Annotated in this window: 52 protein-coding genes and 1 other annotated feature (1 of these 53 only partly in view); of the genes, 22 read left to right on the top strand and 30 right to left on the bottom strand. The window is 42.8% G+C overall.

What is annotated here, in order from left to right:
• Window positions 1-1,231: the 5' portion of an ABC transporter substrate-binding protein gene (locus BQ9856_RS06210; protein WP_077610266.1), read on the bottom strand. 401 nt of this gene lie to the left of the window's left edge; 1,231 of the gene's 1,632 nt are visible here — the first part of the coding sequence; its start codon is at window positions 1,229-1,231; its stop codon lies off the left edge, out of view.
• A gap of 557 nt (window positions 1,232-1,788) precedes the next feature.
• On the opposite strand from BQ9856_RS06210, the gene BQ9856_RS06205 reads away from it, so the two are divergent.
• Window positions 1,789-2,778, top strand: a complete 990-nt coding sequence (locus BQ9856_RS06205; protein ID WP_077610265.1) for a D-2-hydroxyacid dehydrogenase — start codon at window positions 1,789-1,791, stop codon at window positions 2,776-2,778.
• 124 nt (window positions 2,779-2,902) lie between these two features.
• On the opposite strand, the gene garR is transcribed toward BQ9856_RS06205, so the two are convergent.
• Window positions 2,903-3,814, bottom strand: a complete 912-nt coding sequence (gene garR / locus BQ9856_RS06200) for a 2-hydroxy-3-oxopropionate reductase (RefSeq protein ID WP_268875609.1) — start codon at window positions 3,812-3,814, stop codon at window positions 2,903-2,905.
• A gap of 245 nt (window positions 3,815-4,059) precedes the next feature.
• Here garR and BQ9856_RS06195 point away from each other — a divergent pair, with 245 nt between their 5' ends.
• Genes BQ9856_RS06195 through BQ9856_RS06180 form a run of 4 tightly spaced genes read left to right on the top strand, consistent with a single transcriptional unit; the run spans window position 4,060 to window position 7,080 of the window.
• Entirely contained in the window at window positions 4,060-4,464 is a 405-nt protein-coding gene (locus BQ9856_RS06195) for a tetratricopeptide repeat protein (RefSeq protein WP_077610263.1), read from the top strand.
• 2 nt (window positions 4,465-4,466) lie between these two features.
• Entirely contained in the window at window positions 4,467-4,937 is a 471-nt protein-coding gene (locus BQ9856_RS06190; protein ID WP_077610262.1) for a potassium channel family protein, read from the top strand.
• Window positions 4,934-5,599 (top strand): potassium channel family protein, encoded by a 666-nt coding sequence (locus tag BQ9856_RS06185; protein WP_077610261.1) that lies wholly within the window; start codon window positions 4,934-4,936, stop codon window positions 5,597-5,599. The genes BQ9856_RS06190 and BQ9856_RS06185 overlap by 4 nt, the downstream gene beginning before the upstream one ends.
• Window positions 5,599-7,080: a TrkH family potassium uptake protein gene (locus tag BQ9856_RS06180; RefSeq protein WP_235839297.1), complete on the top strand. Its 1,482-nt coding sequence runs from the start codon at window positions 5,599-5,601 to the stop codon at window positions 7,078-7,080. Before BQ9856_RS06185 ends, BQ9856_RS06180 begins: the two co-directional genes overlap by 1 nt.
• Window positions 7,081-7,126: 46 nt before the next feature.
• Here BQ9856_RS06180 and BQ9856_RS06175 read toward each other — a convergent pair whose 3' ends face one another.
• From BQ9856_RS06175 to BQ9856_RS06165, 3 genes are all read right to left on the bottom strand, one after another.
• On the bottom strand, window positions 7,127-7,921 hold the full coding sequence (locus tag BQ9856_RS06175) for an EcsC family protein (protein ID WP_077610260.1): 795 nt from the start codon (window positions 7,919-7,921) through the stop codon (window positions 7,127-7,129).
• Between the two features lie 174 nt (window positions 7,922-8,095).
• Window positions 8,096-11,146: an efflux RND transporter permease subunit gene (locus BQ9856_RS06170; RefSeq protein WP_077610259.1), complete on the bottom strand. Its 3,051-nt coding sequence runs from the start codon at window positions 11,144-11,146 to the stop codon at window positions 8,096-8,098.
• Window positions 11,143-12,222, bottom strand: coding sequence for an efflux RND transporter periplasmic adaptor subunit (locus BQ9856_RS06165; RefSeq protein WP_077610258.1), 1,080 nt, complete (start codon window positions 12,220-12,222; stop codon window positions 11,143-11,145). The genes BQ9856_RS06170 and BQ9856_RS06165 overlap by 4 nt, the downstream gene beginning before the upstream one ends.
• Before the next feature lie 327 nt (window positions 12,223-12,549).
• Here BQ9856_RS06165 and BQ9856_RS06160 point away from each other — a divergent pair, with 327 nt between their 5' ends.
• The 8 genes from BQ9856_RS06160 to BQ9856_RS06125 all read left to right on the top strand — a co-directional run bounded on the left by BQ9856_RS06160 (window position 12,550) and on the right by BQ9856_RS06125 (window position 21,461).
• Window positions 12,550-13,263 (top strand): response regulator transcription factor, encoded by a 714-nt coding sequence (locus BQ9856_RS06160; protein ID WP_077610257.1) that lies wholly within the window; start codon window positions 12,550-12,552, stop codon window positions 13,261-13,263.
• Window positions 13,253-14,590 carry a HAMP domain-containing sensor histidine kinase gene (locus tag BQ9856_RS06155; protein WP_077610256.1) on the top strand — a complete coding sequence of 446 codons (1,338 nt, stop codon included), beginning with the start codon at window positions 13,253-13,255 and terminating at the stop codon, window positions 14,588-14,590. Before BQ9856_RS06160 ends, BQ9856_RS06155 begins: the two co-directional genes overlap by 11 nt.
• On the top strand, window positions 14,587-16,092 hold the full coding sequence (locus BQ9856_RS06150) for an amino acid adenylation domain-containing protein (RefSeq protein ID WP_077610255.1): 1,506 nt from the start codon (window positions 14,587-14,589) through the stop codon (window positions 16,090-16,092). Before BQ9856_RS06155 ends, BQ9856_RS06150 begins: the two co-directional genes overlap by 4 nt.
• A complete protein-coding gene (locus tag BQ9856_RS06145; RefSeq protein WP_077610254.1) occupies window positions 16,089-17,306 on the top strand; it encodes a diaminopimelate decarboxylase family protein in 1,218 nt (405 codons plus the stop codon). The genes BQ9856_RS06150 and BQ9856_RS06145 overlap by 4 nt, the downstream gene beginning before the upstream one ends.
• Before the next feature lie 24 nt (window positions 17,307-17,330).
• A complete protein-coding gene (locus BQ9856_RS06140) occupies window positions 17,331-17,558 on the top strand; it encodes an acyl carrier protein (protein ID WP_077610253.1) in 228 nt (75 codons plus the stop codon).
• Window positions 17,559-17,562: 4 nt separating this feature from the next.
• Window positions 17,563-19,146, top strand: coding sequence for an MBOAT family O-acyltransferase (locus tag BQ9856_RS06135; RefSeq protein WP_077610252.1), 1,584 nt, complete (start codon window positions 17,563-17,565; stop codon window positions 19,144-19,146).
• A gap of 11 nt (window positions 19,147-19,157) precedes the next feature.
• Window positions 19,158-20,123 carry a hypothetical protein gene (locus tag BQ9856_RS06130; protein ID WP_077610251.1) on the top strand — a complete coding sequence of 322 codons (966 nt, stop codon included), beginning with the start codon at window positions 19,158-19,160 and terminating at the stop codon, window positions 20,121-20,123.
• An 84-nt stretch (window positions 20,124-20,207) separates the two neighbouring features.
• Window positions 20,208-21,461, top strand: coding sequence for a glycoside hydrolase family 3 protein (locus tag BQ9856_RS06125; protein WP_077610250.1), 1,254 nt, complete (start codon window positions 20,208-20,210; stop codon window positions 21,459-21,461).
• Window positions 21,462-21,486: 25 nt separating this feature from the next.
• On the opposite strand, the gene BQ9856_RS06120 is transcribed toward BQ9856_RS06125, so the two are convergent.
• The 6 genes from BQ9856_RS06120 to BQ9856_RS06095 all read right to left on the bottom strand — a co-directional run bounded on the left by BQ9856_RS06120 (window position 21,487) and on the right by BQ9856_RS06095 (window position 27,973).
• A complete protein-coding gene (locus BQ9856_RS06120) occupies window positions 21,487-22,029 on the bottom strand; it encodes a nitroreductase family protein (protein WP_077610249.1) in 543 nt (180 codons plus the stop codon).
• Window positions 22,030-22,061: 32 nt separating this feature from the next.
• Window positions 22,062-23,279, bottom strand: coding sequence for an aminotransferase class I/II-fold pyridoxal phosphate-dependent enzyme (locus BQ9856_RS06115; RefSeq protein ID WP_077610248.1), 1,218 nt, complete (start codon window positions 23,277-23,279; stop codon window positions 22,062-22,064).
• 67 nt (window positions 23,280-23,346) lie between these two features.
• Window positions 23,347-23,604: a binding site (T-box leader), on the bottom strand.
• A 58-nt stretch (window positions 23,605-23,662) separates the two neighbouring features.
• Window positions 23,663-25,033 carry a PQQ-dependent sugar dehydrogenase gene (locus tag BQ9856_RS06110; RefSeq protein ID WP_200801269.1) on the bottom strand — a complete coding sequence of 457 codons (1,371 nt, stop codon included), beginning with the start codon at window positions 25,031-25,033 and terminating at the stop codon, window positions 23,663-23,665.
• An 85-nt stretch (window positions 25,034-25,118) separates the two neighbouring features.
• A complete protein-coding gene (gene msrB / locus BQ9856_RS06105; protein ID WP_077610247.1) occupies window positions 25,119-26,069 on the bottom strand; it encodes a peptide-methionine (R)-S-oxide reductase MsrB in 951 nt (316 codons plus the stop codon).
• Between the two features lie 49 nt (window positions 26,070-26,118).
• On the bottom strand, window positions 26,119-26,730 hold the full coding sequence (locus BQ9856_RS06100) for an NUDIX hydrolase (RefSeq protein WP_077610246.1): 612 nt from the start codon (window positions 26,728-26,730) through the stop codon (window positions 26,119-26,121).
• Between the two features lie 142 nt (window positions 26,731-26,872).
• Window positions 26,873-27,973, bottom strand: a complete 1,101-nt coding sequence (locus tag BQ9856_RS06095) for a glycoside hydrolase family 88/105 protein (protein WP_077610245.1) — start codon at window positions 27,971-27,973, stop codon at window positions 26,873-26,875.
• A gap of 182 nt (window positions 27,974-28,155) precedes the next feature.
• On the opposite strand from BQ9856_RS06095, the gene BQ9856_RS06090 reads away from it, so the two are divergent.
• Window positions 28,156-29,010, top strand: a complete 855-nt coding sequence (locus tag BQ9856_RS06090) for an AraC family transcriptional regulator (protein ID WP_077613264.1) — start codon at window positions 28,156-28,158, stop codon at window positions 29,008-29,010.
• On the opposite strand, the gene BQ9856_RS06085 is transcribed toward BQ9856_RS06090, so the two are convergent.
• The 5 genes from BQ9856_RS06085 to BQ9856_RS06065 form a co-directional block, all read right to left on the bottom strand.
• Window positions 29,000-30,715 (bottom strand): GMC family oxidoreductase N-terminal domain-containing protein, encoded by a 1,716-nt coding sequence (locus BQ9856_RS06085; RefSeq protein WP_077610244.1) that lies wholly within the window; start codon window positions 30,713-30,715, stop codon window positions 29,000-29,002. The two genes, BQ9856_RS06090 and BQ9856_RS06085, sit on opposite strands and share 11 nt — an antisense overlap.
• Before the next feature lie 34 nt (window positions 30,716-30,749).
• Window positions 30,750-31,334 (bottom strand): hypothetical protein, encoded by a 585-nt coding sequence (locus BQ9856_RS06080; protein WP_077610243.1) that lies wholly within the window; start codon window positions 31,332-31,334, stop codon window positions 30,750-30,752.
• Between the two features lie 77 nt (window positions 31,335-31,411).
• Window positions 31,412-32,671 carry a cytochrome P450 gene (locus BQ9856_RS06075; protein WP_077610242.1) on the bottom strand — a complete coding sequence of 420 codons (1,260 nt, stop codon included), beginning with the start codon at window positions 32,669-32,671 and terminating at the stop codon, window positions 31,412-31,414.
• A gap of 193 nt (window positions 32,672-32,864) precedes the next feature.
• Window positions 32,865-35,123, bottom strand: a complete 2,259-nt coding sequence (locus tag BQ9856_RS06070; protein ID WP_139348759.1) for a beta-L-arabinofuranosidase domain-containing protein — start codon at window positions 35,121-35,123, stop codon at window positions 32,865-32,867.
• A gap of 16 nt (window positions 35,124-35,139) precedes the next feature.
• Window positions 35,140-36,396, bottom strand: coding sequence for a dicarboxylate/amino acid:cation symporter (locus tag BQ9856_RS06065; RefSeq protein WP_077610240.1), 1,257 nt, complete (start codon window positions 36,394-36,396; stop codon window positions 35,140-35,142).
• Between the two features lie 242 nt (window positions 36,397-36,638).
• Here BQ9856_RS06065 and BQ9856_RS06060 point away from each other — a divergent pair, with 242 nt between their 5' ends.
• Both BQ9856_RS06060 and BQ9856_RS06055 read left to right on the top strand, forming a co-directional pair.
• Window positions 36,639-37,559, top strand: coding sequence for an AraC family transcriptional regulator (locus BQ9856_RS06060; protein WP_328587235.1), 921 nt, complete (start codon window positions 36,639-36,641; stop codon window positions 37,557-37,559).
• A gap of 143 nt (window positions 37,560-37,702) precedes the next feature.
• Window positions 37,703-39,535 (top strand): rhamnogalacturonan lyase, encoded by a 1,833-nt coding sequence (locus tag BQ9856_RS06055; RefSeq protein ID WP_077610238.1) that lies wholly within the window; start codon window positions 37,703-37,705, stop codon window positions 39,533-39,535.
• Window positions 39,536-39,579: 44 nt separating this feature from the next.
• Here the strand turns inward: BQ9856_RS06055 and BQ9856_RS06050 are convergent, their stop codons facing one another.
• The 4 genes from BQ9856_RS06050 to BQ9856_RS06035 all read right to left on the bottom strand — a co-directional run bounded on the left by BQ9856_RS06050 (window position 39,580) and on the right by BQ9856_RS06035 (window position 41,890).
• The gene (locus tag BQ9856_RS06050; protein WP_077610237.1) at window positions 39,580-39,804 is read right to left on the bottom strand and encodes a DUF3021 family protein; all 225 of its coding nucleotides are present in this window, start codon (window positions 39,802-39,804) and stop codon (window positions 39,580-39,582) included.
• Window positions 39,805-40,046: 242 nt separating this feature from the next.
• A complete protein-coding gene (locus BQ9856_RS06045) occupies window positions 40,047-40,505 on the bottom strand; it encodes a hypothetical protein (RefSeq protein ID WP_077610236.1) in 459 nt (152 codons plus the stop codon).
• Window positions 40,502-40,966 carry a DUF3990 domain-containing protein gene (locus BQ9856_RS06040; protein WP_077610235.1) on the bottom strand — a complete coding sequence of 155 codons (465 nt, stop codon included), beginning with the start codon at window positions 40,964-40,966 and terminating at the stop codon, window positions 40,502-40,504. Before BQ9856_RS06040 ends, BQ9856_RS06045 begins: the two co-directional genes overlap by 4 nt.
• Before the next feature lie 105 nt (window positions 40,967-41,071).
• The gene (locus BQ9856_RS06035; protein ID WP_077613263.1) at window positions 41,072-41,890 is read right to left on the bottom strand and encodes a TIM barrel protein; all 819 of its coding nucleotides are present in this window, start codon (window positions 41,888-41,890) and stop codon (window positions 41,072-41,074) included.
• A 362-nt stretch (window positions 41,891-42,252) separates the two neighbouring features.
• Between BQ9856_RS06035 and BQ9856_RS06030 the strand changes: the two genes are divergently transcribed.
• Window positions 42,253-43,788: a family 16 glycosylhydrolase gene (locus BQ9856_RS06030; protein WP_077610234.1), complete on the top strand. Its 1,536-nt coding sequence runs from the start codon at window positions 42,253-42,255 to the stop codon at window positions 43,786-43,788.
• A gap of 63 nt (window positions 43,789-43,851) precedes the next feature.
• On the opposite strand, the gene BQ9856_RS06025 is transcribed toward BQ9856_RS06030, so the two are convergent.
• The 5 genes from BQ9856_RS06025 to BQ9856_RS06005 form a co-directional block, all read right to left on the bottom strand.
• Window positions 43,852-44,577, bottom strand: a complete 726-nt coding sequence (locus BQ9856_RS06025) for an ABC transporter permease (protein ID WP_159441961.1) — start codon at window positions 44,575-44,577, stop codon at window positions 43,852-43,854.
• A gap of 20 nt (window positions 44,578-44,597) precedes the next feature.
• The gene (locus BQ9856_RS06020; RefSeq protein ID WP_077610232.1) at window positions 44,598-45,305 is read right to left on the bottom strand and encodes an ABC transporter permease; all 708 of its coding nucleotides are present in this window, start codon (window positions 45,303-45,305) and stop codon (window positions 44,598-44,600) included.
• Window positions 45,302-46,210 (bottom strand): ABC transporter ATP-binding protein, encoded by a 909-nt coding sequence (locus BQ9856_RS06015; RefSeq protein WP_077610231.1) that lies wholly within the window; start codon window positions 46,208-46,210, stop codon window positions 45,302-45,304. Before BQ9856_RS06015 ends, BQ9856_RS06020 begins: the two co-directional genes overlap by 4 nt.
• A 92-nt stretch (window positions 46,211-46,302) precedes the next feature.
• On the bottom strand, window positions 46,303-47,394 hold the full coding sequence (locus tag BQ9856_RS06010; protein WP_077610230.1) for a sensor histidine kinase: 1,092 nt from the start codon (window positions 47,392-47,394) through the stop codon (window positions 46,303-46,305).
• A 1-nt stretch (window position 47,395) separates the two neighbouring features.
• The gene (locus BQ9856_RS06005) at window positions 47,396-48,103 is read right to left on the bottom strand and encodes a response regulator transcription factor (protein ID WP_077610229.1); all 708 of its coding nucleotides are present in this window, start codon (window positions 48,101-48,103) and stop codon (window positions 47,396-47,398) included.
• A 183-nt stretch (window positions 48,104-48,286) separates the two neighbouring features.
• Between BQ9856_RS06005 and BQ9856_RS06000 the strand changes: the two genes are divergently transcribed.
• From BQ9856_RS06000 to BQ9856_RS05990, 3 genes are all read left to right on the top strand, one after another.
• Entirely contained in the window at window positions 48,287-48,802 is a 516-nt protein-coding gene (locus tag BQ9856_RS06000; RefSeq protein ID WP_077610228.1) for a LysR family transcriptional regulator substrate-binding protein, read from the top strand.
• Window positions 48,803-48,851: 49 nt separating this feature from the next.
• Window positions 48,852-50,534 carry a flavin monoamine oxidase family protein gene (locus tag BQ9856_RS05995; protein WP_077610227.1) on the top strand — a complete coding sequence of 561 codons (1,683 nt, stop codon included), beginning with the start codon at window positions 48,852-48,854 and terminating at the stop codon, window positions 50,532-50,534.
• A 177-nt stretch (window positions 50,535-50,711) separates the two neighbouring features.
• Window positions 50,712-52,061: an APC family permease gene (locus BQ9856_RS05990; RefSeq protein WP_077610226.1), complete on the top strand. Its 1,350-nt coding sequence runs from the start codon at window positions 50,712-50,714 to the stop codon at window positions 52,059-52,061.
• A 61-nt stretch (window positions 52,062-52,122) separates the two neighbouring features.
• Here BQ9856_RS05990 and BQ9856_RS05985 read toward each other — a convergent pair whose 3' ends face one another.
• The 4 genes from BQ9856_RS05985 to BQ9856_RS05970 all read right to left on the bottom strand — a co-directional run bounded on the left by BQ9856_RS05985 (window position 52,123) and on the right by BQ9856_RS05970 (window position 56,515).
• Complete coding sequence (locus BQ9856_RS05985) at window positions 52,123-53,526, bottom strand: FAD-binding oxidoreductase (RefSeq protein ID WP_077610225.1); 1,404 nt, start codon at window positions 53,524-53,526, stop codon at window positions 52,123-52,125.
• 42 nt (window positions 53,527-53,568) lie between these two features.
• A complete protein-coding gene (locus BQ9856_RS05980) occupies window positions 53,569-54,762 on the bottom strand; it encodes an electron transfer flavoprotein subunit alpha (RefSeq protein WP_077610224.1) in 1,194 nt (397 codons plus the stop codon).
• A gap of 13 nt (window positions 54,763-54,775) precedes the next feature.
• Window positions 54,776-55,564, bottom strand: coding sequence for an electron transfer flavoprotein subunit beta/FixA family protein (locus BQ9856_RS05975; RefSeq protein WP_077610223.1), 789 nt, complete (start codon window positions 55,562-55,564; stop codon window positions 54,776-54,778).
• A gap of 246 nt (window positions 55,565-55,810) precedes the next feature.
• Window positions 55,811-56,515, bottom strand: coding sequence for a FadR/GntR family transcriptional regulator (locus BQ9856_RS05970; protein ID WP_077613262.1), 705 nt, complete (start codon window positions 56,513-56,515; stop codon window positions 55,811-55,813).
• Window positions 56,516-56,833: 318 nt separating this feature from the next.
• On the opposite strand from BQ9856_RS05970, the gene BQ9856_RS05965 reads away from it, so the two are divergent.
• Both BQ9856_RS05965 and BQ9856_RS05960 read left to right on the top strand, forming a co-directional pair.
• Complete coding sequence (locus tag BQ9856_RS05965) at window positions 56,834-57,028, top strand: alpha/beta-type small acid-soluble spore protein (RefSeq protein ID WP_077610222.1); 195 nt, start codon at window positions 56,834-56,836, stop codon at window positions 57,026-57,028.
• Between the two features lie 11 nt (window positions 57,029-57,039).
• Complete coding sequence (locus BQ9856_RS05960) at window positions 57,040-57,228, top strand: hypothetical protein (RefSeq protein ID WP_077610221.1); 189 nt, start codon at window positions 57,040-57,042, stop codon at window positions 57,226-57,228.
• A 332-nt stretch (window positions 57,229-57,560) separates the two neighbouring features.
• Here the strand turns inward: BQ9856_RS05960 and BQ9856_RS05955 are convergent.
• A partial coding sequence (locus BQ9856_RS05955) for a DUF4256 domain-containing protein (RefSeq protein WP_139348758.1) occupies window positions 57,561-57,671 on the bottom strand: 111 nt, incomplete at its 5' end.

Raw genomic sequence — 57,671 nt, 5'->3', positions numbered from 1 at the left:
AATTAATCCCCAATTCCGTCAATTGCCCCTGTACGACCTGAGCAGCTACTTCATTTTTTGTACCGGCAACTGTAAGAAGCTTAAATTCTTCTCCGTTATAATTGGATTCTTCCAGATATTTCTTTGCTTTTTCCGGATCATATGTTACATTTGGATAAGTTCCTTCATCCGGATGACCAGAAAACTCAGGTGCTACATAACTATCTGCTGTGCTGGCCTGACCGGAATAGATCGCCTGGACGATATCATCCTTGTTGATTCCGCACTGCAGAGCCTTACGGAAATTAAGATCCTTGGCAGGACCGTTGCTGCAGTCAAGAGATAATGCCTGAATATTTGCGGCATTAGTCGTTTTATATGTAATTCCGCTGTCCGGGCTTAATTTTAAAAGAGGGGAAAGACTGGCATCTAAAAGCGCATCGATCTCGCCATTCTCAAGTGCAAGGATCTGACTGTTTGGATCGCTCAATATTTTATAAGTAACACTTGTAATAGAAGGAACGCCTCCCCAATACCCGTCATAAGCCTCCAATTCCATGTGGTCTCCTGCTACGCGGTTAACCAGCTTATAAGGCCCTGTTCCTATGGGCGATTCATTATATGCCTCTTCACCGATTTCCTCAGCAGTCTCTTTATCAACAATCAATGCCCATCTTGATGCAAGACCATTTAAAAACGCTCCATAAGGATCTGATAAATGAATCACAACGGTATGATCATCAATAATTTCCGTACTTTCATAATTAACGAGCATGGACTGTCCGCCCGATAAAGGCGCTTCTGTATCCAGGGTGTATTTCACATCTTCCGCATTAAATTCATTACCGTTATGGAATGTGACATTTTTTCTCAAATGCATGGTATAGTCTTTGCCATCTTCAGAAACTTCCCAAGATTCTGCCAGCAGAGGCTCCCGGGATCCATCCGGCATCAGTTTAACCAGTGTCTCGTAAACATTTGCAAGAATCGGAACATCCTTCATATTAGGAGACAGGGATGAATGAGTCGGATAGAAGCAGGATGGTTCCTCGGCACTTCCGACCACCAGTTTTGTCTTATCATGGTCCCCTGTTTTCGTTCCTGCTTTTGTTCCGGCTTCCGTGTTACCGGACGATTGACCGGCTTCCGTGCCTTTATTAGCGTTATTCCCTCCGCCGCAGCCAGCAGTAGCAATGACCACAGCCGCCGCCATGAAAAATGCTGCTGCTCTTTGATATACTTTTTTCCTCATAATACGATGCCTCCTCTTTTATTTTAACCCAAATATTAAAACGTTTTAACTACCGTGTAAACTAGTATATATAGGAAAATGCCCCCTCCTTTTATGTATTATTTTTAATTAATTCACATTTTTATTAATACGTTTTAATTCATGAATAGTTTATTTCATTTTTCAACAAAAATCAACCGTCATATATTACATAAAACAAAAAGATATATGTGCAATTTGCATATATATTTTTCTAAATACGTTTGTTATTATTATTAAAACATTTTAATTTATTTGTATTCAGCGAGATCGAATATCACATTTACTTATTTTTAACAGTTGATTTCATGAATTTATGATTCATTGTGACCAGTAAGCAACAAACTTTTTCATTATTAAATGTAGTTTTTGATAATTAAAAAGTAATTTCGTAATATGATATTGCAAATGCATCTAAGTTATGATAATGTATTTATGATTTGATTGCAGTTATCAGCCTTTTAAAACAGATTCGTGCATACATAGAAAAGTCTGCGCTGCACCAAATCAGACAACCGTAAAACAATAAGGAGATTCGTATGAGAGAAATCAAAAAAGTTCTGGCAACCGTTGATTATGTACCTGAAGATTTGCTTGCATTGCGGGAAATTTTTACCGGCTCCGAATTTGTGCATGTTAACAAGCACGATACAGAGGCTATATTGCGGGAAGTAAAGGACGCAGATGTGGCTGTATTAGCCGGAGACCTGGATGACCGCTTTTTAGGTGATAATCATCTGCAATGGATTCACTGTGATCATGCAGGTCTTAACCGCTCAGCGCGTCCGGAAGTATTTGAACACGGTATCCTGCTAAGTGGGTCTGCCGGACGTTCTTCACCAGTTTTGGCTGAACATTGTGTCTACTTTATGCTGAATGCCTGCTACCACACATGGGAATTACTGAAAGCACAGGAAGCCTGCAGCTGGGGCGTACCCGGCCAGGAGACCTGGAGGGGATTGTTTGGCCGTACTGCAGGTATTATAGGAATGGGACATAATGGTCAAATGTTAGCGGAACGGCTGCATGCCTTTGGTATGGATCTGATTACCTATGACCGTAATTATATTGAGGGGTTTGACTATATCCGCAAACAGCTGGTTTCCACAAAGGGGGATACGGTCGGCCCGCTGTTGGAGCAGTCGGATTTTGTTATCCTGTGCATTCAGTTGTCTGATCAGACTCACCACATGATGAACTATCAGGCCTTTCAGAAAATGAAGCCCGGAGCAATTCTGGTGAATATGGCACGTGGAGGCATCGTGTGCACGGAAGATTTAATCCGGGCACTGGATGAAAAGCTGATCGCCTGTGCCGGTCTGGATGTATTCGAACAGGAGCCGCTCCCTGCCGACAGCCCTCTATGGAAACGGCGTGATGTTTATATCACTCCCCATGTCACTCCGCAGGTACCTCACCGTGCCGGGCGCTGTCTGGACATCCTGCGGGAAAATGTACGCCGTTATAAGTCAGAGGAAGAACTGTTAAACCAGGTACATGCTGAAGATGCCTGCTCAGGGGTAAAATAACCCGCATTTACATCAAAAATACAGCATCCGTGTAATAGAAGAATTCTATAAAAGGCATTGCAAAATTCCGGGAAAAAAATCCAGTGGATTTTGCAATGCCTTTATTTTTTATATTATTTTGTTCCTATCGCTCTACCGATACTTCCGATACTTTTTCATAATACTTAACAATTGCACTGTGGTCTTCTTTCTCACAGCCATCTGCCTTTAAGCTCTGCATAATCTCCATGATCTGTGCAGTTAACGGCAAAGATGCATTTACAGAGTGAGAAGCATTCAACGCGTTGGTTAAATCCTTAATATGGAGTTCAATGCGAAATCCCGGCTTAAAATTATGTTCCAGCATCATCGGAGCTTTTGCATCCAGTACGGTAGAACCTGCCAGTCCCCCCCGAATTGCCTGATATACCAGTTCCGGATCCGTTCCTGCCTTCTTAGCAAGGGTAAGAGCTTCCGAAACAGCCGCTATATTCAGTGCAACAATAATCTGGTTCGCCAGCTTCGCAACATTACCGGAGCCAAGCTCACCTACATACACAACCGAAGCGGACATCGACATCAGCAGATCATAGTATCGGTCAAACGTTTCCTTTTTACCGCCGGCCATCACGGACAGCGTTCCGTCAATTGCCTTTGGCTCTCCTCCGGAAACAGGCGCATCCATTAATTCAATTCCCTTTTGTGCAAGTTCCGCCCCAATTGCTTTGGATTCCATGGGATCAATGGAACTCATATCAATGATAACCGTTCCCGCCTTTGCTGTCTCTGCAATTCCGTTTTCTCCTAAACAGGCCGAACGTACATGAGGAGAATTCGGCACCATCGTAATAATAGTATCGCACTCTTCTGCCATTTGTGCACCGCTTTTTACTCCCCTGGCTCCCATTGCTGCAAGCTCTGCAACTGCCTCTTCGTTAAAATCAAACACTACCAGTTCATGTCCTGCCTTTATGAGATTTTTACACATAGGCTTTCCCATGATCCCAAGTCCAATAAATCCTACTTTCATCCTGTATTCCTCCTTTTTATGACTGATTAAAAATCAAGAGCTATGGCCCTAATGATTTCATTTACTAATCATAACACATATCATTTCATTTTTAAAGCTTTATTTTTGATTATAAAAATTAAATTTCATATTTTCATTTATTTATATAATAAAATCCCGGAAAATCCATTACATTCTCACAGCATTCTCACAGGAATCAGCCGTATCTCACACAATACTCACAGGTCTCTTGATACAATAAACATGCTAAGAACGATAAGGAGGTAAGATCAATGAAGAGTAAAGAAATATGTGGGAATAAAGAAGGTTTAAACGAACTCTGCAATTCTGTCAGAGAACTTATCCGTATTCAGGATTATGAAACATGTGAAAACATAATCTACAGTGCCATGAGTAAATATCCTCACGCACCGGAACCTCATAATCTGGTTGGAATACTGTTTGAAAAAAAGGGAGATCACCCTGCAGCCATGAAGCATTTTCGTGCAGCCTGGTCGCTTGACCCCACTTATATACCTGCTCGGCAGAATCTTGAATGCTATGGTACATTTTTTTCAAACGGAAAGTGTGCATATGACGAAAGTGATTGCCAGGCGGAAGAAAAAACAGATAATTACACGAAATATAAAGACGAATATGGCTCACAAGGGATCGGCCGTGCGGTCAGGAGGGATTGAAGATGAAACTATTAACAGACAGACAAGAGAAAGGAAACTACACAATCATCATTGGTTGTGGCAGATTGGGGGCTAACCTTGCGAACACACTATCCGATGGCGGAGAAGACGTCCTGATCATCGACAAAAATAAGGAAGCCTTCCGAAAGCTGTCCCCATCCTTTGGAGGACTTTCCATTATTGGCGATGCCACGGACTTTGATGTGCTGCAGGAAGCGCAGATCAGCGATGCAAGTGCAGTTATAGCCGTTACGAATAATGATAACGCTAACATTATGGTGGCGCAGATTGCCCGCGAAATGTTCCATATTGAGCGTGTAATCGCCAGACTTTATGACCCGGACAGAGAGTATGTTTATCGTGAATTTGGTATAGACACCATATGTCCGGCAATTTTATCCGTAAAAGAAATAGATAAAATTCTATCCAAAACAGGTATATCAAATGATATGGTACAGGAGGAAAAGCAATGAAAACGAAGGTACTGCTGGTTGGAGGGAGAAGCAAAGCAAAATCCCTTGCAACCTCTCTCATTAAAAAAGGTTACCATGTGACTGTAATAAATGATTCATATGAGGATTGTTTAAAGCTGGCTGAAATCGATAAGCTTACCGTCATTAACGGAGACGGGACAAGACCGTTTGTCCTGGAAGACGCAAGTGCCGGCGATGTGAATATAGCGATCGCAATGACCGCAAAAGATGAGGATAATCTGGTTATCTGCGAATTATGTAAAAAGAAATTCCACGTGGCAAAAACCGTAGCCCTTTTAACAGACCCGAAGAAAACGGATTTCTTTCATAAAATGGGAATAGACAGTGTTGTCTGTGCGATCACCGCTATCACCGGCATTATTGAACAGCAGGCCTTTGTAGATAAAATTACGACCTTAGTTCCTATCGGGGAAGGACGTGTCAATATTGCTGAGGTTCCTATTCCCGGTACTTCCCCGGTTTTAGGGAAAAAACTATGGGAAATCAACCTTCCAAAGGAAGTTGTTGTCGGTTGTATTCTACGCGGTGATACGGCCATGGTGCCAAGAGGCGACACCCGTATTCTGGCGGGTGACATGCTTGTCCTTATATCCTCCGACCAGCAGGAAATGGCAGCCATTCAGGAATTGACAGGACGGTGATGACATTGACTCGTAAATTTTCAAATCGTAGTAATATAGGAAAACTCATGCTGCTGATCGGCATTCTGGTAGCTGTACCCCTGGTGATCGTACCATTCTATCCTCAGGACGCGGTTTATACCGTTTCATTTATTATTCCTTCACTTGGCTCCATAATATTGGGCAGTATTGTATGTTTATTCAGAAAAAGGGATGACTCGACGTTTGAATGGCGTTCCTCCATGCAGCGCAGCAGCCTGACTGTCCTGTTCGCATGGGGGTGGGGCGTTCTGGTTGGTGCCATCCCATTCGTACTAAGCGGACAGCTCACATTCGTTCAGGCGCTGTTCGAAGCTGTCAGCGGCTGGACGACTACCGGCCTTTCCGTCATAGATGTGACGGTTACTCCGCATATCTTTCTGTTTCACCGGAGCTTTATGCAATTTTGCGGCGGTTTGGGCTTTGTGACGATGATGGTCATGCTTGTGCAGGATAAGCAATCCATGAATCTGTATAACGCCGAGGGTCATCCCGATAAACTCATGCCTAATTTAAAAAAGACAGCTCAGACGATCTGTCTGATGTATAACGGTTTTTTGATTATCGGCACGGCAGCTTATGTGATTGCGGGAATGAATTTGTTTGACGCAGTAAACCATACGATGTGCTCATTATCTACCGGCGGTTTTTCAACCAGGCTGAACAGCATCGGGGAATATAACAGCTTTCCTATAGAAATCATTACAATCATCCAAATGCTCATAGGTACAACAAACTTTGCCGTACTGCTGCTTTTAACAAGAAGGAAGTGGCGGCAGGTTATCAGAGTCAGCGAAGTCCGGTTCATGTTCCTTGTGCTTCTGGTCACTGTGCCAATTGCGGCGTTTTCGCTTATGAGCGGCCTGAATATGAGCATTGGGGAAGGATTCCGCAGGGCTTTGTTCGATGTTTCATCCGCCCTTTCAACCACAGGCTACTCCAGCATGAGCTATACCACCTGGCCGCCGCTTGCAATCAGCATGCTGATCCTGACCATGCTGATCGGAGGCGGGATAGGGTCAACGGCCGGCGGGATCAAGCTGACCCGCGTTTACCTCATGCTTCGCACCACCATACAGAATATACGCAAACGCCTTTCGTCACCAAGAAGCGTAGAATCGCCATATTATTTCAGAGCACAGGGAAAAACAACAATCGATTCCGCACTGGCTATGGATACAGCCGGTTTTATAGCAACTTATTTTTGTCTTTATATAATAGGTACATTGCTGCTCACAATAACCGCAGACTGTTCGCTGACTGAAGCTATGTTTGAATTTGCGTCTGCGCTTGGTACCGTAGGACTGTCTATTGGTCTTACCTCACCTGCTACCGGTAATGCCACGCTGATTGTGGAAATGTTTGGAATGATCCTCGGAAGACTGGAAATTTTTATTGTGTTTACAGGGGTTTATTCTGCAGGCTCTTTACTGAGGCAAAAACTTGAGAGGATAGGGAAATAGGTTAACAGCATCAGGCCGGCTTATGTTAAGCCGGCCTGTTTAAATTTCATATCCTTTGTTTATTCATGTAATATCTCTTTTTATATTTCACACCGGCAAACCTGCTTATTTTACGGATGATGTTATAATTTACAATGCCGCCCACTGCTCCTACCAACGGGATCCCCTGTATGAATTTTGCGGTTAATAATGACTCCGACAGAATACCCGCTGTGGTTTTTATATGCTCTTCCAAATTAATTTCCGGAATAATATTATGATCGATGCTATCGCCTAAGCTTTCAAGTTTTTGATAAAATTCTTTCTGCCGCTCCTGTTTCGTCATGGCTGTACAGATCAAAAGCAGGATATATGCTTTTTCTTCCTCTGTTTCATAATGATACCCATAGCTTAAAGCAATTTCGTAAACAGATTTCATGACTAAAGATAAAAAAAGAGGAATATCGGGTAAGCCGATTCCAAATGCTCCCAAAACTCCCCCTTCTATCACGGAAATAGAAGAATTAACTATCTGGGACTGCCTGGAATACTGGTCCAAACGCTTCCTGTACTTTTTATCGCTTCTTTTGCCGATGGCATAATTATTTAAATCATATTCCAACTGTATCTTATCTTTATCATAAGTTTTCTCTATATAAATATTTCCTTTTTCAAAGACCAGCCGGAAACCTTTATAGAATGCCGTCTCCAGGGCTGTTTTCAGTTTGCCGGGAATATAACTTTGAATTTTATCCGCAACAGGCTCTATGGAAGCTTTCAATAATGGATTTTCCTTTTTGTTAAGCAATTTATGTTCCTCTCTTTTTATCTGTTTCACTTGCTTGTCGAATTGCCGGCTCATATATATCAGCTTCTCCTTTCCATGAATCCTTAGATTTAAATGACTTTGAAATAACATTATTATCTCAATATACCATATAACCGATACATTTTACAGCAAAATCCGGTCCTTCAGGCAAAAAAGGAAATAGACAACCGCCTCCAGAGGAGGACGGTTGCCTATAGTCTTACCATCTTATTCTTTATTTTTCCTTCGCTTCTTTTTCACTTTCTCTCCCTTTTTACTCATAAGGCCGTAATATACCGGAAGCATCAGAAGGCTTAAAACCGTTGACGCGGTCAGGCCGCCGATATTGACAATGGCAAGTCCCTGCATCATTTCTCCTGAATGGCCCAGTGCAAGCGCCATCGGGATCATGGACAGCACCGTAGTCAGGGTTGTCATAAGGATCGGACGGAGCCTGGTGGCTCCTGCCTCGATCATGGCTTCCTCCGGGCTCATTTCTTCTTTATACTGGTTTACCGTATCTACATAAAGAATCCCGCTGTTTACAACCGTACCAATGAGCATCAAAAATCCCAGCATTACAACCATACTCAGATCACAGCCTGCAAAGAACATCAGACCAAAGGCCCCGATCAGGCTGAAAGGAATCGTAGTCATGACCATGAAAGAGAACCTTGGTGACTCAAACTGGGCGGCCATCACTACAAATACAAGAAAAACTGCCAGAATGATCGCCGAAAGAAGTGAAGAAAGCTCTTCCGTCGTAGTTTCATCCATAGAACTGGTGCCTAAGCTGACCTGCGCATTTAATTTCGGTGCTACAATTTCATTATTAATGGTCTTTTTCGTATTTTTATCCGCTGATGATGTGTAATCTCCCGTTATAGTTACAATATACTGCTTATCTTCTCTCGTGATGGTGGCCGGACTGTCCTGAAAGCTCAATTCTGCCACATCATTTAAGGCCACAAAGCCTCCGTTTGAAAGGTTCAGGGTCATATTCCGGATCTGATCCACAGCCTGGTATTCACCTTCCGCATACCGGACTTTCACATCCACATCATCGCCATCCACCTCTAAAGTCGTCGCAGTCACGCCATTGATGGCCTGGTACACGCTGTGTCCGATGGAAGAAGGGCTGATGCCTTCCGCCTTCGCCTTCACCGGATCCACAGTCACTTCAACAACAGGAGCCGAGTTTTCAAGGGAAGAATGGACGCGGGTCAGCTCCGTTCTGTTCATCAATTCCGATGTGATCTGTTCCGAAGCCTCTTTCAGCCGGTCATAATCGGCACTTCTTAAAATCAGCTCATAGCTGTCGGTGGAGCTGCCCATGTTGGCATAGGAATTTTCTTCCACAGTGATCTTGCAGTCCGTTACATTGCTTAATTTCTCTTTAAAAATATCCACAGCCTTCTTTGTAGGTATTTTTCTGTCCTCGTCCAGATACACAATGATTGAAGCCGAACTGCCTGCACTGACTCCGCTTCCCCCATAGCTTGTGATATAGGAATCCATTTCGTCATAATCGGAAAAGGCGGCTTCTACTTTTCTCAGCACCTCATCCGCTTCCTTTGCCTTAAGACCCGGAACCATTTCCACCTTGACGGCGATCTGCCCCTGGTCATCTGCGGTAATCAGGCTGACATTCAGCTGGCCTGCCATAAGGAAGGATACCACAAGAAGAAGGACCGAAATTCCCATAACTGTTTTCTTTTTGGGAAGGATGTGCCTCATAACACCTCTGTATATGTCCTGAAGCTTTTGAATCGGTGTGGATAAAGGTGCCCGGGTATTTTCCACCGGCTTATACAAAAGGTAACACAGAGGTACGACCGTTATTGCAGATATCAGGGAAGCTCCCATACAGAACACGATGGTAAATCCCAAGGGCATAAACATCTGTCCTGCCATACCGTTTAAGAAAGCCAACGGAAGGAATACCACACAGGTAGTCAATGTAGATCCCAAAACCGAGGCCCCCACGATTCCCGTTCCTTCCAATGCATCGTGAAAATAATCGATGAACTCCCCTTTTCCCTGATCCGTCACCCGGAAACAGCTTTCCATCACAACAATGGAATTATCCACCATCATCCCGACTCCCATGGACAGGGCTGCCAGTGTCAGCATATTCAAAGAGAAATCCATGAACTTCATTAAAATAAGTGCCGTCAGGATCGAAACCGGTATGGAGCTCCCAACGATCAGGGAAGCCTTTAAATCGCCAAAAAACAACCAGATGACCACCATGGAAATCACCATGCCGAGAAGAATCGTTTCGGCGATGGATAATAAGGAAGCCAGGATATCTTCCGAGCTGTCATTGACAATATGCACACTTAAATCCGGATCCGCCGCTTCCATTGACTGAACCGCTTTCCTTACTTCCTTCGAAAGCTCTGCCGCAGTGGAACTCTGCTGTTTGCTGATGGAAAGAGAGACCGTATCCTCTCCATTATAATGGGCGATACTTCCTTCCTTTTCTCTTGTTGTATAAATAGCCGCTACATCCCCCAGATAAACGATATTGTTGCCTGGAACAGTCAGCGGAATTTCCTTTAAGGATTCCTCCGTATCAAAACCCAGCCGTGAAGAAATGGCAGCCATTTTTCTGCCTACACCAATGGTCCCTCCCGGCATCTTTACATCCGCCCCGGCAATATCATTGGCAATGGATGACATGGAAAGCTTATACTGCTCCAGCCGCTCCGGAATCAATTCTACCTTGATATAGTCATCGCTGCCGCCTGCAATCGATACCTCTGCCACATCGGACAGCTTCTCAAGTTCCGGAACAATCTCATGTTTTACATAGCCATACTGATTCTCCATCCCGTTCTTGCTGACCGTTAATGTAAAATCGGCAGTGGAACCGGTATCCAGCTCCATCACAACAGGTGCATTGGAATCCTCCGGCAGATCCGATGCCACAACATCGATTTTTTTCTTTAAATCATCATACGCCTTATCCAGATCGGTCCCGTACTCATATTGCAGTGTAACTGTGGAACGGTTTTCCGAGGATTTGGAGGCCACCTTTTTAATTCCGCTCAAGGAACCGACCGCGTTTTCGATTTTTTTACTGATCAGTTCATCCACATCTTTCGGCTGTGCCCCGGGATACGCCGTCACGACCATCAGCATTGGCATGTTCATCTCCGGAGTCAGCTCCTGCCTGGAGTTTTTCACAGAAGAAACACCAAAAACAACCAGACACAAAAGGCACATGATAATTGTAATGGGCCGTTTTAAAACGATTCTGGTTAAATTTTTCATACTTCAGATTCTCCTTTTGTTTCCCCTTCCGCGCTCATCTCCAATACCTTTGCTCCTTCATAAAGCTCCGGACTCCAGGTGGTAATGACTGACATATCCTCCGTGATTCCTTCCTTTACCTCCATCCGGTCTAAATCATAAATTCCTGCTTCAATAAAAATTTTATGTACAATTCCCTGGTCATAAGTGAACACATAGGGCTTGCTGTTCTCGTAATAGACGGAATCCACGGGAACCGTAACCACCTGCTCCGCCCGCTCGGAACAGACCGACAGCTTGACATTCGTCCCGGTAGATAAGTCTGTTGCCCCTTTTAACTGTATCTTGATCTTATAGAGCCCGGTCTGTTCATCCACCATTTCACTCATTTCAGAAATGATCCCTTCCAGAACCTCTCCGCCCTTCTCCGCCTTCACCGTATCTCCGGACTTTACCTGATGCTTCAATGTCTCCGTCAGGCCTGTGGTTATCACCTTATTCCCTTCTCCGGAAACAACACAGATCTGATCGCTCACAGATACCTTGTCAAAAACTTCGATACCGCAGCTTTCTATTTTACCGCCGATCGGAGACACGATATTGCTGTAAGAAAGCTGGTTGTCATATTCCTCCTTCGCCTGTTTATAAGCGATCTCGGCCTTTTTCGCCGAATTTACATAGCCCTGATATTCCTGCTCTGCGATGTCTCCGCTCTGAAACAGAACCGCCATCCGCCCCAGGGTATCCCGGGCCTCTTTGTATGTAACCTCTGCATTATCCATGGAGCTTTTTGAACTCTCCACTTTTTTTGTATCAATGACACATAGAAGCTGTCCCTCATTCACCATATCTCCGGCTTTCACAAGAACCTGGGTCACCGTTCCCGCTGTCTCCGGATAAATCCTGGCAACCGTTTCCGGCTCCACGGTACCAACCAGACTGGTATACAGCTCTATCGTTCCGACTTCCGGATTAGCGGTTTCCACTACGGGGATCGCATCCCCCTCCACGGCCTTCTTTCCCCCGTTAATCCGAATAATAATCACCACAATCACGAAAACTGCAATTATCCCTAATAATAAAATTTTCTTTCTCATATTTTCACTCCTTAGAACATAAATCCTTACAATTTCTAAATCCTTCGATTCCTCCGCTTATAACATACAGCTTTTACAGTTGCAACACCTCCCAGCTTCGCAAAATCTATTTTTTACATTCCCTGTCGTTTTATAAAGCGGATTTATCCTATCACCCTTATGTTAATGATTTGCTTCTGAATTGTTTAAAAAGTATTAATAAAACAAAAAGGGATCCCCATACCATTTCTTAATAATTCTTAATTCCCCGAAATTTAATTGTTATTCCATCGATAAATGTTATAATTTTTCATATTAAAATAATAACAAAAGGAGGTTGCCGGATTCATGAGTACAGTACAGCAGATACTGGTGGTGGATGATGACGCCGATATCCGGGAAGTCCTTCGCATTCAGCTGGAGCGGAAAGGCTACTTCGTATTGGAGGCGGCAAACGGAAAAGAGGCGGTTCTGGCGGTCGCAGAAAATCCTGACATCGACCTGATCATTTTAGATATCATGATGCCTGAATTATCCGGTATCGGTGCCTGCGCGGAAATCCGTAAAAGGTCTTCTGCTCCCGTCCTTTTTTTGACTGCCAGGTCAAAAGAAAATGATAAAACAGCGGCATATGAAAATGGCGGCGATGACTACCTGGTAAAACCATTTTCACAGGCCGAACTTCTCATGAAGGTCCGGTCTCTTTTAAGAAGATATGTTGTCTACAAAGGGAAAACAGAATCCGCCTCAAACAGTTCGGAAATACGTCTGCAGGATATTTTGATCGATGCTGCAAGCCATTCGGTTACCCGCGAAAATCAAAAAATCGATCTTACCGACACAGAATTCCAGATTTTGATGTATCTGGTTAAGAATCGGGGAAAGGCAAAAGATGCACAGGCAATTTACGAAGGCGTATGGAACGATAAGTTTCTTCCCTCTTCTACCAATACGATTATGGTCCACATTTTAAAGCTTCGAAAAAAACTGGAACTGGATTTCAATAACCCTGCAATCATTCGCACCGTCTGGGGAAAGGGCTATCAGATCGATGAAGCATAAATGGATATCATCTTTACGGTATAAACAAATATTTGTATTGATATTCGGAGCGGTGATCAGCTTTGGCATGTACCTTATCGCACTAAATCTGGGGGATTATCTGGTCACAAGAAATCACCTGAATGAAGATGCCGTATTAAAAAGATTAAGCACTTATCAGAATTCGTTTGAAAAATATATCCATAAAAATCACATATCCGTTAAAAATGTAAGGTCCATCTCAAAATGGGTAAAATACCATAAGTATATTTATCTGACCATATATGACGGAAACGAAATCGTTTATGAATCCGGTTACTGGAATGATGAGTACGCTTCTTATGAAACCGCAGGAACCATCATGGAAACCAATGAACAATCCATCCGCGATGTCGCATTCAGCGATGGGACCTATTCCGTATCCATCATCGATTCTTCGGATATAAAATGGTATAACCTGGTATTGTATATATCATGGGGAATCCTTTTCCTGTTCCTGTTTGCGATCCTGATCCTCTATAACCGCCGGATCATAGCCCGGATCGTCCTCTTATCAAAAGAAGTATCCTTAATCGAAAAAGGGGATTTGGAGCAGCCGATTTTCCATAAAGGAAACGATGAGATTTCTTTGCTTGCAAAGAACGCGGATAACATGAGAAATTCCATTATCGCAAGATATAAAAGCGAAAAGGAAGCATGGGAAGCAAACAGCGAACTGATCACTTCCATATCCCATGATATCCGTACCCCGCTGACCTCGCTCATCGGCTATCTGGAAATTCTGGATTCAAAGAGCTGTTATTCGGAGGAACAGTTTGATAAATACATGAAAAGCTGCAAAGAAAAGTCCATTCAATTAAAGGATCTATCCGACGAATTATTCCAGTATTTTCTTGTATTCGGCAAGGAAAAGATATTGATGCAGATGGAAACATTTGATGCAAAAATCCTACTCCAGCAGCTGATCAGCGAACATGTTTTTGATTTGAGCAATCTGGGTTTTGATGTAAAAACAGAATTTGCAGCGCAGTCCTGTATCATAACGGCTGATATACAATATTTAAAAAGGCTGTTCGACAATTTATTTTCCAATGTGAGTAAATATGCCAGCTTAAACGGGCCGGTCATTGTTACCGGATATATGGAAGGCAATGATTTGACCATCCGCATTTCCAATGCGATCCGGAAAGACAGCGTATTCCTGGATCGCACCAATATCGGATTAAAGACCTGCCGGAAAATAGTGGAACAGATGAACGGTACCTTTGAAATCTCAAAAAACCAGACCCATTTTGAAGCCCGCATAACGTTTCCGACAAAACCAATCAGAGAGGAGGAAAAGCCATGAGAAATGTTTTGGAATATTTAGAACATTCCGCCCGAAAATTTCCGGATAAAACAGCCGTGACAGACCCGGAAAAAAGCTGTTCTTATAAAGACCTGCTGTCAAATGCCAAGCGAATCGGCAGTTTTCTTGCTTCCTCAGTATCTCCCGGCCGTCCGGTGGCTGTCTTTATGGATAAAAGCGTAGAGGCATTGACTGCATTCATGGGAATTGTTTACGCCGGATGCTTTTATATCTTAATAAACCCGGATCAGCCGGCAGACCGGATCCGGCAGATATTAAACATTGCAGATACAGACTGCATCATTACGCCTGGCGATTTAAAAACCGCGCTGCCGGACATTGGATTTACCGGGAGAGTGCTTTCCTATTATGACATTGTGAAAAGCGGTATATCAGAAGAAACATTACGGCTTATCCGTAACTTGTCTCAGGATATCGATCCTTTATACTGCAATTTTACTTCGGGTTCCACCGGCGTACCAAAAGGGGTTTTAGTCAGCCACCGTTCTGTCATTGATTTTATGGAGTACTTTCCTTCCATGTTTCATATTACTGAGGACGACATCATCGGAAATCAGGCCCCCTTTGATTTTGATGTATCCGTAAAGGATATTTATGCAGCCCTTAAAACAGGGGCAGCCATGGTCATCATACCCAAAAGGCTTTTTTCCATCCCCACGCAGCTGCTCGACTACATCTGTGAATACAGGGTAACAACCTTGATATGGGCGGTTTCCGCACTATGCATGGTAACGCAGTTAAAGGGGCTCACTTATAAAGTGCCTTCCGCAGTAAACAAAATATTATTCAGCGGTGAGGCAATGCCAATCAAGCATTTAAAGCTCTGGCAGTCGTACCTCCCCCATGCAGAGTACGTGAATTTATACGGCCCGACGGAAATCACCTGCAACTGCACCTATTACCGCATCGGCCGGGAATTGGATCCGGATGAAATGCTGCCCATCGGAAAAGCGTTTCCCAATGAAAAAGTCTTCCTGTTGAACCAGGAGGACAAACTGGTTACAGAGAAAGAAACGATTGGCGAAATTTGTGTATCCGGCACAGCCTTGGCTTTGGGGTATTACAACAACCCGGAACAAACCAGACAGGCTTTTGTGCAAAATCCGCTGAACACGCATTACCTTGAGACGGTTTACCGGACCGGTGATCTTGCCTTTTACAATGAGAAGGGAGAGCTGTGTTTTGCAGGCCGGAAGGACTTTCAGATCAAGCATATGGGACACCGCATTGAACTGGAAGAAATTGAACTCACCCTGAACAGCTATCCGGACATCCAAAGAGCATGCTGCGTTTTTGATACAGCGAAAAACAGGATCACTGCGTTTTATGTGGGAAGTATGGAGGGGAAACAAATTGCAGGCAGGATGAAGGAGTCATTGCCTTCCTATATGATTCCGTCCGCATTCTTTCCCCTGCCTGAATTACCTCTGACTGCAAACGGAAAGATCGACAGAAAAAAACTATTGGAGATGCGCGGATGAAAACAATCTGGAACGAAAAAAAATTTGCTGATGCAATCAGTCAGTACCAGACTCCCTTCTATATTTTTGATACGGATATCCTGGCCCGGCAGATCCGTAAGATCAGAACAGCTCTTGGCAGGGACGTGGAATTATGCTATGCCATGAAAGCCAATCCCTTTGTAATCAAAGAACTGGAGGAATTGGCTGATTCTTTTGAAGTCTGCTCTCCCGGAGAATTCCATATCTGTGAGAGAGCCCATATAAATATGAATAAGATCGTCATGTCCGGTGTACATAAAAATCCGAAAGATATGGAATATGCCCTTGACCGGTACGGAAATCAGATCATCTATACCATTGAATCTCTCTCCCAATGGCAGCATATTAAAGGTTATGCCCAAAAACACCGCCTGCCTGTCCGGGTACTCCTGCGGCTGACATCGGGAAATCAATTTGGCATGGATGAGACATCGATACGTCAGATTGCGGAGAAAAGTCCTTATGATTTCATAAGCCTGGAAGGCATTCAGTTCTTTTCAGGCACACAGAAAAAATCCGCAGCAAAACTGGAAAAAGAACTGAATATGCTGGATCAGCTTTGTTCTGATTTAAAAAATCAATATGATTTTACTGTTAAGAAAATCGAGTATGGCCCCGGCCTTCCTGTGTGTTATTTTAAAGAGGATAAGGCGGAAGATCCGCCTGATTCATCCGGCTATAAAAATGAGGAGGATTTTATGCTGAATACCCTTGCAGCGCTCTTAAAACAGCTTACATTCGGAGGGAAGATCACATTGGAAATGGGAAGGTTCATCGCCGCTTCCTGCGGCTCATATGTCACGAGCGTGGCAGATATGAAGATAAATGACGGTCAGCCCTATTGCATCGTTGACGGCGGCATTCACCATTTAAACTATTATGGGCAGATGCTGGCTATGAAAAAGCCTCCCATCCTTCATTTCAATTCCCGTGACGGAGAAACAAAGGAATGGACGGTCTGCGGCTCTTTATGCACGGTAAATGATGTCCTGGTGAAGCAATACCCTTTTACCGGCCTTAAACCGGGGGATAAACTGATCTTTCAAAAGGCAGGCGCTTATTCGGTCACAGAAGGCATGTCCTTATTTTTAAGCCGCGAATTGCCAAAAGTACTATTGTATTCAGAGCATGATAAATTCCGTATAGCCAGACCCAATCTGCAGACGGATGTCTTAAATTACTTTCAGGCATAAGAAATGATAAAGGAGATTATAAATATGGAGCAATTATTAAATATCTTAAAGGAAATTAACCCGAGCATTGATTATGAAACAGAGACCAGGCTGATTGACGGAGGTCTTCTGGATTCATTTTCCATACTATCTCTCATACCGGAGTTAGAAGATGCTTTTTGCATCGAAATCACTCCCATGGACATGGTACCTGTTAACTTCAATTCTGCAAAAGCCATATGGAGTATGATCAATCGATTGCAAGAGGACTAAAAAGATGGCTTACGATTCAATATTGTACCTTTTTATCTTTTTGCCGGCCGTACTTCTGGCATATCAGCTTGCGCCCATGCGTCACCGTTATAAAGTACTGCTGCTTGCCAGTTATGTTTTTTTCCTCTCCATAAGCGGAAAGCTCCTGGTATACTTACTTTTTTCTACCCTTTCCATTCATCACACAGGACTTTGGCTTTCTTCCTGTAAAAAAGACTATGGGTTAAAGGAACCGGACTGGGATGACAAAAAGGCACTGAAATCAGCCTGTTCAAAGAAGCAGCGCAGGATATTATGGTTTGGGATCGGATTGCAGCTTGGTATTTTACTGCTTCTAAAATACTCCGGTTTCTTTTGCGAAAATATGAATCTGCTATTAAAAGCGGCATCTTTCCCAAAGCTATTGCCGGAAATGAAATTTGCCTTACCGATCGGCATATCCTTTTATACCCTGCAGGCCGTCTCGTACCTGATCGATGTCTATTATGAGAAAATAGAGGCAGATGACCATTTAGGCAGGCTGGCCTTATACCTGTCATTTTTCCCGGCGATCATGGAAGGGCCGATCTGCCGGTATTCCCAGACGGCGGCGGTTCTGCATCAGGGAAGGCCCCTGGAATATAAAAATGTTACCTTCGGAATACAGAGAATGCTATGGGGATTATTTAAAAAGCTCGTTATCGCTGACCGTCTGAACATGCTTGCAGAAACGGTTTTTGGCAATCCCGGCCAATATAGCGGGATTCCCATCCTTGTGGCTGCTGTTTTGTATACCTTCCAGCTGTATGCTGATTTTTCAGGCTGCATCGATATGACGATCGGTACCGGTGAGATGTTCGGGATAATCATTCCCGAAAACTTCCGCCAGCCCTTTTTCTCCAAAACCGCCTCGGAATTCTGGAGACGCTGGCATATCACGCTTGGCACCTGGCTGAAGGATTATGTCTTTTATCCCATTTCCCTGACCCGGTTTGCTAAGAAACTGGGGAAGAGTTCAAGAGCGAAATTCGGGAAACATATGGGACAGGTTCTTGCCTCTTCCATCGCTTTGTTTGGGGTATGGATCTGCAACGGATTATGGCACGGAACCGGGTGGAATTATATTTTCTTCGGCATGTATTACTTTGTCTTGATCATGCTTGGCAATCTGTCCGAACCGCTGGTTCAGAAGATAACGGACTTGCTGAAGATTGACCGTCGAAACACCCTGTACCGCGGCTTTCAGACCTTGAAAATGCTTCCGATCATATTTACCGGAGAATTATTTTTCAGAGCGGACAGCTTAAAAAGCGGTCTGCTCATGTTCCGGTCCATTTTTACCGGATTCAGCTGGTCTGCGGCCACAGACGGATCCTTATTAAAGCTGGGTCTGTCCCTGCAGGATTTTACTGCCGTGCTGTTTGGCTTCCTTGTGGTATATGCGGTCGGAGTGATACACGAAAAAGGGATCTCCATACGCGGGAAAATTTCCGGCTGGAATCTGTTTGCCCGCTGGGGCTTTCTTTATGCTGCCATTCTGACAGTCATTATTCTGGGCGCTTATGGGGATGGATATTTACCGGCAAAATTGATTTATGCCGGATTTTAAGAGGTGAATGGATGCGAACCGGAAATCTTATAAAAACAACATTATTTTTAGCAGGCCTTTTCCTTTTATTGTACGCAGGATCCTATCTGCTTCTTCCATATAACAGCATGGAAAACGGCTTTTATAAAAAGGCAAACGGCATCTTAAATGAGCCAAAAGACACCATTGATTACATAGCAATCGGGGACAGTGAATGCAGTGTCAGCATATCTCCCCTGGAAATCTATCAAGCTTACGGCTATGCGGGCTATAACTGCGGCGTTCCGGGGCAACGGCTGCAGGACACTTATTATCTGCTTGAACGGCTGCTGCAAAATCAATCGCCAAAGGTAGTATTATTGGAAACCAATGCATTTTACCGGGATTTCAAATACATCAATGCCCTTGAGACTACTGCCGATGAAGCAGCAAAAAAAATCTTTCCTATCTATAAATACCATAACAGCTGGAAATATTTTCACTTTTATATGTTAAAAAATCTGGGCCGGAAAGCAAAGCAGGGACCGGTAACTGTTTATAAAGGATATGAATACAGTGCCATTGTTAAGCCATACAAAAGCGGGCCTTATGTAAATAAAACAGATGATATCTGCCAAATCGGAGAACAGCCTTTATTCTATCTCAATAAGATCGCGGAACTCTGCGGGGAGAAACACATTCAATTGATCCTTTACAGTGCTCCCTCACCAAAGTGCTGGACCTATTCCAAGCATAATGCTGCCGCTTCCTTTGCGAAAGAACATCAGCTGACTTATATTGACCTGAATTTAAATATTGATGCCCTGAATATCGACTGGGCAAAAGATTCCCGGGATGAGGGGGACCATTTGAACTACTTTGGAGCCAGAAAAGTATCGGACTATATAGGAACCTGCCTGACCGAACACACGGATCTGAAAGACCGCCGCAAAGAAGAACAATATGCTTCCTGGAACCGGGAACTGAAAAATTATTTAACTCTGACAGGCCGGAATTGATTCCCTTGACCATTGCTTCCTGAAACTATATAATGAAACAAAAACAGATTGCTTCCAGCATCAGATCGGTCAGAGAGGAATTTCATGAAATCATACAACTATCTATTTATACTTTTCCTTGTGCCGCTCCTTTTGACAGGCTGCACGAAGTCCTTTCCGGATTCTAATCAATCAGATAACCGGATCACGGAGGACTCCGGACAGACTGCCAACGGAACCGGTGCAGCCGCTGCTCCAAATCCCGCAGAAACCATAACAGAACCCTCTTCTGCAGAGACCTCCGCTATCGAAACCGCCGGACAGACGGATTCTGCCTCGGGCGGTGATTCCTATAAGGCCAGAGCCAGAGAGCTGCTCTCCGGCATGACTCCGGAGGAAAAAGTTGGCCAGATGTTTTTTGTCCGCCTGCGTAAGAACAGCGCCATCGAGGATATTAAGAATTATCATCCGGGCGGTTATATCCTGTTCGGGGATGATTTTAAGGATGAGACAAAAACCAGCATCCGGGAGCTCATCAAAAGCTACCAGATTTCCTCTCCCATCCCCCTGCTCATTGGAGTGGATGAGGAAGGCGGAACAGTGTGCCGCGTCAGCAAATATACAGCCTTCCGAAATGAACCATTTAAGTCCCCCCAGGATCTGTATAAGCAGGGCGGCTTTGAAGCCATTCAGGCCGATACCAGGGAAAAGGCTGCCCTCCTGCTTGGACTTGGCATCAATGTGAACCTGGCTCCGGTCTGTGATGTCTCTACCGATCCCAATGATTTTATCTACCGCCGGTCCTTTGGCCGGGAGGCCGGGGCTACGGCTGATTACGTCAGAACAGTCATTGAAGAAATGAAAAAGGAGCGGATCGGCAGCACGCTGAAACATTTCCCAGGCTATGGCAGCAATGCGGATACCCATACGGGAGCTGCTACGGATAACAGAGATTATGACCAGTTTGTCCGGAGTGATTTCCTTCCCTTCCGGGCCGGTATGGAAGCCGGTGCTGACAGTGTACTGGTATCCCATAATATTGTAACTTCCATGGATGAGAAATATCCGGCCTCTCTTTCCCCCGCTGTTCATGAAATTTTAAGGGAATCTTTTCACTTTGAAGGAGTCATTATGACCGATGACCTTAGCATGGATGCCATTAAGAATGAAACCCCGGATGTTGATTCTGCCGTCCTTGCCATTACTGCCGGAAACGATTTACTGGTTGCTACTGACTTTGATACACAGATTCCTGCGGTCTTAAATGCCCTGAATAACGGGACTCTAAAAGAAGAACGGATCGACGCTTCGGTAATCCGGATCCTTGTATGGAAACTCAGACTGGGGATCCTTAAGTAGCATGTCCCATGGACTTATGCCAATATTACTGCCATTTTTCGTATCTGACGATTTCCTCCGGATTTTTTCTTGGCCGCTGCTTGGGAGCTTCATTTCCGTACCCTAATGTAACGATGCCGCATACGTATTTATCTTCCGGTATGTTTAAAACCGGCCTGATATCCTTTTGATCGTACCAGGCGGTCCAACAGGTGGATAAACCCAGATATTCCGCTTCCAGCAGCATATGTTCTATGGCAATGGCCGTATCTCTTATAATTTGTTTCAGCTCTGGTTCCGGACTGTTCTCATCCAGACAAATATCCGCGTCTTTATCAACACGGCAGCGAATATCTGCTACGCACACGATGAACACCGGAGCCGTCATCATCCATTTTTGATCATGATCAGCAAGGGATAACTTCCTTCTGGTTTCTTCCGATTTCACGATAATAAAATGCCATGGCTGGGTATTGCTTCCGGAAGGCGCCAATCTAGCACTTTCTAAAATATGGAACAGCTTTTCTTCTTCCACTTGTTTTTCTAAATATTTCCGGATACTTCTTCTGTTTTCAATTTGTTTCAACATGGAAACACTCCTTTCTTTCTGGAATCTGCTCTTTACATTTGCCTGTAGTATGACATGAAATCCGCCAGCTTATCACATGCCGTTTTTAGCTGATCCAGCTCCGGCAGATAGACAACTCTGAAATGATCCGGTTTTTCCCAGTGGAAACCGCCGCCATGAGTCAACAGGATCTTCTTATCCTTTAAAAAGTCCAGGACAAATTTTTCGTCATCGTATATGTGAAATCTGTCAACATCAATTTTAGGGAACATGTAAAAAGCTGCTTTGGGTTTTATCACTGAAATTCCCGGTATTTCATTTAACGCCTGATAAATATATTCTCTTTGGTCGTATATCCTTCCGCCTGGGATCAGCAGCTTCCTGGTTTCCTCTTCCATCTCCAATGCCATACCGATCACCGACTGGGCGGGAACATTGGAGCAAAGTCTCATAGAGGAAAGCAGATTGATTCCTTCCACATAACCCTTTGCAAAGGATTTATCACCGCAGAGGCTCATCCAGCCGCAGCGGTATCCTGCGATCAAATGCGATTTTGACAGACCATTGAATGTAATTGTTAATAAATCCGGTGCGAGGGAGGCGATTGAAACATGCTCCAAACCGTCTAACACAAGTCTGTCATAAATTTCATCGGCAAAAATAATGAGTCCGTTTTGACGGGAAAGCTCCACAATTTCCTCCAGTATAGCTTTGGGGTATAAGGTACCGGTAGGGTTATTGGGATTGATGATGACAATTCCTTTTGTCCTGTCCGTAATTTTGCTCTTTATATCATGGATGTCCGGATACCATTCCGCACCCTCATCGCAAACATAATGTACGGCGGTACCGCCTGCAAGAGTCACCGATGCTGTCCATAAAGGATAATCCGGAGAAGGGACCAGGATTTCATCCCCATAATTTAAAAGCCCCTGCATGGATAATGTAATCAGCTCACTTACGCCATTTCCCGTATACACATCGTCCGCCGAAACATGTTCGATCCCTTTTTTCCTGCAATACTTTACGACCGCCATTCTGGCAGACGGCAGACCTTTGGAGTCTGAATACCCCTCTGTATCCGATAAATTTTCATTCATCTGTTTTAAAAGCTCTTCCGGTGCCCGAAAACCAAATGGTGCGGGATTCCCGATGTTTAATTTTAAAATATCAATGCCCTGACCGATCATTCGATTGGCCTCGTCCATGACCGGCCCTCTGATATCATAGCAAACATTATTAAGCTTACTTGACTTTTCAAAATTTCTCATAATTATGTACCCTCTTTCTGTATGATTTAAAAAGTGAAAGTAACAAAAAAGCCCTAAACGTCGAAACGTTTAGGGCGAATGTACAATCCGTGTTACCACCTAAATTCAGAGAAATCTCTGCACTCTCTACGATACCATCATATCGTGTCCCTGTAACGTGGGAATACGTTGAAGCCTACTAAACCATCTACCGCTCCGGATCAGGTAAATCATCGTTCGGTTCAAAGCTCCGAGACTGCTTCGATATACTAAAATGAAGATTCGCACCATCCATCTTCTCTCTGAAATTTCCTGTATATGTACTATTTCTCTTCATTGCTTTTTCACTATTTCATGCAATAATAGCACAAGGGGCAGGGATTGTCAATAGATTTCAACTGGTTTTATGAATCAGTTCTGAATATTCTCCATATTACTCCGGTATTAGGTATAAAGGCATCTGAATTTCCCATGACATTTAACCCGGTATCCACAATATACATTGCTCCATCAGGCCCAAATATAAGATGTGACGGTCTCTCAAACCCTCCTCCATTTGATAAAGAGGCCGGAAAGCCGGTTGTATTAATTGCAAACGTACTGATCGTTCTGGATCTCATATCAATTTTAGATATTCTATGCCCTGCACTGGCATAGGAAACCGAATCACCGATCTGGGTATGAATGATGCTGCCATATTCCGCGATATACACATCCCCATAGGGGCCAAATTCCACATTATAATTAAAATCAAACCCTCTTATCGTTGAATTCGGAGGAAATGTAACATAAGGTCTTGGCGGAACATTCGGTTGATTTTTTAGAAGAAGCGTAGGCTGGACCCCGCCTCTTGGGGTGAACCGGGGGGAGTTTACCGCTTCCCCTCCGGAATAATCCGGCCATCCATACCATAAATTAGGTGTAATATAATAAAAATCGTCTGTCGCATTTTCAATCGGCCTGCTCCCGATTGGATTATAGCCATTATTGGCTGCATACAGCTGACCGCTTACATCAAATTTTAAGTACGAAGGATTTCGGAATCCCCAGGCTACTTGTTCGAGATTTGAACCATCGAGATTTGCCCTTAGTATGCTGCCGGAAGCTTTAATATATCTCTTTCTGATTTCATATTCAATATTGGGTATGCCGTAAGGAGAAAAGGCGCCCGTCATTGCAATATCATTGGGCAAAGCCTCTGCCAGAATATTATTGGTCGCGAAGTTTTGTCCATAAAGCATGATATAATCACCGGAATAATCACATAACAATGGAGAAACTGTCACCCACTTGTTATCATTCCCGACAACGCCGCTATTGGTGACAGTTCCCTGCCCAAAATACAATTTATTATCAGGTGAAAAGGTAACCGGACTATTATAATTATCACCATTACTGGGCAGCCCCATAATGATATTCTGTCTTGTACCATCTCTGTATATTTTTGTAACATAACCTCTATGAGACACATAGATTACGCCGTTTAAATAATTAATACCCGATATAGGAACAACAAAACCTTCCGCAATCGTTTCAAATTGACCGTCAACCAGCTGCAGCACTCTGGGATTTCCAGTAGCTAAACCGGAATCAGCAATCAAAATATTTCCATCTTCATTAAAAACCATTCCAATTGGAGAATCTATATTATTAATAAATGCTTCAATACGATAGCCTTTGACGATATAAATATCCTCAGGATTTATATACCGTTCTGTTAAGGGATCGACTTGGTTACAAGAGAGAATTCCTCTACGATTTTTATCTTGAAACATTAACTTCACCAAGAATTTTTTTTACTACATTATATTCAGTTTTATTTAAATTATACGATGAAACCAGGCAGTTCATTCCCGCCGTTTACAGTAACTTAAGATAATCACCATATCCTTCCTGTTCCATCTTTTCTCTGGGAATAAATTTTAGGGAAGCACTATTAATGCAATACCGCAATCCTCCTCTATCCTCCGGGCCATCTTCAAATACGTGCCCCAGATGTGCATCACCATTCCTGCTTCTCACCTCCGTCCGCTGCAGACCATGGCTTCTATCGGCAACATTTGCGATCAATGCCTGGTCGATCGGTTTCGAAAAGCTTGGCCAGCCGCATCCGGACTCAAATTTATCCGTTGACAGAAAAAGCGGTTCGCCTGTCGTAATATCCACATAAATTCCTTCTTTAAATTCATTGTAATACTCATTTCTAAACGGGGGCTCTGTCGCGCTGTTTTGTGTTACCTCAAACTGGGTTTCTGTTAAGCTGTTTTTCAGTTCATCCAGTGATTTTTTCCCGTACTTTCTGCTTATATCCACTGCCTTCCTGGCCTTTTCAAACTTATCAGCCCCAATATGGCAGTATCCGCCGGGATTTTTGTCCAGGTATTTCTGATGATATTCCTCCGCTTTGTAATAATTATCAAGAGGCTTTTCTTCGATTGCGATTTTTTCTTTGTATTTTTTCTGCAGCTCGTTTATGGAATCACGAATAACTGCTTCATCCCTGCCGTCCGTAAAATAGATTCCGGTTCTGTACTGGGAACCAACATCTCCCCCCTGACGATTGACGCTTACCGGATTAATCACATCATAATAAAGCTGTAATATATATGGCAGACCTATTACGGCATCATCATATTCCACCTTTACCGTTTCCGCATGTCCGGTATTATTGTAACAAACCTCTTTGTAAGTCGGATTCTCCGTATTGCCATTGGCATATCCAACCTCCGTAGACAGGACGCCCGGAATGTTTTCCAGGTACTTTTCTGTTCCCCAAAAGCATCCGCCTGCCAGATAAATTTCTTTTTTCATCGGAATCACCTCTCTTTAAAAATATCTGTTTGAATGAAATACATCACATTTACTTTAAATGATACTGATCAATTAAGTTTACCGCTGACTTTACGATCTGCGCTGTCATCCCCCATATGATCCAGTTCTCATATTGGTAAAACAAAATGTCGTAAGTGCCTTTTGCCCATGGATATTTTATGCCGCCCGGAATCCACTCGTAGGGAAAATCCTCAGGCGGCTCGGTTATCAGTTTACTCTCAAATTTCTCTGGCTGATGATTCCGAAAGAAGTCCAACGGCACTTTTATGATTTCATCTACTTCATCAGTACTAAAGGTATCCTGATAATCTTTTATTATACCGATAAATGGATGGATCATTAAATTAAACGGCGATATATAAATATCTCCGGGGCCAGTCACCTCAATTTGCTGCCGGAGGACCCTTAATTCTTCGATTGTTTCACGGACCGCACACGCCTGTAAGGATTCCCCTGCTTCAAGTTTTCCGCCGGGAAAGCAGATTTCTCCAGGCTGGCGTCTCAATTTATCGGATCTCTTTTCAAATAATAGATAAGTAATATCCGAACTGTCGATCATGGGAATTAATACCGCATATTGCCTGAATTTTTCTTCTCCAATGATTCCGGGCCGCCGATTTGAAAATTGTTCTTTCTCCAAAATATTAGCCTCCTTAGGATTTATGAAACAATCGGATCCTGCTACATTTATTCTACACCAATATCAGAATAATAACAATTTTATTATTCATAACTACAGCAGACCAGACCGGATTAGTCAGCAAATCCGGTCTGGTCTCTACTTAAATTTCTTCAGCAAGATTCATTTCTGCACACATCAGAATAAATGCGCCGGCACCGTGTAAATCGTTTACAGAAGTTGGACGGTTTAAATAATGTTCATAGTCTCCGATTCCAGTTCCGATGCAGACTCCATCAATTATAATTCCTCCCTTTTCATCCAGCTTCAAACGGCTGATGACACCGTTATAGCCTTTCCATGCATATTTTAAGTAAACCGCATGAAGGTATCCCATCCGCACCGCCTTTGCAATTGCATAGACAAAGAGGCAGGTACAGGAAGTTTCCAGCCAGTTTTTCGGGTCATCTCCTTTATCCAGCACCTCATACCACAACCCGGTCCTTTCATCCTGAAAAGGAATCAGAGACTTCATGATGTTACAAAGCATCTGTACCAGCTCCGGCTTCTTTTCGTGATCCTCCGGTAAATCATCAAAAATCTCAAGCAGAGCCACCGGAACCCACCCAACCGCGCGCCCCCAGAATTCCTGGGACCGGCCTGTAACCGGATCGGCCCATTCTGCTTCTTTGCTTTCATCCCAGCCATGATAAAGAAGACCGGTTTTTCCGTCTTTGGTATATTGATCCATCAGAAGGGCCTGGCGGGCAATCAGATCAAAATAAAGTGGCTCATGGAACGTTTTTCCAAACTTAACGGCAATGGGGCCTCCCATAAAAAGTCCATCCAGCCACATTTGGTTCGGATGAACTTCCTTATGCCAAAATCCGCCTTTTTGATTGGTCTTCCAGTTTTTGATTAATGGAACCAAAGTGAACAGTGCTTTTTTATACCGCTCATCTCCGGTTTTTTCATACAATTGAAAAAGCAGGATGCCTGGCTGTATGTCGTCAAGCTGGGTCGGATCATAACAGCTGATCTCACCCTTTTCATTGCAGATGCTGTCCACCCAGTCCTTTCTGTACTGAAAGTACTTTTCTTCCCCATTCTGATCATAACATTTCTCCATACCCAGCAGGAACACTCCCTGATGATAGTGGAACCGTCCGGCAGGCGGCAGATCCTTCGCCTGAAATTTTGCCATTAAAGTGTCGCATGCGAGTTCGCCCCACTGAAGCGGGGTTTTGTTATTTTCCGTATTCATTGTACCTCTCCTTCATCATAAAATATAATTTCTTTCTTTAATAATAACGCATCAATATGTACAATTTTTGCCAAAATGCCGGATTTCTTCTTAATTTTTGCTATCCTTTTTCCCGGATTTTATTTATAATAGGAGCAGGAACAAAAAAACAAGCAGTTAAGGCATTTTCAGAAAGGAGAAGGATGGAGAGGAGTAACTTTGTATTCAACAATATGGAGGATATTTTTGCAGTTTCAAAGAAAAAACAGCGAAATCATATTATGCCCAACAATCATTTTCACAGCTCATACGAAGTGTATTATCTATTGGAGGGAGAGAGGCTGTTTTTTATCAAGGACAGAACTGTTGTACTGAAAGCGGGGGATTTGATGATCCTGCACCCGAATGTCCTGCACCGGACCGCCAACGGAAATCAGCCGCAGCACGAAAAAATCATCCTCAATTTCAAAGAAGAATTTCTCTCTGCCTCAAAAGGGGGATTTTTTGAAACGCTGCATCCGCAGTTTCAAAATGACTATGTTGTGATCTCGTTTCCCCTGCAGAATAAAATGTATGTAGAAGACTTACTGCAGCGGATTGTTGAAGAAGCAAAAGAAAAAAAATCCATTTATGAAACAGTCATTCAGACACTGATCATGCAGCTATTGATTTACTGCTCCAGATTTATGGAGGAGCATGACAGCAAACCGCTTGAGTATTTAAATCCGATGCACGAACGGATATCCGAAGTGGTTCGTTACATCAACGCGCATTACAAAAATGAACTGACATTGCCATATGTGGCAGATAAATTTTATGTCAGTCCCTATTATCTGAGCCGTGCTTTCAAAGAAGTAACCGGTTTTAATTTTGTGGAGTATGTAAACAGCGTCCGGATCAAAGAAGCAATTGCACTGTTAGAAGAAACGGACTTAAAAGTCTATCTCATTGCCGCAAAAACCGGGTATGGCAGCATCACTCATTTTGAAAGGGTGTTCAAGGAAATAACAGGGCGTACACCACTGTACTTCCGGAAAAGGAAACAGCTCAGGCCATAAAATACTTTTCCACTATTTTCTCCGCCGTACGCGTTGCCAGCGCCTGCGTGGTGAGTGTCGGATTCGGACCTCCCAGCCCATTGCTCAGAACACTGTTATCCGCAATAAATAACCGTTTGACCTGGTACGCTTCACAATTTGTATCCGTCACATATCCCATGCGCATTGTACTCATAATATGAGCACAGACATCCGGCGGCCAATTTGCACGGGTAATGGTTTTTGCTCCTGCATTTCTTAATATTCCGCAGGCAATCCTGGCTAATTGATCTCTCCTTGCGGTATCTGCTTCACTCATTCGGTATGTAATAACCGGAATATACCCATTCTCATCCCTTAACGACGGATCCAGAGTGACACCGTTTTCTTGATTTACATCATCATCTGAAAATATAACGATGCTTAATGTTCTTTTATAGTTTCTCATAAATTCTTTCAGCAATTCTCCGGCAACAATACCTTCCCTGTCCCAGGGCTCTTCCTCTCCTGGCTGATTTTGAAAATAATATCCCTTCTGGCTGGTTCCGTATATCATGGTCGAATAGACACCGGGACTTGTTCCAAAGGGTTCAAATGCCCCAAGTCCCGGATAATCAAATCTGGCGGCGGAATTCTGGCCCACATAGGGCTTTACATCAGACATTCCTAAAACATTCATCAAATCCTCTTCCTCAAAAATACCGGATACACAATCGATAACGTGAGTCGTCAGACCTTTTCCGATCCATTCATTTTCCGGCAGGCCGGAATTTAACCAAAGCCTGGGGGTCTCAATGGCACCTCCGGCCATAACAATGACCTTTGCCTTTAATTCGCTGGTTTCGCCTGTCCATGTGTTCCTGCAGGAGACGCCGGCTGCATGCAGTCCTTCTTCCTCATCCTCTGCTGCATTAATTTTTGTAACAAAGGTGTTTGGCCTGACTTCCACATTTCCGGTGCTGAGCGCAAGAGGTACATAGCTTACCAGAGCAGACCGTTTTGCTACTCCGTCCACACTCGGCCCGATATGGCAGCCATTCACACAATGTCCCCTTAAGGTGCAGCCAACGGACCGGTTGTTGTTTATGTCAAAGTCCGGGTCATTAAGAAGCGGATTTATGCGTAAAATAGCATTTGGCTGGGGGCGGTACCCCGGTTCGGTCATATCTTTGGCATCTATGTATTGCCACCCCATTTTTTTTGCACCATAGTAAAATAAATCTTCCTTTGCTGTCCCTGTTGCCGAATGCACAGGCAGTGTATTCTCCACTTTTTCATAATATGGAATCATATCTTCGTAAGTGATCGGCCATTCCTTTTCAAAGGCTTTTGGATAAGCACGCGGCGAATTTGCAAAATATAGAAGCGTGGTTCCGCCTACCCCTGCACTCTGCCAGACAAAACCTCCCTGCACATTGATTCTCTGCCAGGGACTTACGCTTCTGTCGGCAGAGCCCCAGCGGAATTTGCCGGATATGCCGTCATTCATATCATCTTCCAGATCCGTAAAGCTTTTCTTTAACAGGTTAATGTCAAGATCATCATAGCTGGAACTGCTTCCCGCACCGGCCTCTGTGTTTGGCTCCGGCCATTTTTTATTGCCGTACCAGGGTCCGGCCTCAATTAACAGCACCTTTACTCCTTTTTCACCAAGTTCTTTTGCAGCAACGGCACCGCCTCCGCCCGCGCCTATTACGATAACATCTGCATCATATTCGTTATTCATACATTCCTCCATTCCAGCAATCATTTGCCTGCTTTCATGTATAGCTGTAGGACTTAGCAACACGATACCCCAGAGAAGGACCCGGATATCCGATTTGCTCCCAACTGACCGGGTAATGCTCCAATATACGCTGTTCAGGAGGGGCCAGGCGTGTCGAACCGTATCCCGGCCATTCCGAATAATACCCCATCATGATCAATCTATTTAAAGAAGAGATGACAGAAATAACATATTCCGGGCCCATCTGCTTAAGCGCCGGGAAATAAGCGATGACCTCCGGCTGAAGCAGCAGACCGATCACCTGAAACCGTTCGGCCGGTGTCAGGTTTAAAAAGAATTTCCCGTCAGAAGAAAATGGACCACGGAACTGTTCCGCTGCCATATTTAATATTTCCGCTGCCGGTATTGCCGAAGGCACCGCTAAACTGTCAAGTGACATAATAAGGTACTCAGCCGTATACAAATCCAGCGCACCGTAATACTGTACCCTGCCGTATAGCTCCGCTAATCCCGGTGACCTGGGTATTATGGCATCCGCAAAGGCTTTCAAGGTATCCGCTACATAATCATATATTTCATTCTCATTCCACATCCTGTTATCTGAATCATAATTGTCCAATCCGATGATCCGCCCCTTTTTATTCGCAGTTATGCTATGCTCATAAAATAGTATGACCGTTCTGCGGAGTCTATCCCTTAAAATTTCTTTTTCATGTTTTTCATAATAAACCCGCTTTCAGGCAAAGTGGGAATTCTGGAAAGACTGTAGCTCAAGTCCTGTTCCGGAACTTCAAAATCAACATTGTTAATAAGAAAATTTAAGCTTGCTTTCATTATTTCAATTGTAATGCCTTCACCAGGACAGCGGTGTCCCTTTCCGGGGTCACCGCCGCCTTGCGGGATAAAGCTAAAGGTTCTGTCTTTTTGTTCCTGAAAACGCTCCGGCTTAAATTCACCAGGATCATTCCATATTTTAGAATCATGATTCATCCCGTAAACATCCAGCAATACAAGTACTCCTGTTTTAAACTCATACTCATTCCAGACAAAGTCTTTCCGCACTCTTGCTCCGATGAAAGGGGTAAACGGATAGTATCGGCGGACTTCCTGTACAAACATTTCAGAATAATTATTATCGCCGCGCATCAGTTCTTCTCTGCACTCAGGATGTTCATATAATGCCAAAGCCGTAAAGGTAATATATGTTGAAATCGCGACAATTGGCCTTATTATGTTTATCAGCTCTATTGCCGCCATTTGCAAATCCATCTGAATGCCATCCGGTTCCCTGTGAAAGGCCATCAAATAAAGCGCTGAATCCTCATTTACTATCAGCTTTCCGTTCCTCACATCCTCTATAATTCCTCTTATCCATTCCTCGGTTCTGTTTCGTGCCGACTTTCCTTTCCAGTATCGGGGCCCTACTCCGCCAAATCCATCAATCATTGAACTAAGATCATCTGCCCGATTTTCCACCTCAGATTCCGGCAAGGGAACTCCGGTCCAAAAACATACTGCCTTGCATAAAATATTCTTAGCTTCATGAAAAAGGACAATTTCATTCATACTCTCCCATTTAGTAACAGAAGCTTCCATTTCTTTTAGGAAAATCTCCGCGAACTTCTTTTGATGGGCTTCCGTCATTAACGACATGAAAAAGAGTTTCCGCTGAATATGTGCGTTCTGATCCATTCCCTGAATTGCATTGACTCCTAACAAGGTTTTTTGTACCCTCATCGGCATTGCACCTTTTCGCTGAAATAACTCTTCATCGTAAAAAAGCTTACAAGCCTCTTCTCCGCTGATGCAAATTGCTTTTTCTCCCATTATATGTGTTTCAAATATGTTGCATTTATAAAAATCCATTCTATTTTTGATAAAAAGATAGCCTTCTCCCATTAAACCAAGCGTGTGATCTAAGCCTTTGTCATGTACAATCTTCTCTTTCACTTCCATTATTCCATCTTCTTTCTGGTTTCCTCATGATTTTACACTGCTTCGAAAATTACTTTTTGGTTTATTATCCCACTGATGTCAATAATTATTCATTGATCCGTTCCGGCTTGAATATCCGGTATTATCTATAAAAAGCAAAAAACAGAGCTCCAAAATTCGTTTTGGGGCTCCATTTTTTGCTTATGAGACAGTTTTATTTACGCCGGAAATAAACATGATATTTTTCCTTATTAACCTCTGCAATTGGCATATAGCATATCCCATTCCAATTAAAATGCAAGGGGGAATCCTGTGTCTTCATGCCGCTGTTCAGGCTTTCAATATCATCGGGACACAGCAAATAATCTTCACTTTCCGATAATGCCGCTAAAATAAATGGTCCGCAGGCAATACTTACGAGGTCCGTACGGCCGGGTTCCGGTATGATCCGAAAACGATATGGCATATATACTTCAATGGTGTCTCCGATACTCCAATCCCGGGAGATACGTATGTATCCATCGGTAAAAGGATCTTTTTTCTGTTCTTGCCCACAGACTTTGACTGTAAAATCGTCTTTGGTCCAGGCAGGTACCCGTAAACATAATGTTCGTTCCCCTGCAGTTTTTATAACCAATGATGAGTAACCCGGATTCTTAACAGACCAGTTCTGCTCTAACTTCATATCGCCTGTATCCAGGACAGAGGCGATATACAGATTTACATACAGCTCTTTCTCATGATAGGAATAGATATCCTGAATGTAGCGAAAGCGGCTTTCCAATCCCGTACCATGGCAGCAGGTATTCTCATCGGTATTGTATTCCTTTTGCCCCGCCGGCCGTAATGGCATAAAATAGGTGGTCCCGCCATCATCTGTGTGGCTGCCGGATGCCATGATGTGATTGTATAAAACCAATTCATAATAATCCATCAGAGAACCGGAGGGGCACCATTCAAACAGCATGGAAGTAAGCCTTAACATATTATAGCTGGCACAGCTTTCTGCCGTCTTATCCGTGATATATTCAGCTGCCCTGCCAGGTTCATGAAACATCTCGGTTTCCCCGACACCGCCAATATTATAAGCATGGGAAGCTGTAACCATATTCCAAAAATTTTCTGCAATGCGGAAATATCTTTCGGAGCCCCCGGCCTTAAATAATTCCAGAGCACCAATGATCTGAGGTATATGCTGGTTTGCATGCATGTCCTTTAATGTATCGATATTTTCCTGCATGGGATAAAACAGCCTTTCATTGCCAAAAAAGTATGCTGCTTTTCTGTACTTTTCATTTTGGGTCACATGATACAGATGAACCATTACCGAAATCATCCCGCCAAATTCTCCGGCAATGTACAAAGACCACATTTTATTTAACTGTTTTTGGGAGAGCTTCGATAACCGTTCAAAGACCCAATCCCCCATTTTAGTAACTATTTTAAGGGCTTTTTGATTATTCCCAATCAAATAACAGTCCAATAGTCCTGACATGATTTTATCTAAGGTATAATAAGGGGCCCATATCGTTGGATATGTTGTATATTTTTCTAATAAATCAAACTGTTCCTCGGAGTAAGCACTCAGAAATCCGGAATGACAGCCGCGTTTTTCAAGGGCCTCCTGACATTCTTCCAGTGACTGGATCATATAATCCGTTTTCCTGCTTAAATCCGGATTGTGGGCTGCATTCAAGCCTAATGCAAGAGCCGATAAGTAATGTCCGGTCGTATGTCCTTTTAAGCTGCATTCAGGCGCATCCCAGCCGGTCATGGGCTGAGCTTTCTTTGTATCCAAACCAGCTGCAGCCCGAAAATTATATAACATCTGATCATCATCCGTTTGAAGCAGATATTGAATCATGTGCTCCTGAGCTTCATAAAACAGAGTGCCGTCTTTTAAGTTTACAGACCCTGTTGGGAAAAAAGCCGCCTTAACCTCAGGAACGCTTTCTTGTTCTGCCTCAATATCTGCCTGAAACTCTATAATCGCTTCTGCTCTTAAATCAATTTTTTCTATGATGCCTGTAATATGGATGACGCAAGGATCGGATGGCATTTCAAACACTTCCCAGACCACAGGAAGCGTAACCCGGCCCCCTGTGTCTTCCGTTGCAATTACAACAGGAGGTAAGGTTACCGGACCTCCCATTTCAGCTTGTATGTTTACCGGTAAAATTTCCGTAAACGCGGTATCACGGGGCTGTTTCAATACCGTCACTTTATATTCCTTCTGCGCGCACGCATTTTTATAATGAGCGGTAACAATAAGCGGAACGATCCGGTTTCCAACTCCATAGGAAGGCCGCGTTACTTTCCCATCATGACTTAAAAAGAGTGTTTCCTTTGACTGCCAGCAAAAATCAGATCCGAGTCTTCCCCTGCACGGTAATGCTAAATCTGCATCTACTGTATTTAAGTTTCCTATATATATTTCTTCAAGATCTTGTAAAATAATCTCATCGGGTGTCATGTCAATACCTCCGGTTTCATTCATGTTCTGCAATGCTTTCTGCTTTTTTTATGATCCAGTTCTTTCCTTCTACAATCCGCGTAATCAGCATTGCCATGGCTGTATCCCCGGTTACATTATTCATGGTGCAGAAAGGATCTGTAATTGTTCCCATAATTACAATAACCGGAATTACAGATGTTGGAAAACCAAATGCAGTACAGATAAATATTTCACCAATAAATCCGCCGCTGGGAATGGTTCCAACTATAATTCCGCTAAGAAGTGCAACAATAACTGCCTTTACAATATCCTCCGGTCCCATAACCATGTTAAAAACGCCAAATAAAAAAGCTATTTTAACAATTTGAACGGAAACAACACCATTTTTATGCATACTGGCACCTAACGGAATTACTAAACTGCTGATTTCATCTGAAATCCCCATTTTTTTAGCTGCTAAAAGATTGACCGGAATACATGCTGTACTGCTGCATGCACCTGCCGCAGTCGTTGCCGGTAACCAGATATGCGTCCAATAGCGCCGGACAGCCTCTCTCCCACCGCTGAGAAAAGGAACTATAATGCCAAAGGCAATAAAAAACAAGCTGCAGAATACTGCATAAATAATGGACATACGGGCTACAGAACCAATAATCTGACTGCCCATTTTGCCAATGAGAGTAGCAAAATAGCAGGCAATGCCCACCGGAGCATATAACATAACGATAGAGACCATTTTGCCAAGCGCTTCGCTTAAACTGGTAAATAAGTTTACCACCGGATCTCCTTTTTTACCTATGCTTGCCACCGCAATCCCAAACAGAATCGCAAAAATAATTAATGCCATCATGTTTTTAATCGATAATAAATTTACAAAATCAGACGTTGTAAACATATTAACAAAATTCAGCGAAGTATTTCCCGGGTCAATTTCTTCCGTAAACTCAACGGCTACGCCTTTCGCCGGATTAAAAATGGTAACAGCGCTCACAGCCAGCAAGGATGTGATAAGACCGCCAATAACAATTACAGCAAAAAAGATACCTAAAACTTTGCCCAGCTTTTTTAAATTCCCCATATTTGCAATTGAATTAGCAATTGATACAAATACAACAGGAACGATAAGACAAAACACCAAATTGAGAAACACATCTGCAAATGGCTGTAACACGGACGCCTTTTCGCCGAATATGAATCCAATAAGAGCGCCAGCTACTACGCCTGATAATAAAATAAATGAAAATTGATAGTTTTTTAATACCTTTTTTATTTTTGAATCAGATGAACCCATAAATAACCCTCCCAATCGTTTTTTTCGATGAAATTCTCCGGCAGGTCATGGAATCGGTTTCCTCCTTCCTGACCGTCCTTACATTTGACCTGCTTGTACAAGGTCATTATAATTGGGGAATCAAAATCTTATAATCAAGAAAACAAACTTATTATATGATGATTTTAGCTAAATTTATATAATAAAATGCATTTTTTCTTGTATAAATTATGAAATAGTGATAAAATAATACAATAAACTTCATGATTCATTTGGAGGATAGCACAATGTTTATAAATTTTATCAGCCCGCCTATGCCCCATTTAATCGTTGGCGGTATATCCATTTTTCGCAAAGGCGACAAACATGAGCGGCGTGTCATTCATAACACGTTTGATTTGATTTATGTTCGCAGCGGGACTATGTATATGGAGGAAGACGGAAAACACTTTGATGTGAACAAGGGACAATTTTTGATTTTAGCGCCTGACAGAACCCATGCAGGTTATCGTCACTGTAATGAAGATACTGTCTTTTCCTGGATCCATTTTTATTCCACCGGTGATTTTACATTCTCCGAGAAGCCGGCTCATTATTTACCGGCTAAGATGAATAAAAATAAATATTATCAAAAGGACAAATTTTATATCTCCATCCCGCAATATGGAACGGTAAATCCCAAATATAACAGAGATATTGAGGAATATTTGGATCAGATATCCCAAGTTAAGATTGATAAATACAATCAGCAAAAACTATTCTACAATTCAGCCTCTTCACAAATTGATTACCAGATTCTCTTTATGAAAATAATAGCTCACATTTGTGAATCCGGTGAAAAGCCTCATGAGAAAGATCTTGCTGAGGAAATCTACAGTTTTTTAAAGCTTTCCTATGCGGAACCTTTTAATTTGACGGAATTGGCACACAAATTTTCTTTTCATCCCGCATATATGATACGCTGTACAAAATTAAAATACGGACAAACCCCATTGCAATTGCTCATTCATATTCGAATGGAAGAGGCAAAAAAATTATTAAAAACAACAAATCTTCATGTAAATATAATTGCACAAAATGTAGGCTACTATGATATAGCATATTTTTCCAAGTTATTTAAAAGTATCACAGGAATGACTGCAATTGAATATCGTAAAAAGGAAACGGACTCTTTGGAGGAATGATTTTTATCCGTTCACATTTTTTGACAAAAGAGTGCAAATTTCATCATGCATGTTTTACAAGAGATCATTATATTGATTACGTGAATAAAATAATCGTGAAAGGAAGCTTTTCAAAAACCAAATAAAAATAAGGAGGTAAGGAGATGTTTAAAAAATCAATTCTCATTACTTTAATTTTTGCAATTGTTTTTGTATTGAACCTTCCGCAGGGAATGGCAACAGCAGCCCCGACAAGGCAGATGGAATACTTAGACCGCGGTGTAACAGCCGTTAAAGTAAATAATGGTGTTTTTATCAGCTGGAGAGTTTTAGGGACTGAAAACTCGGGCGTTTCTTATAACCTTTATCGTGGATCAACGAAAATAGCAACTGTTACCGGAGCCAGTAATTACCTAGATACGGCAGGAAACACCAGTTCCTCTTATGAAGTAAGCGCTGTAGTCAATGGTGCAGAACAGAAAAAATCATCTGCTGTCCGTGTATGGAACAGCAATTATCTGCAAATTCCTCTGCAGATACCGTCGGGAGGTACGACACCGGATGGAGTTTCTTATACCTACAATGCGAATGATTGCAGCGTAGGAGATTTAGATGGGGATGGACAATATGAAATTATATTGAAATGGGATCCCTCGAATGCGAAAGACAATTCTCAAAGCGGATACACCGGCAACGTATACCTGGATGCTTATAAAATGAACGGAACCCGCCTTTGGAGAATCGACTTAGGCAAAAATATACGGGCAGGCGCTCACTATACTCAGTTTATGGTATATGATTTAGACGGCGACGGAAAAGCCGAGGTTGCCTGTAAAACAGCGGATGGAAGCAAAGACGGTCTTGGTACCGTCATTGGAAACCCCAGTGCAGATTACAGAAATTCTTCCGGATATATATTGTCAGGGCCAGAGTATTTAACTATATTTGAAGGGCTTACCGGAAAAGCGCTCTATACGGCGAATTATGAACCGGGCAGAGGAAAGGTATCAGATTGGGGAGATTCCTATGGGAACCGTGTAGACCGTTTTCTTGCATGCATTGCTTATCTGGACGGAGTGCATCCAAGTCTGGTCATGTGCCGCGGATATTACACAAGAGCAGTTCTTACAGCATATGACTGGAACGGTTCCAAACTCACAAAACGCTGGACTTTCGACAGTAACAGCAGTGGTAACTCCGGTTACGCGGGACAGGGAAACCACAATCTCAGTGTTGCTGATGTAGATGGTGACGGCATGGATGAAATTGTATATGGAGCCTGTACCATAGACAACAACGGAAAAGGGTTATATACAACCGGCTTACAACACGGTGACGCCATGCATTTAGGAGACTTAAACCCGAATCGTCCCGGTTTGGAAATCTGGAGCTGCTTTGAGTCCACGAAAAGTAACGGCGGAGTCGGGGCTGCTATGCGTGACGCGAAAACAGGCAGTGTACTATTTAAATTCAACGCTTCAAGCGATATAGGCAGAGCCTGCTCTGCTGATATAACAGCCAGCTATCCCGGAGAGGAAGTATGGGCTTCCGGGTCCCCCTTATACAGCAGTACCGGGCAAAATATAGGCACCGCCCCCTCTCAGGTGAATTTCGCCATCTGGTGGGACGGGGATGAACTCAGAGAATTATTAGACGGAACAACCATTACCAAGTATGGCGGCAAAACCTTGCTCAGTGCCGACGGCTGCGCTTCCAATAACGGGACCAAGGCAACCCCATGTTTACAGGCCGACCTCTTTGGTGACTGGAGAGAAGAGGTTGTTTTCAGAACATCCGACAATCGTTATCTGCGTATTTATACAACGACTGACGTCACCACCCGGCGTATTTATACCCTCATGCATGATCCGGTATACCGCCTGGGTGTCGCCTGGCAAAATGTTGCATACAATCAGCCTCCCCATACCAGCTTTTTCCTTGGTAATGGCATGTCTGAGCCACCAACGCCGGCAATTAAATTAACAGGAAATCATTAGCACACCCTTGCAGTCAACAAAGGTATTAAACGCCGACAATCTTATCAACGATTATCGGCGTTTAATACCTTTGCTTTTATCCATTCGACCAACAGAGCAACAAGAAAGCAAATAATATAGGAAATTATAAAATATAGCAGTATCTGTTTTAATATAGGCGGATATGTATTGTTATAAAGCTCGGAAAATAGTACCCGGGGCAAAACAACGCTGCCAATCGTTACTCCTATACTTACTCCTATCGCAGATTTCAAGGCTTTTTTTAACATATAAATTCACCTCACTGATATTTCGAATTTTATACAGACGGTCATTTAAGCGAATACTCCGGTAAACAAATTGACATTTGCCGATTGGGTGGACGAAGATGATGAATTGATCTTGTAATTGTTTCGGTGTTAGCGGTGTAAGAACTTTTCTTATATCTTTGGCTGTATAAGCATCTAACCGATTTTATCCAACCTCGCTTGTCACGTAGTAAAATAAATATTTTGGATTTACTTCATTAAACTTAATCTTCTAACTTACCTGATAAATAAGTTTCTAGTATAAATTGAGGATTTTCATAATAAAAACTACCATTATAATCATCCAGTAATTCACAAATAAAGGAATCATATACTTCAAACAATGCTTCGATAATATCAATGTTTTTTGCAGCGGCAACGCCTATTATCAGCCGCTTATATACTTTTCCAATATCCCAATGTGTAGGAATCGCATAGTTACATTCTTTCACATTATCAAAAGTACCTATAGGTATTTCCGCTTCTTCTATAAACTCTGCAGCAACCTGTTCTATATTATAGCTATGATAAATATCTGCTAAGTCATATATCTTTTCTATCCTATCTTTACCAAGTTTCTGTACAACAATATTCCTTTTATTTTTTGTTTTTCTTGCTACATAGTCAATGAAACTACATGTAAAAAATAAATCATTATCCTTCTTCTCTTCTCTCCCTATCACCTTATTACCTCCTGACAGTCACGATATTTTAAACAGTTTATCGCCTCTTTTGTACAGAAATTGATCTGATGTGTCGGATATTTAAACTTTGCCATAATCCAAAACTGTTCTCTAGTAATGATACCCTCCATGTAATCTGCTATATAATTATAGATCTGATCATTTGCCATCGCTCCTATAACGATATCATAATTATGCTCTTTTCCATGTCTACAATCAATAATAAAGTCAAGCCACTTTTCTGTCATTTCTTTAAATTCCAGTATTCTAAGTGAATCATCTATTTTTACCTCATAAATATTCACCATTGGCGTATTATAGCGCTTAGCCCATCTCTCTGCCTGTTCTTTCATAATGGTACAATAAAATCCATTTCCAAAATCTTTGGTGTAATGTCCGGATTTTACATATGGATCTTTTACGATTGTATAGCTGCCATGATATACTACCATTTTGGACATGTATTTTTTCCTCCTATGGGGATTCAATCTTTGCTCTTCCCTGAAATTTTATCACAGATATCGCTTTGACTCAATAGCTTACAGCCTTCCAAAGCTTATATATCATTATAATTTTTCATAGGTTTCCTTTAGAAGCAAAGCATCCCTCTCCAAAAGAGGCCCTTCAGCAATTATACACCCCCGTACACCAAAATCCTTTATAGCCCTTAGACATTCTCTGTAGTTGAAGTCGCTTTCCATTAATGGAGCATGACTTCTTTCCCCTTTCAGAGTGTATTTTATTCCCCCCATGTGAATATGCAGATCTTCTATGGCGGTTCTGCCCAGATTGTCAAGAACATACTTTAGAATACCGGCGAAATCATCATAGCTTCTAAGACCACCGTTTGATCTCGCGTGAATGTGTGAGAAATCAATACAAAGCTTGCACAGAGAAAGTTCTTTACATAGCGAAACCAATTCCTCCAGCGTTCCGAACTGCGATCCCTTTCCAGTCGTCTCAAGCCTGTAATCCACCCCACAATCAGGAAGCTTCATCAGATTGCTCTTAATGGTTGCATAAGCTTCCTCTTTAGAGTCATTTAAGTAAAAACCTGGATGAAATATCAAACTCTTTCCTTTGACCTTTATCAACCCTTCTGCAGCAGCAATTATCCTTTTGACTGATTGATCCTGTTTCGTGATATCATCGGCATTTAGATTTATATAATGTGATGCATGGGCTGAAAGATAAAAGCTTTCCTTCTGCTTTGCCTCGAATATGGCCTCCTTATTGTTATCCGTTACATTGACATTCCGGACAAAAAGCAGTTCCATGGCATCAAGCCCTATAGATTTCAGATAATGAATGCCCGTTACATAATTATAACGTTTTATACCATCGAATAACGGTAAACCGGATATACCAAACAATAGTTTTTTCATACCTCTTCCTAAGCATCCGGATTCCATTTATTTGATAAAACCCGGAATTTCCTCCTTTATCCGGCGATCTTATGCCTGCAAGTTGTAAATCAACGTTTTCCACACCGCCCCTGTTTAAAATTCAGAATGCGTTTGGCAATGGTTCCTTATTCGTCAGATTCCTTGTTAAATATTAACATAAATGGAAAAGTACCTGTAATCATCCACTGAATGGAATTTTATCATAAAAAGGAAAAAGAAATTCTTTCATAAATTTAAAACAATCATGAATTTTGCCGATATTTAAATAACACCGTTTTTCATCCTTATACCATAAAAATAATACGGACAACTACTATAAGCAGATAAAAAGGAGTATTAAGATGAGGGGTATTAAATTAAAAAAAGCAACAGGCATTTTCATTTCCATGGTTCTATTTATGGCATTATTCAATGGATATCCGTCCCAGACCATGAATTCCGGATCTCTTGAAGCTTCGGCAGCGGCAAATCTTATATCCAATCCCGGGTTTGAATCAGCAAAGAGCAGCTGGTATGAATTGGGGGAATCAACAGCTACTAAAATTGTGACTCCCGGAGCGGACAGTACAGGCAAAGCGTTATGTATCGGCACCGGCAAGGGAGGGCTGGGCCAGCTGATTACCGGAATTTCATCAGAAAATTACTACACGCTTTCCGGTTTCGGCAGAGTGAGCGTTACAGGCGAAGCAGCATATCTTGGCATTGATTGTATGGACAGCAATGGCAGGAAGCTTGCCGGCGGAAAATTCCAGCTGTCGTATAACACAACCTCCTATACGCAAAAAGCAATTACCTTCACCCCGGTTAAAGGTACGGTAAAAGTTCAGGTATTTACATATAAAAATTCCGGCTCAGGATATGCATATCTGGATGCCTTAAAACTTGAAGGTAAGGGCACAGGCCAGCCATCACCGACCGGACTGGCAGCAGTCACGGTAAACTCAACCTATATCGGGCTTAGCTGGAATGAACTCGCCGGAACAGAAACTTATAAACTGTATAGGGATGGCCAATTGATCTATACGGGTTCTGTTAATGCTTTTACAGATACCGGACTGGCCCCGGGCACGGCACATTCCTATCAAGTATCTGCAGTTACTTCATCCGGAGAAACAGCTAAATGTACCGGGGTAAGCGCCAAAACCGCTTCTGTTTTAGGCGATGAATTATTTGATGATTTTACCGGCACTTCCGTAGACACTTCCAAATGGGAGATCGCTTACCAGCAGTGGGGCGGAGAAAATGTAAACGGCGGAGTGCTTCCTGATAATATATCCGTCAATAACGGTATGCTTATAATCCAGGGAAATGGCGATCGATATGAGGGACCCATAAGGGGAATCAACAGTGACGGCTCTTTACGCGCAGATGGGAAGAGAACCGGCGGATGTCTGAAAACGATCAACAGCTATGCTTCCGGCAGCTATGAAGTAAGGATGAAAGTTCTGCCGGAAATGGGGGCATTATCCGCCATGTGGACCTATTATAACGATGGCGAAATAAATCATGAAATTGATATTGAAATGCCGGGAACTACCGTAGATTTTTCCAATGTGCTCAATACGGTCTGGATTGATGATATTGAAAGTGACGAATACAGAACATCAAAGCTTATGAAAACCCCCACCGTACAGGATGACGGGAAATGGCATATTTACCGTTTTGACTGGCATACCAACCCAAAAAGGGTAGATTTTTACCGTGACGGCATTTTGACAAGCAGTATTACAACTACGGTGCCTTTTCATGCGGGCAAATTCTGGGTGGGGGCATGGTTTCCCAATAACTGGTGCGGAAATCCGAATTTTGCAACGGATTATATGTATGTAGATTATGTGAGGATCACACCCTTTCAGGAGGCAGGAGATGTACGGTAAATATGCGGAAAAGAGCCAGTCTGGCACGAAACTTCTGTTGGCTGCCAGGCTGTTATTCCTTAGTTACATCCAGTCTTTACGGATAAAAGACCGTAGGCCGATTGCAAGATAGATGAGAAAATCAACTCCAAGAATCAATCCAAACGATACGGGTTCCAGTCTGGGAGAAAGATCTAATCCCTGCGGAAACATGGCATAATACGGGGGAATAAATGGGAGCCACGCGCCCAGGGAAGCAGGAAGCCCACTCAGGACAATATTGGGAATCACCGCAGAAACACTGAACAGCAGGGCCATTCCAAAGGATTTGAAGCGGGAAGCCAGCCCGATCTGCAGCATGGCAAGAGGAAAGCACGCCAGCCAGCCACCCCAAATGCCCTGCAAAACCGGTTTCCACGGAATGGTGTCTTCTACACCGGCAATCCTGCCCGTAATGAGATAGCCTGCGAAAAAAATCAGCTGCATGAACGCGACTAAAGCAATCAACGCTGAGAATTTGGACAAAAAGATTTTCCAGCGCGGATAGGGAAATGTAAGCAGCTGCTTCCATGCTCCGTTTTTGTGTTCATAAAAGCATAGAAAAGCCGCAAAAATCCCGGTGTAAAGCGGCAGGAAGAACATGCCATGAAAAGACACCGCTTGAAAATAGAGTGTCAGCCAATTCGGCGTAAAATAGTACGCCAAAGATTTTACGCTGCCCGCCGCAAGAAGCCATGTCCCAACCGCCTCTAATAAAATCAGTAGAAAAATAAGCGGCCATTTCATTTTTCTGCATTCTGAAAAAAACAATTTACACATATCCTATCCTCCTATTTTATCTCCAAAGTGCGAAACCGCATAGCGCCTGCCATGAGCAGAAAGAAACCGAGTCCTGTCCCCAGCATAATCCACGTTGTATATCCCTTAATGAACGGACTTGCCATGGAAGGATAGGACCAGGGCAGGATATACAGAACTTTTTGCGTAATTCTCGGCAGAAAAAGACTGGAAACTGCGCCGGTCATGCCCAATGCCAGAGGAAGCGTCTGGTTGGAAAAGGAAAGAGACAGAAACAGCTGAATGGAAAGCATCGGAAATGATGCCGCCAGGCACCCGAAAATTTGCTTTGCCAAAAATGCAAACGGCAATATTTCATCAGAATATAAAAGCCATACCGTACAAAATCCGCCTAAGATCAATGCACTGCAGCCGAGCATCAAAACAACTACCCAGGCTGCTTTGGTGTAGTAAAAAGCGGTACGGCTCACCGGGGTGGTAAAAAGAAGCTTGAGCCCCTGCGCCTGATGCTCGGTTTCGGACACCATGCTGCACAGCAGAGTAATCGTAAGCAGCATCGTAAAGGAAAGGAACATATAAATGACATTCAGTCCTGCGTAAACGCCTGTCTTCCCCTGGCGAAAGTATAAATACCACTCCAGGCAGGTGAATAAAATCAGAATAACAGAGCTGATGACCGGAACCGCATAGCATATCTTCCGCGCCTTCCGGCATTCCACAGCGAATAACCGTTTTATCATAAGCTCCCATCCTTTCCGGTCAGGCTTAAAAAAATATCTTCCAAAGAAGGAACAGATTCCCGCATTTTCTTTATGGAAAAGGGTTGGAGGATATGGAAAACTTTTGCCTGATCCATCTGTTCCGTCAGAGATATACGTAATTCATTTTCTTGCAGAACCACATCTGCCCCGGCAGAAGCAAGCGCACGGCATGCCTCCTGGGTATCTTCTGTCCGGACATAAAGCTTTGCACCGCTTTTCTTTTCCAGCTCCCTGATGCTATCCTGAAATATAAGCCTGCCTTTTTGAACAATGCCAATTTCATCAGAAATAGACTGAATCTCGCTTAAAATATGGCTGGATAAAAAAATGGTGATTCCCTGTTCGTGGCAGAGCGACAGCATTAAGCTGCGGATTTCCTGAATTCCGGCCGGATCAAGGCCATTGATCGGTTCATCCAGAATCAAAAGCTTTGGTTTGCGGATCAGTGCCTGCGCAATCCCCAAACGCTGCTTCATTCCGAGGGAATACCCCTTAACGGTTTGCTTGGCATAGGGAGTCAGCCGGACAATGTCAAGGACGTCATGGATGCTTCTCTCAGGCAGATCCATAAGCTTGCAAATAATGTTAAGGTTTTTATACGCAGATAAATGCCCATAGTAAGACGGCCCTTCCACGAGGGAACCGACATTCCGCAAAATCCCTTCACGATCACGCTGCAGCGAGCGTCCCATGATCTGAATAGCCCCCTCATCTGCACGAATCAGACTGAGCAGCATACGAATGGTTGTCGTTTTACCAGCACCATTGGCACCCAAAAAGCCGTAAATTTTACCCTCCGGAACTCGTAAATCCATGTGATCTACCGAAACATGCCTGCCAAAACAGCGTGTCAGCCCGTTTGTTTCAATTATATATTCAGACATAACAAATCCTCCTGTATTCTGTTAGATAACAGGAGTATAAATCATGAATCTTATTTTCAGGTAAACGAAAGTAAAAGATTAGTAAAATCGTATTATTGAATGGGCAATTCCAGGAAAATAGAAGTTCCTTGCCCCGCCAGGCTTTCCAAATGGATGGAACCGCCATGTAATTCAACAAATTGTTTGGCAATCGCCATGCCAAGACCGGAACCCTCAACCGGATGATCGGTCGGCGTTCCCCGGTAATAACTTTCAAAGAGATTTCTCTGGGTTTCCTCATCCATCCCGCTTCCATTATCTGAAACTTGTATAAAAAATGTATCCTGCTTCCTTTGAACCGATACTGCCACCTCTGTCTCAGGCGGATTGTGTACAACCGCATTGATGAGAATATTTTGTAATGCCCTCTGCACCAGAACCGTGTCTACTTCCAGAAAGAATGTTTCTATATTGGAATCAAAAGAAAAAATATGCTCGGCGCAACGAGGAGAATTTGCAATATCCAGTACGGCATTCCGCAGAAATTCAACCATTTCCGTTTTCGTTTTTTGAACAGCGATCTTTCCGTCTTCTGATTGAAAAGAAATATTCAAATCATCGATAAGATTTTTTATGTGCCTGGATTTTTCCTCAATTTTGTTGCCGAACTCCATGAATTCACTGTTCGACCAGCCATATTGCCCAGCAGAAATCATGGAAGCATAGCCTTGGATATAGGAAAGCGGTGTTTTCAAATCATGGGTGATTCCGGCAAGCCATACCCGGCGTTTTTTCTCCAGAGCTCTTCGGTCTGCTTCATTTTGCTTCAATTTGTCAGTCAGAATCTGCATTTGCATCAAAAGTTCCTTATATAAGAACCGGGAACATTTATGAAAAAAGAAATTCCTGCCATGATCACGCACAGCAGGCTCGCGAAGGATTCCCTGCGCCAGCAATTGAATCCAGCGGATAATATAAAAAACAGGCTTTAAAATGAACAGAAAAAACAGATACGCGACAATTACTCCTGAAAGTATTGTGGCTGTGTGGCGGAATGTCTCCCATTCCACCGTTTTCAGGACAGGAAAGGCATTTTGCATCAATATAAATAACAGAGTAAGTACACTGTAACTCAGCAGATAAACCACCAGTGGGATGATCATAAGGGAAAGAACTTTTATGACCGTTTTCAGAGGAACTTTCATCTTAGGCGCCTCCTTTTTTATGAGGAACAAACTTATAACCCAATCCCCGAATGTTATGGATATATTTTGATTTATTCGCCTCCGGTTCAATTTTTTTACGGATTTTAGAAATATGCATAACAACCGTCTTCTCATCGCCCAGATTCATTTGTCCCCATACATTTTCATACAACTGTGCGGTTGTAAATATCCGATTAGGATGTTCTGCAAAATATAGAAGAAGGGAAAACTCCAGAGCTGTGAGCTCCAAAGCTTTTTTATTCCTGCTCACTTCGCAGGAATCCTTATTTATGCTGAAATCTTCAAATTCTAAAATATTTCCACTATCCGTTTGTGAGTGCATTCTCCGGTGCCTAAGCTGAACACTGATCCGTGCAACGACCTCCAACGGATTGAAAGGTTTTGTAATATAATCGTCCCCTCCCATGGCAAAGCCCGTTAATTTGTCGCAATCCGAAGTCTTGGCGGTTAAAAAGAGCACCGGCACATCCGTTTCTTTACGCAGCTCCATACAGAGTTCCAGCCCGCTGATATCCGGAAGCATGATATCCATTACAATGAGTTGGGGGGCAAAGTCCCGGATCATTTGCAGTGCCTCCTTACCGGACTGCGCTTTTTTAATATTCTGAAATCCTTCTTTTTTTAAAATAATTTCCAGCATATCTAAAATGCCGGTTTCATCATCTACTAAAAGAATACATTGTTCCACTTTTCATTCCTCCATAACACGTATATAGTTCTTAGTGTATACGCAGAAACGAATAAAATCAACCGCTTTTACTACTCCTGAAACAAACGCATATCCATCCAAATTCTGGGTCGCATCGATCAAATCATATGCCTGAATTTTCAAGGGAAAGAATATATTTATGAAGCAGAACGAATTTTCGACATGGAAAATGAGTTCGAAAACGAATTAAACGACCTTGCTGCATTGCGTACCGGAAACCTGGTCATAGGCGGAAGTAATTTATTTACTTCTTATATTCTGCCTCCTTTCATTACAGCGTTTATTAAAAAATATCCTCTTGTTAACGTAAAAATTGCAGAAGCTAATACGAAATCTTTGGAAAAACAGCTTTTAAAAAATGCCAATATTATTCCAAACATTATTCTCGAACTGGATCAGCAGGTTACCGCTTATCATGTAGCCTGCTATGGAATGGGTATTACCTTTATTTCTGATACGCTCATTAAACAGGTGCCCAAGGATTCACGCTTGTGCTACTATAAATTGGACTTCAACGCCGTTACCAGAAATATCAGTTTTTATTACAATAAATCAAGATATATTACAAGGGCTATGTCTGAATTTTTAAAATTAGCCTGTCTCCAGGGATGTGACAGAACCAAACGGGTCATAACTCTGAAAAGTTCTGCCTCAGGCTGCTGCTTTGTTATATTTTGAGAAACTTTTCAATATATTACTACCGTAATAATATCACGAGGTATCATGAATGGATGCTCCATTAAATCAAGTAATGAATCCTACGGATGAACAGCGGCATGAAATGACCAGAAATTTATTGGAAACGGAAGGCCGGCCGGAAGATTATGAATATATTGTTAATTTACTAAGTCCTCCTTTGGATATTACAAATTACGCAGCCCCGGGAGAACTGCAGGGATTGAAGATCGGCGTCATCGGAGGAGGCCTGGCCGGTTTATCCGCTGCATTTGAACTTCGTAAGCTGGGAGCAGATATTACAGTTCTGGAGGCCAATGAAGACAGAATCGGGGGAAGAGTTTATACCTATTACTTTGATCAGAAAGGCAAATATTACAATGAATTCGGTGCTCATAGAATTCCGGCAACCCATGAAACCACCTGGCACTATATCAATTTATTTGGCTTAAACACCCGCCCTTTATCAGTGACAAGGCGCAACAATTTTATATATGTACATAATACCCGTCTGAGAACCTCCGATTCGATCGAGCAGTTACTCTATCCCTTATACGAATTGACCCCCCAGGAGAGAAGTACCCCCTGGACAGAACTGAATGATTATGCCTTTCTATACCTGATGAAGCAGCTTCCACCTGATGTCCGGTCAGAACTAATACAAATTTTACCGGAATATTCCCCGGAATACCTTACTCTTACAAACTACTCCATCCGGCAGACCCTGGAAAATCTGGGATTCAGTCAGGGGGCAATCAGTTTGATCTCAGGTATCGATTCCGGTACCGGTTCTTTGCTGAATATCAGTTATGATGAAATCACCCATGAGGAATACACCCTGGATTACCGCAATATCTATACAATCAACGGCGGAATTATAAATCTTCCATATGCTTTTATCCAATCCTTTCTCGCGGATAATCCGCCCCAGTATCAAAATATTCCAATCTCCCAGCTGGGCACTGTTACCTATAATCCCGGTCAGACTGTTACCGGTATTTATCAGTCACAATACGGCAATAAAATAATTCTAAAATATCATGATATGAGAGATTTCAGGAAAACTACCGATATTTTTGATTATGTCGTATGTGCAATTCCCTACTCCACTCTGAGGGAAATTGAGATCAAACCATATTTCAGCAACCTTAAGATGCAGGCAATTTTAGAGTTTAATTATTCCGATTCACAAAAAACTCTTTTTCTGTGTAATAATCGTTTTTGGGAGCAAGATACCAATTACGGGCGAATGGTTGGAGGATTTTCACAGACAGACCTTCCCATTCAATATATCTTCTATCCGGGAGATCATATCCTTTGTCCCGATGCTTCCGCCTGTTCGCCGGATGAACCCGGGGTACTGGCAGCTTCCTATAATTATCATTTAAACGCAACGCGGGTGGGAAACATGGAAGAAACACTCCGATATGAACTGGTCAGGGAGAATGTGGAGGCAGTCCACGGATTGCCGGTGGGATTTTTAAATTCCATTGTGGAAGACCATAAGACAGTCGTATGGAATAATCAACCGAATAACCGGGGCGCTTTTGCTCTGGCACTCCCAGGCCAGAAAAAATTATTTGCCTATGAGATGCTGAAGCCGGAATTTAACCAACGGATCTACTTTGCAGGCGAACACGTATCCACAAAACATGCCTGGATGCAGGGCGCATTATATACCGGCAAGGCGGCTGCCAACCAGCTTGCATATCATTTTCATAATTATATACAATAATATAATGCCTTCACAGAGAGACTGTCTCAAAGATCCGCTCATCCTTATTGTCCGCTGAAATAAAAATTTTAGTGAATTAAATCAAATTTTATGATAAAATAATAAGATGTTATTTTCATGGATGTTGAGAGAATAAAAAAAACAAAGGAATCCTGTTAAAACAGGAATGGTTAAATTATGGAACCGAAGCTAGAAAAAAAATATGGACTTTTTACAGCCATTGCCATGGTTGTAGGCATCGTCATCGGCAGCGGTGTTTTTTTTAAGGCAGAAAAGATCCTCACCGCAACCGGCGGCAACTTAAAGCAGGGCATCCTGGCATGGGTGATCGGCGGTATTATTATGATCTCCTGCGCTTATACGTTTTCTGTTATGGCTACCAAATATCAATATGTTAATGGTGTAGTGGATTACGCAGAAGCCGCGATGGGGAAAAAGTATGCCTATTATGTCGGCTGGTTTATGTCATTCATTTATTATCCGACAATTACATCGGTACTGGCATGGGTTTCCGCCCGTTATACCTGCGTGATCCTCGGTTTTTCCATTACAGGCGGGGAATGCATGACCATTGCCTGTCTTTACCTGGTTTCAAGCTTTACAATGAATGCCTTATCTCCGGTTCTGGCCGGAAAATTCCAGGTAAGTACTACGGTCATCAAACTGGTGCCGCTTTTTTTAATGGCAGCCGTGGGAACATTTCACGGGCTAAGGAACGGAATGACCGCATACAATTTCACACATTACGTGTCTCAAAGCACCTCCAACGGATTATTTACGGCTGTTGTCGCAGCATCCTTTGCTTATGAAGGCTGGATTATTGCAACCTGCATTAATGCAGAATTAAAAAATGCAAAGAAAAATCTTCCTTTGGCTTTGATCGCGGGAACGTTTATTACCATGTCCGTTTATATCCTGTATTACATCGGTTTAGCCGGAACGATTAAAAATGAAGTGATGATGGCTGGCGGCGAAACCGGTGCCAAGCTGGCATTCCAAACGATTTTCACCTCGGCGGGCGGCTCGCTGTTGTTTGTATTTGTCATTATTTCATGCCTGGGAACCTTAAACGGACTGATGCTCGGCTGTACCCGGGGAATTTATTCCATTGCAGCAAGAGGTCTTGGTCCTAAACCCCAGGTTTTCAGCCAGGTGGATCCGACGACCAATATGCCCGTTAATTCCGCAATTCTGGGGTTGTTTCTCTGCGGCATCTGGTTATTTTATTTTTACGGGGCAAACTTAACCACCAACTGGTTCGGATTCTTCAGTTTTGATTCCTCGGAATTGCCCATTATCACCATATATGCCCTGTATATTCCTATTTTTATTATGTTCATGGTAAAAAGGAAAGAGCTTAAATTTTTTAACCGGATCCTCATGCCCTGCATATCCCTTGCAGGCTGCATATTTATGATCATTGCCGCCTTGTTTGCCCACGGAATGGCTGTGGCTGCTTATCTGATTGTATTTTTTGTTGTCATGGCGCTCGGTGCTCTGCTTTTACGAAAGACAGAACAGCGCTGAATGGAGGAAAAGGAGGAAATCCCTCAAGTCCTTAAGACTTTGGGGATTTCCTCCTTTTTGTTTACAACTGGCATACCTTGTGGGGATTTAATATATTTTTAGGATCAAAGGCCTTTTTGATTCCTCTCATAATTTCAACCGCAGCAGGATCCATGGCCTCCATGAGATAGGATTTCTTTGCATATCCAATGCCGTGTTCCCCGGATACCTGGCCGCTTAATTCTCTGGCTTTTCCATAAATCTTATCCATGGCAGCTTTCAGTTTTTCTTCCCATTCCGCTTCGCTTAGATCATCCTTTAAAATGTAAGCGTGAAGATTGCCATCCCCTGCATGACCAAAGCTTTTGATCCGGATATCCACTTCCTTATGCAGCCCGTGGATATATTCCACCATTTCATTCACAGAGCTTCTCGGAACCACCACATCCACTTCATCCATAAAGGAGGTGGACCCTTTGATCGCCTCTAAGAACGCCCCCCGTGCCTTCCAGATGGATTCTTCTCTCTCATTGGTATCGGAAATTAAAATATCAACCGCTCCCTGTTCCAGACAAATACGGGCCACACTTTCATAATCCTGTTCAATCTCTTCCGTGGAATTTCCGTCAAACTTAAGCAGCAGGTATGCGTCCGCACTGTTATCGGGGAATTTTTTGCCCAGGTATTTTTCCGCATCAATAATGACTTCCCTCTGCATAAATTCTATGGCTGTGGGTATGGCTCTGGACTTAATGATCCGGGGTACGGTACCGATCGCCTTTTCCAGAGTCGGAAACGGAATCAAAAGGCTGATTGCTTTTTTCGGCAGGGGAAGTATTTTAAGAGTTGCTTTCGTTATGATTCCCAGCGTCCCTTCGGAACCTACCATTAAATCCTTCATGGCATATCCCGTACTGTTTTTCACTACCTTTCCGCCAAATTCCACGACTTTGCCATCAGGCAGTACGACTTCCAGACCTCTTACATAGTCTCTGGTAACGCCGTATTTTACGGCCCTCATTCCTCCGGCATTGGTACTGATATTACCTCCTATGGTCGCAGATTTTTCCCCCGGATCCGGAGGATAGAATAAGCCTCTTTCCTCTACATATGCCGCCAGTTCCATCAAAAGCACTCCTGGCTCTACGGTTATGGTCAGATTATCCTCATCAAGCTCCAGAAAGCGGTTCATCAGGCCGGTATCCAGCATAATGCCATGTTCCATGGCTACGGAAGCCCCGACAAGACCTGTTCCGGCTCCTCTCGGAGTCACCGGTATGGTATTCTCATATGCATATTTCATGATCGCAGAAACTTCTTCTGTGGTTTTTACCTTCACCACCACATCGGGAAAACTGACCGTATCACTTAACTCATCGTGGCTGTATTCTTCATTTATTTTCTCTCCGCAAAGAATCCGGTCTTTGTCCTTAATGATACTGCCTATATAATTTATATCTTCTGTATCCATTTTTTTATAATCCATAATAACTCCTATCTGCGCGCCTTGGCCCACCAGTTAATCTTATTAATTTCTATCTTTTCCTTCTTTGATCCGGCTGATCAAATCCGGTATGATTTCATATAAGTCACCTACCAGACAATAATGGGCCGTTTTGAATATGGGCGCATTTTCATCTTTGTTTATGGCAATGATCTGGTCGGAATGATTCATGCCGGCTGTAAACTGGACAGAACCGGATACCCCGCAGGTAATGATCAATTTAGGCCTTACGGTCCGGCCGCTTAAGCCTACCTGGCATTTGGCTTCCAGCCATCCGGCCTCCATCACCGGCCTGGTGCAGGCAAGCTGTCCGCCTAATAAATCCGCCAGCTCTTTAAGCATGCCTAAATCTTCTGCTTTTTTCACGCCTCTTCCTGCTACTATGAGAACTTCTGCTGCTTCAATAAACTGTTCTTTTTCTTTTGGAATAATATCAAGTACAGATACCCGGCTGCTTAATTTCTCTGAATCAATGTCACAAGGAACGATTTCTCCGTGAACCGCCCCGCTTCTCTCCGGAGCATCCATTACCTTATAGCGGACTGTCGCCATCTGCGGCCTGTGATTGGGCGTTAAGATCTGTGCCATGATATTTCCCCCAAAGGCAGGTCTTATCTGCACCAGGTTCGTATTTTCATTGATATCCAGAATGGTACAATCCGCCGTAAGTCCGGTCTTTAATCTGGCTGCCAGCCTGGGAGCTAATTGTCTGCCAACCGGAGTGGCCCCAAACAAAACAGCGCAGGGCTTTCTGTTCCCGACAAAATCCTCAAAGGCTTTTGTATAGGGCTCCATTTTAAAACGTTCCAGTTCTTCCTTATCATAAGCAAATACTTTATCCACATCGTAATGAAGCAGTTCCTCACACTGGGATTTAATATGATATCCCATCATGATGGCATATACCGGGTGACCGATTTTATCCGCCAGTTCTCTTGCCTTTCCGATCAGTTCAAAGGTAACCGGGTGAATCACACCGTCAATGTGGTCCACGTATACGGCAATTCCCTTCCACTGATCCTTATCCACGGATTCTACCGCTTCCTCTATGTATTCCACGGCCCCTTTCGGTCCTTTTTTCACACACAGTTTACACATTTTGCAGGCAGCGTTGATTTGAAGAAGATTATCTTTTTCCTCCAATGCTCCGAAAGGGCATATGTTTATAAGCTCTTTTATATTACCTACCTTTTCCTGATTGATGACTAATTTACCCATTTTTTCTTCCTCCTCAGACGAATTTCAATTCTTTCAATTTATGAAACAGCTGATCCGTCAGTTCTTTTCCATCTCCGCTCCAGGTTTCCCTGTGCCTGTTCACCTGAGGCGGGAATATCCGCTGTACCTGCGTCGGGGAGCCGTTTAAGCCATAATGCTTTTCTTCCCTGTCTTCCATATCCTCCAGGGTTATGACTTTGATTTCCCTGTCTTTGGTCTCCTGTTTTTTAACGTAGGAAGGAAGTCTTGGAATAAATATATCCTTATCCACTGCCAGCAGGCAGGGGTACTTAATCTCTGCTACCTCGATATCATGTGTCATATCCATTTCCACTACCAGAGAATGGGATTTTATTTCTGCGATTTTAGAAATATTGGACAAACTGGGGACGTGGAGCCATTCTGCCAATTCCGGTCCTACCTGGGCGGTATCGCCATCCGTAGTCTGTTTTCCGCAAAGGATCAGATCAAAATTCCCGGATTTTTTAATTCCCTGTGAAAGGGTATAGCTGGTTGCAAGGACATCCGCTCCCCCGAATTTCCGGTCGGATATCAATACTCCATGATCCGCTCCCATGGCAAAGGCTTCCCGGATGATTCCTGCTGCCTGACCCGGACCCATGGTCAGGGCAGTGATGCTTCCTCCGCATTTTTCTCTGATTCTCAGTGCCGTTTCAAGAGCATATAAATCGTACGGATTCATCTTGGATTCCACACCATTTCTCTTTAATACTCCTGTGACCGGATCCACTTCCACCTGATTGCTGTCCGGTACCTGTTTCATGCATACTAAAATATTCATGTCATGACTCCCTTTCTTCCTTGTTCAGGATAAACTTTCAAAGTAATATTTCATTAAACTGGTAGTACCACTTTGGCGAAATATATTGCTGCAAAAAACTTGTTTTCGCAGCCTTATCCTTACTACCTCTTTTAAATTGGTAGTACCACTTTGCAGTTTCATTATAAGTCGGTTTATCGCATGTGTCAATAGACGTCATTTTTTTAACGAGCACTTTGTATGTTTTCACTCATTTTCGTTTGCTTATCACATTTTCAATTCCTTCTCTTTTAGTTCTTCGTCAATTACTCCAAAATGTTTATTAATCGATTCATAAGCCAGCTTCTTATCCCTGGTAATTAAGCTCTGAATCATTCCATTATGCGCTTCCATCAATACCTTCCTGCTATCCTCCTGACTCAGTATCTCTCTTCTCAGATCAACAATAAACTTGTCAACTACTTCGGAGAGCGCCTGAAGGATACTGACGATCAGTGTATTTTTTGATGCCAGGGCAATATGATAGTGCAATTTTTTATCCAAAACAACATTATTGGCTTCGGTTTCTGTTTCTAATTGGGATACGGTATGGATCAATATCTGAATCTCCTCGTCGGTGATGTTGTCTATAGCCAGCATCAATGCTTCCATTTCCAAGGCTCTGCGAAGCTGGCTGATCTGGTTGTAATCAATTTGATTAAGCAAAAACAGCATGGACAGGGATTCCACCAGATTATTTTCGAATTTACCGGTCAGAAAATTACCTGCTCCATGCTGGCTTGAAATGATCCCCATATTATCCAATGTACGGATCGCCTCCCTGACAGAATTACGGCTGATTCCCAGTATTTCCGATAACTCCCGTTCTGCCGGAAGCTTTCCGCCTATGCTTAATTCTCCATGGCGGATCTGCATTTTAATATAGTTGATTACTTTCATATATGATTTTTCCTGGTTTCCATACTCTTCCATAACTTCCTCCGTCTGTTTCTTCCGGCCGCAGCAGCATGATATAAATCCATCGGCCCCAATTTCTTTTTCTGACAATGTGGTTCTAATCAGCTCCATCAGCTTGTGGTTTATCTTAACTGATTCAATTCCATAAAAGAGCCCTATACTGAATTATAGTATCTTCCTGATGTATAGTAAAGGTCATTTTTATACGCACTTTGTCCTTCTATTCATCTTATGCTTCCACAATTACAAAGGACTTATTTTCACTGCTTCTGAATATTTTTAAGAAAAAACAAAATAATATAAGATATCTTATAAAATCAATTGGGGGGTTATATGCCAAAAAAAAATATTATTCCGGAAGCAAAGGCAGCTCTTAATCAGTTTAAGTATGAAATCGCTAATGAAACTGGCTTACCTGTGAAAAACAATGATTATAGCGAGATGACGTCTTACCAATATGGTTATATGGTTAAAAAAATGATTGAAGAACAAGAAAAACAAATGACGGAAAAAAATCATATTTTATAAAGAGGTTTATAATGAAAAAATATACGAATGGGGCAGAATTACCGGTAGGGCTTGGTTTAGCACTGGAACAATATAATGCAATGGATTATTTTTTTGCCTTACCTGCGCAGGCACAACAGCAGATTATTGACCGTACTCATACGATACAGTCGAAAAATGAAATGCTTGCTTATGTTGAATCTATCGTTGCTGCAAAATGAAATCTGGCTGCACGCCGCTCTCAGCACCTGGAGCGGTACTGTTAATCAAATGTATAAATTCCGCGTTTGTACGGAGAAATTCAATGCTGTTATGGTCAATAATTATGGCAGCAGGTGCTGTTCTTTCATATTTTGTATCACAGTATATTGCAGTCGCAACATTCGTTATTTGGCTGATCCTATTTTTAAGGATGTTCATACTGATGCTGAGAAAGCTTTTCAAAAATATAAAATTAAATAGTTAAATTCCAATTTAATCGTTACGGTCGGGGTGAATAAAATACACTTTGAATTATGGTATTCCCCTTGGTAACTGATTATCCGTACAATATTCAGACCCTTAGCGAGCCCCGGAACCCCCTGGCAGCATAGTAGGATTCTGCTCCATTGTGGTACACAAAGACAGTGTCGTAGCGGCGGTCGCAAAAAAGGGCCCCGCCGAG

Origin of the sequence: Clostridium sp. Marseille-P2415, assembly GCF_900155545.1 — a bacterium.
Lineage (GTDB): Bacteria > Bacillota > Clostridia > Lachnospirales > Lachnospiraceae > Lacrimispora.
The sequence above is the reverse complement of the archived record's forward strand: the minus strand, read 5'-3'. Positions and strand labels throughout refer to the sequence as shown.

Excerpts from the sequence above, each read along its gene's own strand:
- BQ9856_RS06020 (WP_077610232.1), bottom strand. The coding sequence starts at position 45,305 with ATGATAAAACGGTTATTCGCTGTGGAATGCCGGAAGGCGCGGAAGATA.
- BQ9856_RS06040 (WP_077610235.1), bottom strand. The coding sequence starts at position 40,966 with ATGTCCAAAATGGTAGTATATCATGGCAGCTATACAATCGTAAAAGAT.
- BQ9856_RS06160 (WP_077610257.1), top strand. The coding sequence starts at position 12,550 with ATGAGTACAGTACAGCAGATACTGGTGGTGGATGATGACGCCGATATC.
- BQ9856_RS06195 (WP_077610263.1), top strand. The coding sequence starts at position 4,060 with ATGAAGAGTAAAGAAATATGTGGGAATAAAGAAGGTTTAAACGAACTC.
- BQ9856_RS06050 (WP_077610237.1), bottom strand. The coding sequence starts at position 39,804 with ATGTTAAAAAAAGCCTTGAAATCTGCGATAGGAGTAAGTATAGGAGTA.
- BQ9856_RS06110 (WP_200801269.1), bottom strand. The coding sequence starts at position 25,033 with ATGTTTCAAGATAAAAATCGTAGAGGAATTCTCTCTTGTAACCAAGTC.
- BQ9856_RS06035 (WP_077613263.1), bottom strand. The coding sequence starts at position 41,890 with ATGAAAAAACTATTGTTTGGTATATCCGGTTTACCGTTATTCGATGGT.
- BQ9856_RS06055 (WP_077610238.1), top strand. The coding sequence starts at position 37,703 with ATGTTTAAAAAATCAATTCTCATTACTTTAATTTTTGCAATTGTTTTT.
- BQ9856_RS05960 (WP_077610221.1), top strand. The coding sequence starts at position 57,040 with ATGAAAAAATATACGAATGGGGCAGAATTACCGGTAGGGCTTGGTTTA.
- BQ9856_RS06070 (WP_139348759.1), bottom strand. The coding sequence starts at position 35,123 with ATGACACCCGATGAGATTATTTTACAAGATCTTGAAGAAATATATATA.
- BQ9856_RS06180 (WP_235839297.1), top strand. The coding sequence starts at position 5,599 with ATGACATTGACTCGTAAATTTTCAAATCGTAGTAATATAGGAAAACTC.
- BQ9856_RS06060 (WP_328587235.1), top strand. The coding sequence starts at position 36,639 with ATGATTCATTTGGAGGATAGCACAATGTTTATAAATTTTATCAGCCCG.
- BQ9856_RS05965 (WP_077610222.1), top strand. The coding sequence starts at position 56,834 with ATGCCAAAAAAAAATATTATTCCGGAAGCAAAGGCAGCTCTTAATCAG.
- BQ9856_RS06000 (WP_077610228.1), top strand. The coding sequence starts at position 48,287 with ATGGAAAATGAGTTCGAAAACGAATTAAACGACCTTGCTGCATTGCGT.
- BQ9856_RS06095 (WP_077610245.1), bottom strand. The coding sequence starts at position 27,973 with ATGAATACGGAAAATAACAAAACCCCGCTTCAGTGGGGCGAACTCGCA.
- BQ9856_RS06030 (WP_077610234.1), top strand. The coding sequence starts at position 42,253 with ATGAGGGGTATTAAATTAAAAAAAGCAACAGGCATTTTCATTTCCATG.
- BQ9856_RS06145 (WP_077610254.1), top strand. The coding sequence starts at position 16,089 with ATGAAAACAATCTGGAACGAAAAAAAATTTGCTGATGCAATCAGTCAG.
- BQ9856_RS06140 (WP_077610253.1), top strand. The coding sequence starts at position 17,331 with ATGGAGCAATTATTAAATATCTTAAAGGAAATTAACCCGAGCATTGAT.
- BQ9856_RS06125 (WP_077610250.1), top strand. The coding sequence starts at position 20,208 with ATGAAATCATACAACTATCTATTTATACTTTTCCTTGTGCCGCTCCTT.
- BQ9856_RS06075 (WP_077610242.1), bottom strand. The coding sequence starts at position 32,671 with ATGGAAGTGAAAGAGAAGATTGTACATGACAAAGGCTTAGATCACACG.
- BQ9856_RS06065 (WP_077610240.1), bottom strand. The coding sequence starts at position 36,396 with ATGGGTTCATCTGATTCAAAAATAAAAAAGGTATTAAAAAACTATCAA.
- BQ9856_RS06170 (WP_077610259.1), bottom strand. The coding sequence starts at position 11,146 with ATGAAAAATTTAACCAGAATCGTTTTAAAACGGCCCATTACAATTATC.
- BQ9856_RS06115 (WP_077610248.1), bottom strand. The coding sequence starts at position 23,279 with ATGAGAAATTTTGAAAAGTCAAGTAAGCTTAATAATGTTTGCTATGAT.
- BQ9856_RS05995 (WP_077610227.1), top strand. The coding sequence starts at position 48,852 with ATGGATGCTCCATTAAATCAAGTAATGAATCCTACGGATGAACAGCGG.
- BQ9856_RS06205 (WP_077610265.1), top strand. The coding sequence starts at position 1,789 with ATGAGAGAAATCAAAAAAGTTCTGGCAACCGTTGATTATGTACCTGAA.
- msrB (WP_077610247.1), bottom strand. The coding sequence starts at position 26,069 with ATGAAAAAAGAAATTTATCTGGCAGGCGGATGCTTTTGGGGAACAGAA.
- BQ9856_RS05980 (WP_077610224.1), bottom strand. The coding sequence starts at position 54,762 with ATGGGTAAATTAGTCATCAATCAGGAAAAGGTAGGTAATATAAAAGAG.
- BQ9856_RS05975 (WP_077610223.1), bottom strand. The coding sequence starts at position 55,564 with ATGAATATTTTAGTATGCATGAAACAGGTACCGGACAGCAATCAGGTG.
- BQ9856_RS06165 (WP_077610258.1), bottom strand. The coding sequence starts at position 12,222 with ATGAGAAAGAAAATTTTATTATTAGGGATAATTGCAGTTTTCGTGATT.
- BQ9856_RS05990 (WP_077610226.1), top strand. The coding sequence starts at position 50,712 with ATGGAACCGAAGCTAGAAAAAAAATATGGACTTTTTACAGCCATTGCC.
- BQ9856_RS06090 (WP_077613264.1), top strand. The coding sequence starts at position 28,156 with ATGGAGAGGAGTAACTTTGTATTCAACAATATGGAGGATATTTTTGCA.
- BQ9856_RS06010 (WP_077610230.1), bottom strand. The coding sequence starts at position 47,394 with ATGAAAGTTCCTCTGAAAACGGTCATAAAAGTTCTTTCCCTTATGATC.
- BQ9856_RS06120 (WP_077610249.1), bottom strand. The coding sequence starts at position 22,029 with ATGTTGAAACAAATTGAAAACAGAAGAAGTATCCGGAAATATTTAGAA.
- BQ9856_RS06190 (WP_077610262.1), top strand. The coding sequence starts at position 4,467 with ATGAAACTATTAACAGACAGACAAGAGAAAGGAAACTACACAATCATC.
- BQ9856_RS06185 (WP_077610261.1), top strand. The coding sequence starts at position 4,934 with ATGAAAACGAAGGTACTGCTGGTTGGAGGGAGAAGCAAAGCAAAATCC.
- BQ9856_RS06150 (WP_077610255.1), top strand. The coding sequence starts at position 14,587 with ATGAGAAATGTTTTGGAATATTTAGAACATTCCGCCCGAAAATTTCCG.
- BQ9856_RS06015 (WP_077610231.1), bottom strand. The coding sequence starts at position 46,210 with ATGTCTGAATATATAATTGAAACAAACGGGCTGACACGCTGTTTTGGC.
- BQ9856_RS06135 (WP_077610252.1), top strand. The coding sequence starts at position 17,563 with ATGGCTTACGATTCAATATTGTACCTTTTTATCTTTTTGCCGGCCGTA.
- BQ9856_RS06130 (WP_077610251.1), top strand. The coding sequence starts at position 19,158 with ATGCGAACCGGAAATCTTATAAAAACAACATTATTTTTAGCAGGCCTT.
- BQ9856_RS05970 (WP_077613262.1), bottom strand. The coding sequence starts at position 56,515 with ATGGAAGAGTATGGAAACCAGGAAAAATCATATATGAAAGTAATCAAC.
- BQ9856_RS05985 (WP_077610225.1), bottom strand. The coding sequence starts at position 53,526 with ATGGATTATAAAAAAATGGATACAGAAGATATAAATTATATAGGCAGT.
- BQ9856_RS06085 (WP_077610244.1), bottom strand. The coding sequence starts at position 30,715 with ATGAATAACGAATATGATGCAGATGTTATCGTAATAGGCGCGGGCGGA.
- BQ9856_RS06175 (WP_077610260.1), bottom strand. The coding sequence starts at position 7,921 with ATGAGCCGGCAATTCGACAAGCAAGTGAAACAGATAAAAAGAGAGGAA.
- BQ9856_RS06155 (WP_077610256.1), top strand. The coding sequence starts at position 13,253 with ATGAAGCATAAATGGATATCATCTTTACGGTATAAACAAATATTTGTA.